The organism is Lentzea waywayandensis (assembly GCF_900115955.1).
GTDB classification, from domain to species: domain Bacteria; phylum Actinomycetota; class Actinomycetes; order Mycobacteriales; family Pseudonocardiaceae; genus Lentzea; species Lentzea waywayandensis.
Genome location: NZ_FOYL01000017.1, coordinates 57672 through 115342, shown reverse-complemented (window position 1 = coordinate 115342; position 57671 = coordinate 57672). Strand labels below are relative to the sequence as shown.

The 57671-nt window shown below is 68.5% G+C and carries 42 protein-coding genes and 1 pseudogene (2 of these 43 cut by a window edge); 34 read left to right on the top strand and 9 right to left on the bottom strand.

Annotated elements, in window-relative coordinates:
• Both BM417_RS41405 and BM417_RS41400 read right to left on the bottom strand, forming a co-directional pair.
• Window positions 1–378, bottom strand: the 5' portion of a protein-coding gene (locus BM417_RS41405; RefSeq protein ID WP_143139037.1) for an aspartate carbamoyltransferase. 99 nt of this gene lie to the left of the window's left edge; 378 of the gene's 477 nt are visible here — the first part of the coding sequence; the start codon lies at window positions 376–378; the stop codon falls past the left edge of the window.
• Window positions 379–409: 31 nt separating this feature from the next.
• Window positions 410–847, bottom strand: a complete 438-nt coding sequence (locus BM417_RS41400; protein ID WP_093605596.1) for a MarR family winged helix-turn-helix transcriptional regulator — start codon at window positions 845–847, stop codon at window positions 410–412.
• Here BM417_RS41400 and BM417_RS41395 point away from each other — a divergent pair.
• From BM417_RS41395 to BM417_RS41375, 5 genes are all read left to right on the top strand, one after another.
• A complete protein-coding gene (locus BM417_RS41395) occupies window positions 846–1661 on the top strand; it encodes a recombinase zinc beta ribbon domain-containing protein (RefSeq protein ID WP_093605595.1) in 816 nt (271 codons plus the stop codon). The genes BM417_RS41400 and BM417_RS41395 overlap by 2 nt on opposite strands.
• Before the next feature lie 619 nt (window positions 1662–2280).
• A complete protein-coding gene (locus tag BM417_RS41390) occupies window positions 2281–3909 on the top strand; it encodes a LuxR family transcriptional regulator (protein WP_218164725.1) in 1629 nt (542 codons plus the stop codon).
• 106 nt (window positions 3910–4015) lie between these two features.
• Window positions 4016–4864, top strand: coding sequence for a class I SAM-dependent methyltransferase (locus tag BM417_RS41385; protein ID WP_093605593.1), 849 nt, complete (start codon window positions 4016–4018; stop codon window positions 4862–4864).
• A gap of 221 nt (window positions 4865–5085) precedes the next feature.
• Window positions 5086–6195, top strand: a complete 1110-nt coding sequence (locus tag BM417_RS41380) for a DUF3644 domain-containing protein (RefSeq protein WP_177320904.1) — start codon at window positions 5086–5088, stop codon at window positions 6193–6195.
• 24 nt (window positions 6196–6219) lie between these two features.
• Entirely contained in the window at window positions 6220–6972 is a 753-nt protein-coding gene (locus BM417_RS41375) for a hypothetical protein (protein ID WP_218164724.1), read from the top strand.
• Here BM417_RS41375 and BM417_RS41370 read toward each other — a convergent pair.
• Window positions 6941–7501 (bottom strand): cytochrome P450, encoded by a 561-nt coding sequence (locus tag BM417_RS41370; protein WP_245822679.1) that lies wholly within the window; start codon window positions 7499–7501, stop codon window positions 6941–6943. The two genes, BM417_RS41375 and BM417_RS41370, sit on opposite strands and share 32 nt — an antisense overlap.
• Between BM417_RS41370 and BM417_RS49610 the strand changes: the two genes are divergently transcribed.
• The 9 genes from BM417_RS49610 to BM417_RS50415 all read left to right on the top strand — a co-directional run bounded on the left by BM417_RS49610 (window position 7453) and on the right by BM417_RS50415 (window position 14712).
• A complete protein-coding gene (locus BM417_RS49610) occupies window positions 7453–7740 on the top strand; it encodes a hypothetical protein (protein ID WP_245822699.1) in 288 nt (95 codons plus the stop codon). The genes BM417_RS41370 and BM417_RS49610 overlap by 49 nt on opposite strands.
• 964 nt (window positions 7741–8704) lie before the next feature.
• Window positions 8705–8896, top strand: coding sequence for a hypothetical protein (locus BM417_RS49605; protein ID WP_245822677.1), 192 nt, complete (start codon window positions 8705–8707; stop codon window positions 8894–8896).
• A 301-nt stretch (window positions 8897–9197) separates the two neighbouring features.
• Window positions 9198–9527, top strand: a complete 330-nt coding sequence (locus tag BM417_RS49600; RefSeq protein WP_245822675.1) for an integrase catalytic domain-containing protein — start codon at window positions 9198–9200, stop codon at window positions 9525–9527.
• Window positions 9528–9967: 440 nt separating this feature from the next.
• Window positions 9968–10168: a hypothetical protein gene (locus tag BM417_RS41350; RefSeq protein ID WP_093605591.1), complete on the top strand. Its 201-nt coding sequence runs from the start codon at window positions 9968–9970 to the stop codon at window positions 10166–10168.
• A gap of 67 nt (window positions 10169–10235) precedes the next feature.
• On the top strand, window positions 10236–11288 hold the full coding sequence (locus tag BM417_RS41345) for an aldo/keto reductase (protein WP_093605590.1): 1053 nt from the start codon (window positions 10236–10238) through the stop codon (window positions 11286–11288).
• 204 nt (window positions 11289–11492) lie between these two features.
• On the top strand, window positions 11493–11906 hold the full coding sequence (locus BM417_RS41340) for a DUF1761 domain-containing protein (RefSeq protein WP_093605589.1): 414 nt from the start codon (window positions 11493–11495) through the stop codon (window positions 11904–11906).
• Window positions 11907–12051: 145 nt separating this feature from the next.
• Entirely contained in the window at window positions 12052–13233 is a 1182-nt protein-coding gene (locus BM417_RS41335) for a winged helix DNA-binding domain-containing protein (RefSeq protein ID WP_093605588.1), read from the top strand.
• A 332-nt stretch (window positions 13234–13565) separates the two neighbouring features.
• Window positions 13566–13937: a hypothetical protein gene (locus BM417_RS41330; RefSeq protein ID WP_143139036.1), complete on the top strand. Its 372-nt coding sequence runs from the start codon at window positions 13566–13568 to the stop codon at window positions 13935–13937.
• 265 nt (window positions 13938–14202) lie between these two features.
• Window positions 14203–14712, top strand: a complete 510-nt coding sequence (locus tag BM417_RS50415) for a recombinase family protein (RefSeq protein ID WP_407656212.1) — start codon at window positions 14203–14205, stop codon at window positions 14710–14712.
• Between the two features lie 589 nt (window positions 14713–15301).
• Here BM417_RS50415 and BM417_RS41320 read toward each other — a convergent pair.
• Window positions 15302–16186: a DUF3558 family protein gene (locus BM417_RS41320; protein WP_177320903.1), complete on the bottom strand. Its 885-nt coding sequence runs from the start codon at window positions 16184–16186 to the stop codon at window positions 15302–15304.
• Window positions 16187–16471: 285 nt separating this feature from the next.
• Here BM417_RS41320 and BM417_RS41315 point away from each other — a divergent pair, with 285 nt between their 5' ends.
• Window positions 16472–16738, top strand: coding sequence for a hypothetical protein (locus BM417_RS41315; RefSeq protein WP_177320902.1), 267 nt, complete (start codon window positions 16472–16474; stop codon window positions 16736–16738).
• Between the two features lie 331 nt (window positions 16739–17069).
• Here the strand turns inward: BM417_RS41315 and BM417_RS41310 are convergent, their stop codons facing one another.
• Window positions 17070–17807, bottom strand: coding sequence for a hypothetical protein (locus BM417_RS41310; RefSeq protein WP_093605584.1), 738 nt, complete (start codon window positions 17805–17807; stop codon window positions 17070–17072).
• Window positions 17808–17828: 21 nt separating this feature from the next.
• Here BM417_RS41310 and BM417_RS41305 point away from each other — a divergent pair, with 21 nt between their 5' ends.
• From BM417_RS41305 to BM417_RS41295, 3 genes are all read left to right on the top strand, one after another.
• On the top strand, window positions 17829–18977 hold the full coding sequence (locus tag BM417_RS41305; protein WP_143139034.1) for a sensor histidine kinase: 1149 nt from the start codon (window positions 17829–17831) through the stop codon (window positions 18975–18977).
• Window positions 18974–19612 (top strand): response regulator transcription factor, encoded by a 639-nt coding sequence (locus BM417_RS41300; RefSeq protein ID WP_245822693.1) that lies wholly within the window; start codon window positions 18974–18976, stop codon window positions 19610–19612. Before BM417_RS41305 ends, BM417_RS41300 begins: the two co-directional genes overlap by 4 nt.
• A 317-nt stretch (window positions 19613–19929) precedes the next feature.
• Window positions 19930–20562, top strand: coding sequence for a hypothetical protein (locus BM417_RS41295; protein WP_093605581.1), 633 nt, complete (start codon window positions 19930–19932; stop codon window positions 20560–20562).
• Here the strand turns inward: BM417_RS41295 and BM417_RS41290 are convergent, their stop codons facing one another.
• Window positions 20563–20898 carry a hypothetical protein gene (locus BM417_RS41290; RefSeq protein WP_093605580.1) on the bottom strand — a complete coding sequence of 112 codons (336 nt, stop codon included), beginning with the start codon at window positions 20896–20898 and terminating at the stop codon, window positions 20563–20565. It abuts the gene before it with no gap.
• 36 nt (window positions 20899–20934) lie between these two features.
• Between BM417_RS41290 and BM417_RS41285 the strand changes: the two genes are divergently transcribed.
• From BM417_RS41285 to BM417_RS48255, 6 genes are all read left to right on the top strand, one after another.
• A complete protein-coding gene (locus BM417_RS41285) occupies window positions 20935–21657 on the top strand; it encodes a hypothetical protein (RefSeq protein ID WP_143139033.1) in 723 nt (240 codons plus the stop codon).
• A 301-nt stretch (window positions 21658–21958) separates the two neighbouring features.
• Window positions 21959–22210 (top strand): hypothetical protein, encoded by a 252-nt coding sequence (locus tag BM417_RS41275; RefSeq protein ID WP_093605577.1) that lies wholly within the window; start codon window positions 21959–21961, stop codon window positions 22208–22210.
• A gap of 85 nt (window positions 22211–22295) precedes the next feature.
• Complete coding sequence (locus BM417_RS41270) at window positions 22296–22682, top strand: saccharopine dehydrogenase NADP-binding domain-containing protein (protein ID WP_245822671.1); 387 nt, start codon at window positions 22296–22298, stop codon at window positions 22680–22682.
• The gene (gene aroH / locus BM417_RS41265; RefSeq protein ID WP_093605576.1) at window positions 22661–22933 is read left to right on the top strand and encodes a chorismate mutase; all 273 of its coding nucleotides are present in this window, start codon (window positions 22661–22663) and stop codon (window positions 22931–22933) included. Before BM417_RS41270 ends, aroH begins: the two co-directional genes overlap by 22 nt.
• Before the next feature lie 270 nt (window positions 22934–23203).
• On the top strand, window positions 23204–29191 hold the full coding sequence (locus BM417_RS41260; protein WP_143139032.1) for an RHS repeat-associated core domain-containing protein: 5988 nt from the start codon (window positions 23204–23206) through the stop codon (window positions 29189–29191).
• Between the two features lie 358 nt (window positions 29192–29549).
• Window positions 29550–29906 carry a hypothetical protein gene (locus tag BM417_RS48255; protein ID WP_177320901.1) on the top strand — a complete coding sequence of 119 codons (357 nt, stop codon included), beginning with the start codon at window positions 29550–29552 and terminating at the stop codon, window positions 29904–29906.
• Between the two features lie 169 nt (window positions 29907–30075).
• Here the strand turns inward: BM417_RS48255 and BM417_RS47300 are convergent.
• Window positions 30076–30650 (bottom strand): annotated as a pseudogene (locus BM417_RS47300) (IS701 family transposase); the annotation flags it as partial.
• Window positions 30651–30715: 65 nt separating this feature from the next.
• Between BM417_RS47300 and BM417_RS49590 the strand changes: the two are divergent.
• The 3 genes from BM417_RS49590 (at window position 30716) to BM417_RS41240 (ending at window position 32415) form a co-directional block, all read left to right on the top strand.
• Window positions 30716–31828 carry an integrase core domain-containing protein gene (locus BM417_RS49590; RefSeq protein WP_245822669.1) on the top strand — a complete coding sequence of 371 codons (1113 nt, stop codon included), beginning with the start codon at window positions 30716–30718 and terminating at the stop codon, window positions 31826–31828.
• Window positions 31818–31985, top strand: coding sequence for a hypothetical protein (locus BM417_RS48250; RefSeq protein WP_177320899.1), 168 nt, complete (start codon window positions 31818–31820; stop codon window positions 31983–31985). Before BM417_RS49590 ends, BM417_RS48250 begins: the two co-directional genes overlap by 11 nt.
• Window positions 31986–32070: 85 nt before the next feature.
• Window positions 32071–32415: a hypothetical protein gene (locus BM417_RS41240; protein ID WP_093605572.1), complete on the top strand. Its 345-nt coding sequence runs from the start codon at window positions 32071–32073 to the stop codon at window positions 32413–32415.
• A 132-nt stretch (window positions 32416–32547) separates the two neighbouring features.
• On the opposite strand, the gene BM417_RS41235 is transcribed toward BM417_RS41240, so the two are convergent.
• Together BM417_RS41235 and BM417_RS48245 are read right to left on the bottom strand one after the other, a co-directional pair.
• The gene (locus BM417_RS41235; RefSeq protein WP_177320898.1) at window positions 32548–33426 is read right to left on the bottom strand and encodes a sporulation-delaying protein SdpB family protein; all 879 of its coding nucleotides are present in this window, start codon (window positions 33424–33426) and stop codon (window positions 32548–32550) included.
• A complete protein-coding gene (locus BM417_RS48245) occupies window positions 33420–33962 on the bottom strand; it encodes a hypothetical protein (RefSeq protein WP_177320897.1) in 543 nt (180 codons plus the stop codon). The genes BM417_RS41235 and BM417_RS48245 overlap by 7 nt, the downstream gene beginning before the upstream one ends.
• A 354-nt stretch (window positions 33963–34316) precedes the next feature.
• Here BM417_RS48245 and BM417_RS41230 point away from each other — a divergent pair, with 354 nt between their 5' ends.
• From BM417_RS41230 to BM417_RS41200, 7 genes are all read left to right on the top strand, one after another.
• Window positions 34317–37412: an AfsR/SARP family transcriptional regulator gene (locus BM417_RS41230; RefSeq protein ID WP_177320896.1), complete on the top strand. Its 3096-nt coding sequence runs from the start codon at window positions 34317–34319 to the stop codon at window positions 37410–37412.
• Between the two features lie 114 nt (window positions 37413–37526).
• Complete coding sequence (locus BM417_RS41225; RefSeq protein WP_093605569.1) at window positions 37527–39143, top strand: AfsR/SARP family transcriptional regulator; 1617 nt, start codon at window positions 37527–37529, stop codon at window positions 39141–39143.
• A gap of 16 nt (window positions 39144–39159) precedes the next feature.
• Window positions 39160–42513, top strand: coding sequence for an amino acid adenylation domain-containing protein (locus BM417_RS41220; RefSeq protein ID WP_093605568.1), 3354 nt, complete (start codon window positions 39160–39162; stop codon window positions 42511–42513).
• Window positions 42510–45521, top strand: coding sequence for a non-ribosomal peptide synthetase (locus BM417_RS41215; protein WP_093605567.1), 3012 nt, complete (start codon window positions 42510–42512; stop codon window positions 45519–45521). The genes BM417_RS41220 and BM417_RS41215 overlap by 4 nt, the downstream gene beginning before the upstream one ends.
• Window positions 45518–46504 carry a hypothetical protein gene (locus tag BM417_RS41210; protein WP_093605566.1) on the top strand — a complete coding sequence of 329 codons (987 nt, stop codon included), beginning with the start codon at window positions 45518–45520 and terminating at the stop codon, window positions 46502–46504. The genes BM417_RS41215 and BM417_RS41210 overlap by 4 nt, the downstream gene beginning before the upstream one ends.
• Entirely contained in the window at window positions 46501–51492 is a 4992-nt protein-coding gene (locus BM417_RS41205; protein ID WP_093605565.1) for a non-ribosomal peptide synthetase, read from the top strand. Before BM417_RS41210 ends, BM417_RS41205 begins: the two co-directional genes overlap by 4 nt.
• Window positions 51489–57671 carry the 5' portion of a non-ribosomal peptide synthetase gene (locus BM417_RS41200; RefSeq protein WP_093605564.1) on the top strand. 2292 nt of this gene lie beyond the right edge of the window, so 6183 of the gene's 8475 nt are visible here — the first part of the coding sequence; the start codon lies at window positions 51489–51491; its stop codon lies off the right edge, out of view. The genes BM417_RS41205 and BM417_RS41200 overlap by 4 nt, the downstream gene beginning before the upstream one ends.

Genomic DNA, 57671 nt, shown 5'->3' with positions numbered 1-57671 from the left:
TGCTCCGTCAGGGGTGGCTTCGTAGGCGATGGTGATTTCCCCGCCGTGGGCGCGAAGCTCCTCCAGGCCGGGCATGTCGTTGCCGTGAATGCGGCCGGGATCGGTGAAGTCGCCGCGCCGGAAGCGGTCCACCTCCGCGGTCAGGTGCTCCTGGATGAGGGTGACCTGGGTGGTGTCCTGCGGGTCGTCGGCGACCACGGTCTGCACCCCGCCGGTGTCGGTCTTGGCGAACCGGTGGGTGGTGCGTTCCAGGTCGAACGGCATGACGGACGCGCCCCGCTCGGCGACCTCGGCCTGCCGGTCTGAGGTCTTTGGTGCCGGCGCCGACGGGTTGCCACCGCAGCCGCTGCTCAGCACACCGATGGCGGCTGCGGCCACCAGAAGCAGGGCACGACGCACTCGACGGTGTTCAGGACGGTTCAACGGTGGCCTCCGCAAGTATCTGCAGCGCGCGCACTACGGCGCCGCGTTGGTCGTCGGGTACGCGATCGAGCAGGGCGGTCAACCGATTCCGGCGGGCGTCTGCCTGTCCGGCGGCTGCGGTGGCACCTGTATCGGTGAGCACCAACAGAACGCCGCGGCCGTCGTCGTCGGCCGCTTCCCGGTGCACCCAACCCCGACCGACCAGGTTGGTGACCAGGCGGCTGACGGTGCTCTTCTCCAACCGCAACCGGCGAGCGAGCTCCACCTGACGGATCTGCCCTTCCCGGGCGACTTCCACCATGGCGTGCGCTTCCGATACCGGCAGCGACTGCCCGCACGGAGTCCGGTCAGGCTGATGAAGGCCGAAGTTGCGGACGAACCGCATCAAGGCCTCCTGCGCCGCGTCTACGTCCTCACCCTGCATGGTTCGACAGTACAACCAGATGGTTCGATGCTGCAACCAGTTAAGGTCGGCATCCGAATCCGGCGCATGGGCGGTGGGGCCGTCGGTTGCAGATGTTGGCGCCGGATCCGGTGACGGCGCCGTGGGTGCGGTGGATATTCGTCGAACGTGCCCGCGGTGGATCGTGCGGACTGTGGCGATGACTCTGGAGAACCCGCGCTACACCGGCCGACAGGTATGGAACCGAAGCAGCACAACCGGTCACGGGCTTGGCGGACGTGCCGGCGGCCGTGGCTCGGGAGCGCTGGGGTTGAACCCGGTCAGCGAGTGGGAGGTGTCCGAGCGGATCGCGCACGAGCCACTCGTGGATGACGAGACGTTCGTCGCCGTTCGGGGCTTGCGGGTGGCGATGCCTGCCAAGGACGGCGAGGTCCGACATTACCTACTGGCTGGGCTGATCGTGTGTGGGTTGTGTGGCCGTCGGATGGACGGGCACTGGGTTCATGGGCGAGCTGGCTATCGATGCCGGCATGGCTTCACCAGCGCCAAGCGACGTTGCGATGGCCAGCCGCGGAACCTCTACGTCCGAGAAGACCGCCTGCTTGAGGCGCTGCCACCCCTACTGGGGCGGACCTCGGGACCTGTGGAAGTAGGTGTGGGCGAAGACCTGGTCGATCAAGTCCGGGAGCAACACCTGCAGATTTACTACGACGGCCAGCGTCTTGAAATTCGACCCGCACCACTAACGTTGAAAACTGTGGAGACTGCCCGTCGCCCAGTTCAGCCGACGCTTGCGTTGGACTGGTGTGACGACATGAAAGTCGCTGAAATATGAATTGCCCCACGGGATCTAGTGAATCCCGTGGGGCAAGAGAATGTCCGTGGGGCTTGACCCCCAACGTGTAGCGCGCGTGCGCAGGTTTGTGTTCATGCACTATTGGATAGCTCGTACCTAGTATAGAGGGCTAGTCGACACTGGTGAATCTTTCGGACTGATCTGTATCGACTGGAGTAAGAATTTCGCGGCGGCCTGTTCGACCGCGCTGATCTGGAATCAGGCCCATCTGCGCCAGGCGCTGCGTGAGTAATAGCGGCAGTGCAGCGAGCAACGAGCCCGCCGATCGCCCGCTGGCGCGCCACCCCCTGCAGGGTCGGCCTCAGCCTGGCGAACCCGCCCAGATCGAACGCCTCATCATAGACCGACATGATCTTCCCGGACGAGTCATCCACGAGTATCGCCATGTGCCTTGACCTGTATGGACGTAGTTTTCGGCACGCACAGGTTTACGTCTTGTACGAGCAAGGCGCCTTTCGGCGCCTGGGTCGCGGTTAGCTAGTTCAGAGGGGGATGGCCGCGACCACTAGCCGGACTCGTTCCTGTTCGATCCGTCTGTGACCGGGCCGCGCTGTGCGGTGGCGGCGTGGCGGCGTCGGGTCACAATGGACCGATGGCGATGACCGGTCCGCTTGAGCGGGGGCGCGCGGCCTTCGCGGAGCGCTGGTGGGGTGTCGCGTGTACCGAGTTGGCGGCTGTGGACGCCGCCACGCCGCTGGATCTGGACGATCTGGAGTTGTTCGCGCTCGCCGCGTACTTGTCGGGTCAGGACGAGGTCTGCACGCGGGTGTGGACGCGTGCTCACCGTGGGGCTCTCGTGCGGGGCGATCGGCGGCGTGCCGCGCGTCATGCCGTGCTGATCGGTGCGGGTCTGATGTTCCGGGGTGAGGGCGCGCCGGCGATGGGGTGGTTCGCCCGCTGCGCGCGGGTGCTCGAAGGCTGTGGCGAGTGCGCGGAAGGAGCGTGGTTGCGCACGTGGCAGGCGTTCGCGCAGATGTGGGGTGGAGACCCTGCGGGGGCGGAGTCGGTTTTCGCCGACAGTGTCGGGGCCGGTGAGGGCTTTGGTGATCTCGATCTGGTGACGATGTCGCGTCTTGGTGAGGGCATGTGCCGGGTCCTGCGGGGGCAGGGGCCGGCGGGTGTTGTTGTGCTGGACGAGGTCATGGCCGGGGTGATCGCCGGTGAGGTGTCGCCGATGTATGCCGGGATGGTGTACTGCACGGTGATCGCGGCCTGCGCCGACCTGTTCGACCTGCGTCGCGCGCGGGAGTGGACCGCAGCACTCACGCGCTGGTGTGACGCCCAGCCCGAACTTGTCCCGTTCCGGGGCAACTGTTTGGTTCACCGGTGCGAGCTGATGCAGCTGCAGGGCGCGTGGCGCGACGCGCAGGAGGCTGCCGAGCAGGCCTGCGACCTGCTGTCCGGCCCGGTCAGCTGGGACACGCTCGGCTCGGCGTACTACCAGCTCGGTGAGCTGCAGCGGCTGCGCGGGGAGTTCACGGCGGCTGAGGAGAGCTACCGGAAGGCCGACGAGGCCGGCCGCCCGCCCGAGCCGGGGCTTGCTCTGCTCAGACTGGCGCAGGGGCGGCTCGACGTGGCGTCCACGGTGATCCGTCGGGTGGCAGCGGAAAGCGAGGATCCGCCGTTGCGGTCGCGCGTGCTGCCCGCGTACGTGGAGATCATGATCGCCGCTGGCGATCTGCCATCGGCGCGTGCGGCTGCCGATGAGCTCACCCGGCTCGCTGCGGCGTTCGACGCTGCGTACCTGGACGCGGTGGCGGCCTCGGCGGTCGGCGCGGTCTTGCTCGCCGAGGGTGACCCAGGGGCGGCGTTGCGGAAGCTCCGCCGCGCTGCCTCGGTGTGGCGTGAGCTGGACGCTCCCCGGGAGACCGCACGCGTCCGGGTGCTCCTCGGGCTGGCCTGCCGCGCGCTCGACGACACCGAGACGTCCACCATGGAACTCCGCGGTGCGCGGACCGTTTTCGAACGACTCGGGGCCACACCGGACATCGAGCGGCTCGACGCGCTGACCAGGCAGCCACACGAGCCAGCCCCCGACGGCCTGACCGGGCGGGAGGTGGAAGTGCTGCGGCTGATCGCGACCGGCAGAACGAACCGCGCGATCGCGAGCACTCTCGGGCTCTCGGAGAAGACCGTCGCCCGCCATGTGAGCAACTGCTTCAGCAAGATCGGTGTGGCGTCCCGCGCGGCCGCTACTGCCTACGCCTACGAACACGCCCTGGTCTGAAATACCCACGCCCTCAGGAGCCGAGTGGGTAGTCCGTTCGAAGCGGACCGGCCGTTTCCGTCCCTAACGTCCCAGGTCGAGGGGACAAAGGGATAAGGAGCCGGTGATGACCGACTTGCATGAGACCACGCAGCACGCTGAGCACGTCGCCCCCGTCGAAGCGTGGGACGCGATCGCGGCGCAGTACGACGAGCACGTCGCACCCGGTGAAGCCGACCTGGCCCAGGCCGGGCTGCGGCTCGCCGGCCTCCGGGAAGGCGACACGTTCCTCGACGTCGCCGCCGGAACCGGCGGACTGAGCCTGCCTGCGGCACGGCTCGGCGCCACCGTGGTGGCGACCGACTGGTCACCCAGGATGATCGAACACTGCACCGCGAGGGCCACCGCCGAGGGGCTGGACGTCGACGGCCGGGTGATGGACTGTCACCACCTCGACCTCCCCGACGACACCTACGACGTCACCGGCTCGCAGTTCGGCGTCATGCTCGTCCCCGGCCAGGCGACCGCGCTGCGGGAGATGGTCCGGGTGACCAAGCCGGGCGGGCGGGTGCTCCTCATCGCCTACGGCAACCCCGGCGAGTTCGAGGCACTGCACTTCTTCGTCGCGGCGGTGCAGGCGGTCGTGCCTGCCTTCGAAGGCCCTTCTGAGGACGAGCCGCTGCTCGAGTTCCAGGTCGCGGACCCGGACGTCTTGCACCGGCGACTCACCGACGCCGGTCTCAAGAACGTCACCGTGGACACCAGCCACCAGGAACGGATCCACGTGCGGACCGGGCAGCAGCTGTGGGACTGGTGCCTCGGCGGCAACCCTGTCCCCGGTGCCCTCGTCGCCGACCTCACGGACCAACAGCGTGCGGACATCGTCCAGGTCCTCGACGGCATGATCCGCGAACGGTCCACCAGCGGCCCTGCCGTGCTCTCCGCGCCCCTGAACATCGGCGTGGGCACGAAATAGTCCGCACCGCTTCGAAGCCCTTTCCCCGAAGATGCAGAGAAGCAGGTAGAGGCGAATCTCCACCTGCTTCTCCGGAGCACGCTGCGCGGCTCTAGCTCGCCAGGCGCGGTCTCCGGCCTGCTGCGGGATGTCGAGCGGGCGGTCACGTGGGGCATTGAAACGCTGTTGATGGCATCAGCGATGGTCTGAGCAAGAGATCGGGGGCGGTCCGGGAGTGCCCCATGAAGTTGAAGCAGGAAAGTCGCATGTTGAAGGCCAAGGCAGTCGCATCGCTGGTGTCCGCGGTGGAAGCCTTCAACTCACCTGCTGAACTGGGGCGTGCGTCCAAGGTGCTGCTGCTCATGCAGCATGCCTTCGAGATGTTGCTCAAGTCGGCATTGGTGCAGAGCGGTGAAAAGAAGATCTTCGACCCGGTGACGGGCAGGTCGATCGGCTTTGAGCGGTGCCTCGGCCTGTCCATGGCCAGCACGATGGTCAAGCTGTCCGATGCGGACGCTGGCACGTTGCGCGCGATAGATGCGATGCGTGACGACGAACAGCATTGGTGGAACATCGTTCCCGAGCAGCTGTTGTACCTGCACTGCCGAGCGGCCATCACTTTGTTCGACGACCTGCTTCAGCGGGTCTTCAAGGAGCCCTTGAGCAGCCACCTTCCGAACCGGGTCTTACCGCTGTCCGTCGATCCGCCTCGCGAACTGAACGTTCTGCTGGACGAGGAGTACAACCAGATCGCTGCGCTGCTGCAGCCAGGTCGACGGGCTGGCCATGACGCACGCGCTCGCATCAGGACGCTCCTGGCGATGGAGGCCCACGTCCAGGCCGACGTTCGTGTGTCCAGGAAAGACGTCGAGCGAGTCGCACGTGGCATGAGGGACGGCGAGACGCGAGATCGTGTGTTTCCCAGGCTGGACGAGATCGCGACTGCGGTCGACGGCTCTGGCGTTACGCTCAAGGTTCACTTCACCACGAACGAAGGCCCGGGCGTTCGCTACGTGTCCGATGAGGACACTCCGGCTGCAGCGGTCAGGCAGATTGATCTGCAGCGCACCTTCCACCGGTCCGCCACCGAACTCGCCGAGGCGCTCGATCTCACGGTGCCGATGTGCAAGGCGCTTCGCGATCACTTGGGGATCGACGATGATCCGACCTGCAGGCATGACTTCGTGTTCAGGTCTCAGCGGCATCGGTGCTACTCGGACAAAGCCTTCACCTTGATGCGGTCGGCGATCCGGGAAGTTGACCTCTCCGATGTTTGGACTGCGCATAAGCCATCGGGCCGTGCAGCAACGAAAGGATCGTGTTCGCTGGCGGGATGTCGTGCCGCCGCCTGAACACCCCGACATGAGGTGATGACCATGCTCGACCTGTCTTCGCTGTCTAACCTCCCCACGACCACGGGAGCGGCGCCGTGGCCCGGACACGAGTACGCGAAGGGGTGGGGCGTGTTCGGTCTGCCGTTCGACTCCGGTCACGTGCTTGCTCTGCGGGCGTTCGCGGAAAGCGACTTCGGCCCGTATCGCTCGATCTGGCACCGCGACCCCGGTGGCGACTGGTCGATCTACGTCGACGGCCCGCGACTCGACGCGGCGTGCCCTCGCTACTACGGTCCCGCCTGCAGTCGAACCGCACATGCCCGTATCGAGGTCACCTGGACCGGCAAGGCTTCCCTCCGGGTCACCATGAACACCCCGGCGTTGGACTGGACGCTCACTGCCCGCTCGACGCCAATCCTGGACGTTCTGAACGTCCTCAGTGGAGCGATGCCGCTCGCTACCTGGCGGCCACCGCTGTTGGTGCATGCCCGCGAGCGCATGGCTCAGGCGCTGGGCATGGGGAAGCTCAAGATGGCGGGCGTCATGCCCAGTGGTCACAACGGCAAACTCATGCCTGAGCGGATGTACCTCGTCGATGAATCCCGCGCGACGCTCGACGGCATCGACCTCGGAACTCCGGTTCGATTGAAGGACAACCCGACGATCGGCGGCGTCGCCCTGCCCGCCCGTGGAGTCCTCGCCATCGGTCAATCGACCTGGGAGATCCTCGATCCGGTCGAACACGACCGCACTCAGCGGCAGATCAGCGGTTCCACGTCACCGGAAGGGCCATGAGTCCACCCGTCAGTACGTCGCGGCGGATCGTCAGATTCTTCACGGGCACTGCCAGGCGCATGGTCGGGAAGCGCTGGATCAGCTGGGAGAATACGGCTTGCAGTTCCATGCGGGCCAGCGGAGCGCCGATGCAGTAGTGGAGGCCGTGCCCGAAAGTGAGGTGGGCGGCGGCTTTGCGGGTGATGTCGACTCGGTCCGGCTCGGTGAATACAGTCGGGTCGTGGTTGGCGGCGCCGTTGTCGAGCAGGACGAGGTCGCCGAGGCGGATCTTGACGCCGTCGATCTCGATGTCGGTGCGGGCGTAACGGGGGATTCCGCCACCGCCCTTGCCAGGTGCGCGAAGGACTTCCTCGACGGCGTTCGGGATGAGGCCGGGGTTGTCGCGCAGGGCGTTCCACTGGTCGGGGGTGGGCCAGCAGGAGCAACGCGCCCAAGCCGATCTGAACGACCGTCGTCTCGTGACCGGCGAACAGCAGGGCCATGGACACCATGGCGGCCTCCTCGGGTGGAAACGCCCAAGGTCGCGCACAACCGGGAGATCACGTCGTCAGCGGGCTCACGTCGTTTCGCTTCAACGAGGCGCATGCCGTAGCCGAAGAGGTTGCCGAGGCCCTGCTCCGAGATGGTCCTGTCGGTGATGTTCGCGGCGGCCTCGGTCCACGCGCGGAACTGGCCGCGGTCGTCGTAGGGCACACCGAGAAGTTCGCAGATCACCAGGATCTGGAGCGGGAGTGCGACCGCTGCGTGCAGGTCGGCTGGCGCTTCTGATCCGGCCTGTGGGGTGCCAGAACTCCGCAGTCACACGCTGAGCTGCGGTGATCAGGTTCTGTCGTCCTGCAGGCATGATCGCGGGCGTGGCGCCGCGACTGCTGTACCTCGTCCTTGTTCTGCTCGGCCGGTCCTCGACGGCCAAGGGCGTCGAGTTGTTGGTGTTGCGGCATGAGGTTGCGGTGTTGCGTCGAGGTCAGCGGCATCCTCGATTGGATTGGGCTGATCGTGCGGTGCTGGCCGCGTTGGTGAGGCAGTTACCAGTGTGGCTGCGATAGCACCGGTTGGTGTCCCCAGACACCGTGCTGCGGTGGCATCGACGCCTAGTCGCCAAGAAATGGACCTACCCGAACCGGGCTGGGCGACCGCGGATCGATGAGACCGTAGTGGCGGGCAGGTCGCGCTGGCCTTCCGGATGCTGGACGAACCTGAGGCCAAGCCGGCGTTGCAGCGCTCTGACAGTGTGGTGGCCCTGATCGCGTCTGATTCGTTCCGTTGGTTCCTGCCCGCAAGGATGCGTCGCTTTGCGACTCGGTTACCTGACGCAATGCCGCCGCATGACCGAGTGACTACTTGCTGCCTCTATCTGACGATCCAGGTTTCGTCTACGACGCCGGGCAGGAAACTCCGGACACGGATCCCCTCGGCAGGCTGAGCCGGCGAGTCTGTCGCAGCCTGCTCCGCGCGGCGCTCCTCGGCCACATCAGAACCGTCCGCCTGGCTGACCAGTCCTGTGTCCTCTGAGGCGGGTTCCTGCTCCGTCATCGCTACTCCTCAAGTAGGGGGACACCAGTGTCGCGAACAGGGCCTCTACCGCCAACAGATGTAGTGCCGGGACACCCAATCGGGTTAGAGCGAGCGACCGCCGGACCAGCCAGTAGATCCTGTGGGGTGCCAGAACTCCGCACACATGCGTTGAGCTGCGGTGGATAGGCTCTGTTGTTCGGTCGGCATGATCGTGGGCGTGGCACTGCGACTGCCGTACCTCATCTTCGTCCAGCTAGGTGGCTGGCTGGTTGTGCTCGGCCGGTCGTCGGCGGCCAAGGACGTTGAGTTGCTGGTGTTGCGGCATGAGGTCGCGGTGTTGCGTCGGGGTCAGCGCCGTCCGCGGTGGGATTGGGCTGATCGTGCGGTGCTGACCGCGTTGGTGCGGTGACTACCTGCCTGGTTGCGGGGTCACCGGTTGGTGTCTCCGGGCACCGTGCTGCGGTGGCGCCGGCGCCTGGTCGCCAAGAAGTGGACCTACCCGAACCGGAGTGGTCGCCCGCGGGTCGATGAGACCGTAGTGGCGTTGGTCGAGCGTATGGCGCGGTAGAACACGGGCTGGGGTTACCGGCGTATCCAAGGTGAGCTGCTCAAGCTCGGCCACCGGACGGCCGAGTCGACGGTTCGTCGTGTGCTGAAGCGGCTTCGGATTCCGCCGTCGCCGACTCGACTCCGACACGTCGTGGCGGCGCTTGCTGCGTGCTCAAGCGGAGACCGTGCTGGCGTGCGACTTCTTCCATGTCGACTGCGCGGTGACGTTGAAGCGGGTGTACGTGTTCTTCGTGGTGGAGGTCGGCACCCGCTACGTCCATGTTCTCGGGACCACCTCTAACCCTGACGGGCCGTGGACCACTCAGCAGGCTCGCAACCTCCTTATGACGCTTGACGATCGGGCGAACGACTTTCGATTCCTGGTCCGTGACAGGGCGGGCCAGTTCACGGCGTCGTTCGATTCGGTCCTCGCCGATGCCGGGATGGACGTGGTGAAAATCGCGCCGCAGTGTCCGCGGGCGAACTGCTAAGCCGAACGGTTTGTCGGCACTATCGGACGAGCTCACCGACCGGCTGCTCATCATCGGCGAGCATCACCTGAAGTCGGTGTTGAACCGCTATATGTCCCATTACAACCATCGGCGACCACGCCGAGCGCGGCACCACGCTCCACCGCGACCTGATCATCCGGTCGCAGAGTCGGCCTGTAGATCCGTACGTCGTCGGCGAGCGCTCGGCGGCTTGATCAACGAGTGCGAGCCTGTAGCGGCTTGATGCGCAGTTCAGGCCTATCGAGCCGCGTTTTGGTGAGGTCAGAACGACGACTCCGGTGGTTGGCCGTCCACGAGCCAGTGTCCCAGTGCCGTGCGCGGCGAGGTGATCAGATCGCCACGAGTAGAGGACAAACCCTGACCGGTACTTGCGAAACAGTGTTCTTGTCGCCGGAAGTCGTCGGGGACAAGAACTACTCGTGAAGGATCGGGACATCGTGTCGCTCACCGCTGTCGCTCACCTGAACTTCTACGGCGAGGCTCGTGCGGTACTTCAGTCCTGCCTGTCGGTGTTCGGCGGGGAACTCGCCATCGCCTCCTACGGCGACTTCGGCATGTCGGCCGACCGCTTCGGGGTCACCTGGATCGTCGATGTCGCCGCCCAGCAGACCTGGGCCTGATTCCTTTCGTCAGCGTGCGGCCGGGCCACCGGCCGTACGTCAGCCGTGTCAACGCAGGAGAAAAGTCATGCGAACTCGCCCGCTCGGCCGCACCGGCATCCAGGTCAGCCCCTACGCACTGGGCACGATGCTGCTCAACTCGTACGGCAATCCCGACCAGGACGAGTGCATCCGCATCGTGCACCGTGCCCTTGACGCCGGCATCAACTTCGTCGACACCGCCGACGTTTACGGTCCCAACGGAGAATCGGAGGCGATCCTCGGCAAGGCCCTGCGTGGCCGCCGCGACGAGGTCGTACTGGCTACCAAGTTCAACGGCCCCATGGGCGCAGACCCCAATCAGCGCGGCAACTCCCGCCGCTGGATCGTCTCCGCCGTCGAGGGATCGCTGCGTCGTCTCGGGGTCGACCACATCGACCTCTACCAGGTCCACCACCCCGAACCCGGCACCGACGTCGAAGAAACACTCGCCGCGTTGACCGATCTGTTGCGCGCGGGCAAGATCCGTGCCATCGGACACTCCAACCTGCCCGCTACGGAGATCGTCGAGGCCCAGTGGGCGGCCGAGCGGCGCGGGCTGGCCCGCTTCCGCTCGGAGCAGCCGCACTACTCGATTCTCAACCGAGGGATCGAACGCGAGGTCCTTCCGGTGTGCGAGCGCTACGGACTGGGCGTCATGGTGTGGAGCCCGCTGGCGATGGGCCTGCTCGGAGGCCGCCTGCGCAAGGGCAACGCCGAGACCGCCTCGGCCGGCCGCCTGCACTGGGCAGGGAAGCACTTGACCGATGAACGCAAACTCGATGCCGTAGAAGCACTTGCACAGGTCGCGGAGGAGGCTGGAGTGTCGTTGCCCCATCTGGCCCTCGCCTTCGTGACCGCCCATCCCGCGGTCACTTCCGCGATCATCGGTCCCCGCACCCTGGAACAGCTCGACGACCTGATCGCGGGAGCCGACACCCTGCTCAGCGACGACGTGCTCGACCGCATCGACGAGATCGTGCCGCCGGGTAGCGACGTCGGACCGATGGACGTGGTCTACGTAACCCCGTCGGTCGCCCGACCGGATCTCCGCCGCCGCACCGTCGACACCCGCGCCGCACGGCAACGGTCTCAGCAGTGACGGACATGGCGTTGCTGGTGCCCGCGCACCCGCACACGTGATGACATCCAGATCCTGGCCAACGCCCAGTCGTGCTCCTGCGCGGGCGGTTCGGCTCTCGACCGATGTCGGGAAGCGGACCACCCACGCAGGATGCCCGCCGACAACCTCCCCACAGCACCGCTGCGGACAGCAGCGCGGACACAAACGCAAAGGTGAAGACCCATGTTCGCCGTTCTCTCCGAGATCAACTGGATCGCCGTCGTCGTGTCCACGGTCGCGCTCGCCGGCCTGGGCGCCGGTTACTTTATGTTCGCCATTCCTCGGCAGTACGCCAGCGCTCTCGGTCGCGAGAACGCCCCGGCCCCCGAGAGGCGCACCATCGACGGGGTTGGCCCGCTGGTGTGCACCGTGGTCAACGTGCTCACCAGCGCGCTGCTGTTCGCCGCGCTGGGCATCACCTCCGTGGGTGACGCGCTCGTGTTCGGTGTGATCGTCGGTGCCGGCTATCTCGTTGCGATGACCTTCAACATCGCGATCAACCCGAACTTTCCGCACCCGCTGCGCTACGGCCTGCTCAACGCTCCTTACTTCATTGTCGGCAGCATTGTCACCAGCCTCGCCCTGGTCTTGATCTGACACCGTGAGCAGGTCGGCCCCACGCCGTCCACACAGGACGGACCGGTGGGCGTCCTCAGCTCCGGCGATCATGGACACGAAGAACCGGTTCCGAGGGCCGCCACGACCACGCGCATCGTCGCGGGACGGATGACAGGAACAACTGATGCCTCTGAAGATCGATGTCGAACAGCGCCGGGCTCGCCTCGGTGTCCGCCACCACCTGGCCGTGGCCGCGACCACGGCCAGCGAAGCAATCGCGGGCGTTGTCGCGCTGCACGCCACCGATCCCGCGACGGTCTACCTCTCGGCGGCCGCACGGCTCGGACGGCCGGGGGGTCCGGACGTCGAACGCGCGCTGTACCAGGAGCGCACCGGCTTGCGGCTGCTCGGTATGCGCCGCACGGTGTTCGTGACAGACCTCGAGACCGCGGCTCTGGTGCAGCACGGCTGCTCCGCGGACGTCGCGGCGAGGCATCGGCGGCTGCTGGAGAAGGAACTCGGACAGCAGGGATACCCGGAGAACGTGCCGGAACCGGCGACGTGGCTGGCCGAGGTCGAAACCGCGGTCGAGGCCGCGCTGCACAGCCTCGGATCGGCGACGGCGACGCAACTGGCTGGCGCGGAGCCACGGCTGCGCCAGCGACTGCAGATGTACAAGGGCAAGCCGTACGAGGTGATCAGCAACGTCACCAGCCGGGTGTTGTTCCAACTGGCCGCAGACGGCCGGATCGTCCGCGGCCGCCCACGCGGCACATGGCTGAGCACGCAGTACGTCTGGCACCCCTTGCGGGAGTGGATCCCGGACGGTCTGAAGTCGTGGGAGCCCGACGCGGCGAGGACAGAGCTGGCGCGGTTGTGGTTGCGCGCGTACGGCCCGGCACCGGTGTCGGACCTGCGGTGGTGGATGGGCTGGACGATCGGCCAGACCAGAAAAGCCCTGGCCGGGGTGGCGACGGTGGAGGTCGATCTGGACGGTGTGACAGGGCTGGTGTTGGCCGACGACCTGGAACCGGTGGACTCGCCGGAGCCGTGGGCGGCGTTGCTGCCGAGCCTGGACCCGACGTCGATGGGCTGGCAGGACCGCGGCTGGTTCCTGGGCGAGCACCAGGAGGCGCTGTTCGACCGCGCGGGCAACATCGGCCCGACGGTCTGGGTGAACGGCCGCATCGTGGGCGGCTGGGCCCAGCGCGCGACCAGCGAGGTCGTGCACCGGCTGCTGGAGAACGTGTCGTCGCAGGAACAGAAGCTGGTGGATGAGGCAGTCGGCCACTGCACGACATGGTTGGGCGGGACCCGCGTGATACCGCGGATGCGCACTCCGCTGGAGCGCGAACTGGCGACGTGATGGTCAAGGAAGGACCGCCCGCAGGATGGCGCGAAGATCCGAGGCACGGTGAAGCTCGTGTCGTCCGACCCACTATGAGGCTCGTGTAAGACTCGGCTGACGTTGCGACACTTCCAGAATTGTCGGGACCAACGCACAGTGCTTGGGTAGCCGCGCCCCGCACGTCGGTCGGTTTGCCGGAGTGGGTCTATTTCGCGGCGTTCGTGATTGGAGCGTGTCCCAGAGGTGGCCGCTCGCCAAGGTTCTGTTGGGCTGTTCGGCTGAAGGTGGTTCGAGTTGCCGTCACGGCGACGTCGGTCGGAGGGTCTCGGTTTTGACCGAGGGAGCTGACTGTGGCCACGCTGACGAACGCCGAACTGGTTGCCGCGTTTACCCGGCGTCGCCGTCCAGCGGCACCGCCTGAGGAGCCTGGTCTTCGCTTTGCGTTCTACGGGCGGATGTCGACGAGCGTGTTTCAGGATGTGCAGACGTCTCGTGCGTGGCAGTGCGCCGTGTCGGAGGAGCTGATCGACGGCGTTGGTTCGGTCGTTGCGGAATTTTTCGACGTGGGTGTGTCGCGACGCTGGCCGTGGGAGGACCGTCCCGAAGCGGCGGCGTTGCTGGCCGCAGCAGCGGCCCCAGGTCGTTCCTTCGACGCGGTGGTCGTGGGGGGTACGAGCGGGCGTTTTACGGCGGTCAGTTCCGCGAGGTTGTGTCGGGGCTGAACGCGCTGGGTGTTGCGGTGTGGTTGCCGGAAGCCGGCGGCCCAGTGGAACTCGGGAGCCCGGTGCATGAGGCGTTGATGGTGTTGTTGGGTGCGCAGGCGCAGCGTGAGGTGGCGAGGGCGCGGCAGCGGGTGCTGGCGGCGATGCGGGCGCAGACGCGTGTACAGGGCCGGTTTCTGGGTGGCCGTCCGCCGTATGGGTATCGGCTTGTTGATGGTGGTCGGCATCCGAATCCGGTGCATGGGCGGTGGGTTGCCGGGTGCAGATGTTGGCGCCAGATCCGGTGAGGGCGCCGTGGGTGCGGTGGATGTTTACCGAGCGTGCTCGCGGGCGGACGGTGGCGTCGTTGGCACGAGAGCTCAACGAGCGTGGCGTGGTGTGCCCCTTGGGTGCCGACCCCGAGCGAAATGCGCACAGATCGGGGGAGCGGTGGATCGTCCGGACCGTGGCGATGATCTTGGAGAACCCGCGCTACACCGGCCGACAGGTGTGGAACCGATCCAGCACGACCGGCCACGGTTCAGGCGGACGTGCTGGCGGCCGCGGTTCAGGAGTGCTGCGGTACAACCCGGTCAGCGAGTGGGAGGTGTCCGAGCGAATCGCCCACGAGCCACTCGTCGATGACGAGACCTTCGTCGCCGTTCAGGGGATGCGGGTGGCGAGGCCTGCCAAGGACGGCGAGGCTCGGCGCTATCTGCTGGCTGGCCTCGTCGTATGTGGACTTTGTGGTCGGCGAATGGACGGGCACTGGGTTCATGGGCGAGCTGGCTATTGATGCCGGCATGGCTTCACCAGCGCCAAGCGGCGTTCCGACGGTGAACCGCGGAACTCCTATGTCCGAGAAGACCACCTGCTCAAGGCACTGCCGCATCTGCTCGTGCGGACCGCTGAACCCGTACAAGAAGGTGTGGGCGAGGAGTTGGTCGATCAAGTCCGCGAGCAACGCCTGCAGATTCACTATGACGACCAGCGTCTTGAAGTTCGATCCGCACCACTAACACTGAAAACTGTGGAACCTGCTCGTCGCTCAGTTCAGCCAACGCTCGAGTTGGAGTGGTGCGCCGACGAGAAAGTGGCTGAATATGAATTACCCCACGGGATTCTGGCGAATCCCGTGGGGTAAGAGAATGTCCGAGAGGACTTGAGCACTCGTAGGTGGCAAGCTTGCGCGGGTTGTGTGTTCATGCGCTATTGGATAGCTCGGATCCAGGGTAAAGGGCCAATCGACGCGATTCAATCTTCTGTCACGCTAGTTTTGCTGGCAGGGAAGTATTGCGGCTGTCTCGGCAAACGTAATGTGCACCTCGCGCCGAACTTGTCGCGACGCGGCAGCCCTCAGGACCGGCAACGAGCACCGTCTTTACCTACTTCTGCAACCGCCAGGAGATTTCTATCCCTGTCGGCTGAGCACCCGGATCCCCGTAGCTGTCCATGGTTAGCAGGCCGAAGACCTTGGAGGGGAACCGCAGGCAGTAGGTAGCGCCTGTGCGAATGTCCGCGGTGTCGACGCTTGTACGCCAGAGCTCGCCCTGGGTGGAGGAACAGCCGGACAGGCTCTGGGCGTCGGTGGGCATGATGACGGTGCCGTTGAGCGTCTGGATGCCGAACCCCATGGTGTAGACGAAGTCCGGAACGTCCCCTACCTTGTCCAGATCGAACCGGGTCCCCGTGACGAGTGCGGTCCTGTGCACGAGATCAGATGGCGCCACGCTGGACGGCGTGGCGGTCGCTGACGGTACCTTGGGCAGGACGTAGCGGGCGATCGACTCGCTGACCGCGCAGGGGTCCTCGGCACCGCCGCGCTGCGCGTTCTCGGTCGACCGGCGGTCTACTCCCACGGCCGCGTTGCCACCGGGGCCGTACGCGAAGACATGGTCGCACCTGACGCCTGGGATGCTGTTGTAGAGGCGAGCTTCTCTGCCGTCCAATGTCTTCATCTCGAAGTCGGCACCTCCTCCGTACCGGAGGTCAAGTGGCGTGTTCGGCGCGATCACGATGTCGAGGTCGTACTTCTCGACCACCCAGCGGCATCGGGCATTGCCCGCGTAATCGTCACGCACGCCTTTTCCTGGCAGGCCAGCCGCTTTGATCTCGGCCGCGGACAAAGCCGAGCACACCTGCTTCGGTTCCAGGAGGCGCGCGGCGCTCGACGGTGATGCCGTTTTTGGTGCGGGCGAAGGGTCTCCGTTCAACTTCGCGGCGCATGAGCTGAGCGCGAGCACGCCCACCAAGACGAGTGCCAGCTTCAAAATCAGCTCCTCTGCTCACGGGTCAAGACGTGATGTCGTCGCGACCAAGTCGAGGATTGTTACCTTCTGCTCGGATATTCCTCGCGGCGTCGCTAACAGGGTCACAGTCGCGACTCAGCGCGGTATGCAGAATCAGGCTATGGGCCGTTCGTCGTCGGCGAGCACTCGGCGGCTTGATCAACGAGTACGAACCCGTGGCGGCCTGAGGCCCAGGTCAGGCCACCAGGCCTAGTTTTGGCATCCCACAGGTGAGCGGCGTCGGCAAGTTGCCGATCATCATCCGGCATGATCGCGGCCGTGCTGGTCCGCTTCGCCTACCTCGCCGTCTCCCACGCCTTCGTTGCGCTATGGCTGTTGCGCATGAGCAATCGTGAGAAGTACGTCGACATTCTCGCTCTACGCCATCAGCTCGTGGTCTTGCGCAGACAGCTCGGCGATCAGCGCCCACGACTGCGGCCAGAGGACAGGGCGTTGCTCGCCGCCTTACTCATGCCCTGGCTCGCGCGGCGTTGCGCCGATTCCGGCTGCTCGTCAGCCCGGACACGGTGGTGAGGCGTCACCACGCCCGCGCGAGCGTGAACCGGGCGCCCGGAGGTCCGCGCACGGTCGCTTCGATCCGCCGGCTCGTCCTGCGTCTCGCAGCCGAGAACCCGTCGTGGGGATATCGACGCATTCACGGTGAACTCGCTCTCCTGGGCGTCGCGATCGCCGCCTTCACGGTGTGGGGGATCCTCAAGTCTGCCGGCGTCGATCCGGCCACACACCGGACAACCATTACCTGGCTGACTTCCTGCGCTCGCAGGCAGAGGCGATCCTGGCGATGGACTTCATCGAGACTGTCACGGTCACAGGCCAGCGCCAGTACATTCTCGGTCGACGCGTATCAACGAGAATACACGCAGTAAAGAACCTTCGCCTTATCGTCGACGTACCAGCCTTCCCTTCCGTTGCAATAGACGAACGGGTTCTGCCCGCCGTCGACCACCCTGGTGATCGTCACAGCCCGGGGATCGGCACAGTCGATCTTCGCGGCCGCTCCATTGCTCAGGTAGAGGCACTCGCCGACGCGATAGTGCGAGCCAGTCGCGAGCGACACGAAGGTGACTCCCGCCAGCACGAGGGTGAGGAGCCCGACGACGATGATCGCCGCGAGCCCGCCGGCGCTGATTTTCGTGTGGCGGCTGTTGGTGTTGTGCTGGTCGCCGATGACGAAGCCGCCCTGGCGGATCTTCACTGATCCGGTGCTTGGTGCCATGACCGACTGCTGCGCGCCGGTGCCGAGGTGCACGTGGTGCACCACCTGTGCCAGCGACGCCGCGAAACCTGGGTCCTGCAGGGCCAGCGTCTGCAGCTGACCCGCGAGTCTGGTCTGTTCAGTTTGACCGCGCGGGTTGCGAGCCAGCTCTGTCAGTGCCGTCGAGCCGGTCGGCGCCAGCGCGTTACTGATCAGCTGGTGCAGCCGGTCACCGGCGATCCGCTGCACCACGTTCTGCGCCGTCCCGGTGAACAGGCCGGACAGCGTGGTCACGGCGGTCCAGATGAGATTCGGTAGATCCATGCAGTCGAGGATGAGCGTGGTGAGCGTCGGCCGACAGTCGGCACTTTGGCCGACAGCGCTCATGGCCCCGTACTGTTTTCCGTCGTGGCAGCGGAGGCACGTGACGCGCGAGAACGCTTGGAGAGCTGGATTCTGACGTCGCTGGCAGTGCTGCGGGTGGCGCAGTACGCCGCGCCGGTGCCGACCCTGGTGTCAATGATCAGCACGGAGTCGGTTCTGCGTGCGGTCGCGCTGCTCGGCGGCTTCCTGATGGCTGCGGGCTGGTCGGCGTTCTTTTTCTGGTCGGCTCACCGTTCGGAACCGGCCGCAGCTGTCGACGTCGCCGTGATCTGCCTGGTACAGGTCATCACGGCCGTGGTACTCGGACCAGGCTGGACCACCTGGCAGAACTGGACCTACGGGCCCGCAGTGGGTGCTGGGATGGCCGCGGTGCTGTACCTCCACGGTGCTGCGAGATGGGTCATCGCCGCAGCGCCGGTGGTCCTTTACGGCGTCGTGCCGCTCGTTGTGGCGGACGGGCTGGACATCGCGGGACTGCTGTCCGGGGTGGGCGGCATGATCGCGTTCATAACACTGGCAAGCTATGTCGTGCACGTGTTGCGGGCACTGGCCCGCGAGGTCGATGAGGCGCGTGCGGCGGAATCCGCAGCCGTGGCGAGGGAAGCGGCCGCCCAGGCGGGATTCGAGGAACGCAAGCGACAGCTGCGCGGGTTGCACGACACGGCGCTGACGACCCTGGAACTGATCGCTGGCGGCGCGCTGGCAGTGGACTCCGCGGAGATCCGGTCCCGCTGCGCGCGGGACGCGGACTTTCTGCGAAGCCTGCTGATGGGATCGCGGGTTGACGCACCCACGGACCTCACCGCGGTGCTGGCGCAGGTGTTGCACGACAGGTCGGCGCTGGGGCTACGCGTACATCCGTTGTTCGACGAGGTGCCCGGCTCCACACCACCTGACGTGGTCGAAGCAATCTCGCTCGCGACCCGCGAGGCGTTGAACAACGTGTCCAAGCACGCCGGTGTCACACAAGCGTGGGTCACCGCGATCGGTATGGAGAACGGTGGCGTACGAGTCGCCGTGGTGGACCGCGGAGCCGGGTTCGACCCCGTGACGACAACGGAAAGAGGGATGATGCGCTCGATTCGCCATCGCATGGAAGAAGTCGGTGGCAGCGCTGCGATCGACAGCGAGCTGGGCGAAGGCACCTCGGTCGAGCTGACGTGGCCGGCATGATCGAGATCGGGGTCATCGACGACGAGGGCTTCTACCGCGACGTCATGGGCCGCTGGCTGGACGACGGCGATGAGAAGATCGAATTGGTCGCTGCCACCGCGACGGTCGCCGAATACCTGGCTCTACCGCGCCGCGCGCCTATCGTGATCCTCGACCTGAACCTCGCCGACGGCAGCATGTTCACCACCAACATCAGGTCCCTGATAGCTGCCGGACACCAGGTCGTCGTCTTCTCGGCATGGGCAGAGCACAGTGACGTGGAAGCGGCCACCAAGGCCGGCGCGGAGACGTACCTGCACAAGCGCACCACCGACACTGCCACGCTGGCCTCGGTGGTGCGGGAGGTCGCCGCTGGCGAATCACCGATGACCGTGGACCACGCGTTCGCGTTGAGCCGCAACAAGAACTGCCCAGAGCTGTCGTTACGCCAGCGGCAGGTACTGGAGACCTACGGCAGCGGCGTCACCCTGAAGGCAACCGCGCGCCGCCTGGGAATGTCCGAGTCGACGGTCAAGGAGCACATCCGGCGGATCAAGGCGAAGTACGCCGAGATCGGTCGTCCGATCGGCTACCGCGGCGACTTCGGCCGCAGGCTCGCAGAGGACAACGGCCCTGCAGTCACACCTGCGGAGTGATCAGCGGTCCTTTCGAGTCGACGAAAAGGCGTGCCCGCTCCGAACGGTTCAGCGTGCCAGCACCAGAGCAAGTCGACCCGTCTCAGGCTGCGGATCGATGCGCCGCCGGTCCAGTCCTCGGTGAGTTGATCAACGAGTAGGAACCTGCAGCAGCTTGATCCGCAGGTCAGGCACGTTGAGCCAGGTTTCGGCACCCCGCAGGCCAAGTTCGCGGACGTCCAATTCGGTGAAGAACCTGTCCCGGTGTATCTAATCCCGGACCTCGCTGCTCCCTTTCTCAGGGCCGTGCCCGACCGTCGAGACCAGGAGCCGCGAGCGTGATCGTCGTCGTCCTCAACCTTGTGCCGACCGAACTCAACGAAGACAACTTCTCCGAACACGAAGCCGCGATCCGGGCCGCAGCCCTGGGCGGCGTCTTCGCCGGATCGGCCGACCGGATCGTGGCCGAGGCCCAGCGGTGGGCCCACTCGTGGGAGCAGGCGCCGAAAGAAGGAGCGACGTTCACCGGTTACCCCGGCCTCGTCGCCGCCCTGGCCGACTGGCTCAATCTGCCGCCGGGGGTGGCGACCGGGGCGGGGGAGATCTTCGCCGAGTCGCTGGTGACGTTCAAACAGAGCTGGGTCGACCTCTCCCACGACGGCACCGAGGGCGGGCAACACAGCGTCAGCCTTGACCGGCGGACCGACGCGCTCAGGGTTTCCTTCGAGGCGATCATCAGCAACCAGAAGACGGCCAGGATGACCTGGATGCTGCTGCCAAAGGCCGACCTGACCACCACGAAGTTCCTGGCCAACGAATACCAGTGCCACCACAACGCGGCCCGGGATGTCCGGCAGATCTTCGAGAAAACCGATTTTGGGTCGGTGCTGGGCGATCCGGACCAGCGCACTCCGTTCCAGAAGTATTTGGCCCGCAGGTGGGATGGGTTGATCTTCTCCACGAAGGCGTAGTCAGCCAAGGGCGTGCGCTGCGATACCCGCGGGCAACAGGTCGATGCCGCGCTGGAACATCTCGTCGACGTGCGTGGCAGCTTTCCGTCGCAGCCCCGCACGTCTCCGCGAGCCGCGGTCAGCCCGCGGCCGCCTCCGTCCACTCGTGTTGCGCTGCGTGAGCACTCTCCAGAGCACCGTTTCGCGCACCAGCGCCACCGGCACTCCGCCCAGCAGCAGCGTGGCCTGTGCGTGCAGCACCGGGTAGTCGTCCTGGGGGCGGGTGGCGAGAGTGTAGGCGTAGTGGTTGGAGTGGTCCGCATCGCGTAGCAGCCGTTCCAGCGGAATGTGGCTCACGCTCAGGCGTGGCCCCAGACCTGTACGGTGCTTGATGTGTCGACGGTTCTGGGACGTGCTCTCGTTGGTATCGCGTCCGGAGCGGTGGTTGTGGCGTTGTGGCTGTGGGGGACCGGGCTGTTCGTGTCCTCCACGTCTGTGTGGCTCAACGGGTTGTTGGTGATGCCTCCCGCTTGGGAAGCGGCGTCGTGGAGTCTGTGCGTTGTCGTGTTCGCCGCTGTTGTGCCTCTGCTCGTCGACCTGATGTGGCATTCGCCGTCGTACCGCTTGTTGTCCGTTGGTGAGTGGAGCGTGCCGGTTGGCGCAGGGCTGATCACGTACGCGGTGGGGTGCTGGGATCTTGCCGGCGTCTATGACGGGCTTCGGCCGTTGGGGATTGCCGAGCACATGGCTGGGTCTGGCCGGTCGGGTGACGCCGCTTGGTGGGGCTGGCTCGCTGTGTATCCGGGCGATCCCATCCGGTCGCTTGTTGTCGGGTTGGTGGCTGTGATCGTTGTGGTGTTGTGGGCCTGGTGGCGCCGGCGGCTAGAGCTTGTCGCCGTGGTGGCGGTGGTGGTCACGGTGCTCTTGGTTGCGATGGCGGTCCGCGGAGACAGCGGACGCACTGGAGTGCTGACGCCGTTGCCGTATGACGCGGACGCGTTCTTTTGGAATCATGTGGCGATCACCTTGGTTGCCGGTGCCGCGCTGACCGCCGGAACCGTGATCAGTTGTGTTGTGCACGTCCGTACACGACGGCAATCGGAACATTCAAGCTGAGTTGCGCAGGAAAGCTCAACTAGTTCGTTTCTTACTCATCTTCGTCGTCATTCAGGGCGCCTACGAGCCACGTGCGAATTCGGTATTTTTCGAATCCGCCGGGTCGAGCGTCGGCGAGCGCTTGTTTTCGGCTGATCATGTCCTCGTGCTCGAGGACGTCCTGACGTGCGGCGAGTGCTTGTTCGCGTCCATGGTGTGGGGTGCCAGAACTCTGCAGCCACACGCTGACCTGCGGTGATCAGGTTCTGTCATCATGCAGGCATGATCGTGGGCGTGGCGCTGCGACTGCTGTATCTCGTCTTTGTTCGACTCGGTTCTCGCGGACGCCGGCATTGACGTTGTGAAGATCCCGCCGAGGTGTTTGCGGGCTAACTGCCACGCGGAACGGTTTGTCGGCACTGTCAGACGAGAGCTCACCGACCGGCTGCTGTTCGTCAACCAGCGGCACCTGACGTCAGTGCTGTTCCGCTACGTATCCCACTACAACCCGATCACCCGACCGGAGACCCAGGCTGTAGATCCGTACGTCGTCGGCGAGTGCTTGGCGGCTTGATCAACGAGGACGAACCTGCATAAGCGTGATCCGCAGGTCAGGCACGTTGAGCCATGTTTTTGGCACCCCATAAGAGAACAAGATCGTGTTTCTCCCATACCTCGCCCAGGCCACCCGACCGGCGCGGTGGCCGGAGCCGGGGGGCATGCTGACGGCCATAAATCGTGAGCACGACGTCGTCGTCTACGGCGCCACCGGGTTCGTTGGGGCGCTGACCGCCGCATACCTGGCCCGGCACGCCCCCGAGGGCGTACGGTTCGCGCTGGCCGGGCGGTCCGCGGACAAGCTCGCCGCCACCAGGGCCACGCTGCCTGCGGCGGCGCGGGAGTGGCCGCTGGTCGTCGCCGACTCGGGGGACCCGGTCGCGCTGGCGGCGCTGGCCGCGTCGACGCGAGTGCTCGCCACCACCGTCGGCCCGTATGCGCGTTACGGGCTCCCGGTCGTCGAGGCGTGCTCTCCAGCAACAGCCTGACATCCGACGACCTGATCAGCGTCGTCCTCACCGCCACACCCGACCTCACATCCGAGTTCCCGGCCTACGTGGCACGCCAGGCGGGGCTTTCCGACGTGCCGCTGCTCTCGGCCACCGAAATCGCGGTGCCCGGTGCGATGCCGCGCGTGATCAGGCTGCTGGCGCACGTGGAAACCGATCTGCCGCGCTCGTCGGTGAAGCACGTATACCTGCGCGGGGCGGCCGCTTTGCGCACCGATCTGAATCACTGATCCTTTTCGGGAATATCCGGGTTTCTGTGCGGCCCGGAATATCCGAACTCCCCCGAATGGGTGTTTTGCCGTTCTTCCGATACCGCTAGGAAGGATGGGAAAACACGCGTCCGATTCGTATCGCGCATTGTTCTGGGTCACCTCGGGGAAGTCGTGACCGGCGTTGACGCGAACGGGCGACACCTTGGGGCAGGGGGAACTGTGGGGGTTCGAGCGGCGCGCCGGGCGCGCCTGATTGCGCTGAGCTGTGTCCTGGTGGTGGGCGCGAGCATGCTTCAGGCAGTGACGTACGGGACGGCGGCTGGAGCCGTGCCCGGAGTGACCGCGGGTGCCGGGCCGGTGGATCGGCCGGCGCCTGCTTCGGCAAGGCCGGACGAGGCGGTGCCGCCGGACAAGTGGCCTCCGGTGGTGCCGCACGGCGTGAAAGCCGGCGGTGCACCGGCCAAAGTGGACGGTGCGAGGCTCGCCCAGGTCAGGGCCGCGGAGGACGAGGTCTTCGCCAACGTGGAGCTGCGGTCGGGTTTCGTGCTCGGCGACACCTCGCTGGTGGCGTACTTCGACGTCAAGGACGATCCTCGGCCGTGGCAGTCGTGGCGCGTCAGGCTGTTCGAGGCGGGCGGCACCGAGCAGGCCTCGACGACGCTGCCGCGGTCCGACCTGAGCGTCCGATGTGGAGCTGTTCGGCAGTTCTGCCGGTCGTTCGGTGCCGCTGACGGCTGGGTGCTCGACCGCGAGAAGGACTACTTCGTCACGATCGCCGCCGTGCTGGACGAGGGCGGCGAACTCGTGTCCAAGCCGAGTGCGGTGAGCAGGCCGCGCACCACCGAGCTGCCGGATCCGCTGCCGGTCGAGCAGGTGTCCGGGTGCGGCTGCGGTGTGGCGTTGAGCAGCACCGGCGCGCGGCCGGCGTTCCGCGGTGACGGCGTCAACACCGCGACCGGGTCCTACAGCCGGGTCGAGCCGGACCTCTCCATGGCGTCGTTCGGCATCCCGTTCGTCTCGAACCGCGTGTACTCGTCCAGCCTCACGGTTCCCGGGCCGTTCGGGCCGGGCTGGGCCTGGTCGTACAACATGCGCGTGACGCCGACCGAGCAGGGCGCGATGGTGCTCGCGGACGACGGCGCGCAGGTGCTCTACAAGAACGCCGACGGCGGTGGTTTCCAGCGTCCGCCGGGCGTTCGGTCGGCGTTGCGCAAGACCGCGACCGGCTGGGAGCTGGTCACCCTCAACCAGATCACGTACGAGTTCGACGGCCAGGGCAGGCTGATCGCGGTGCGCACGCCGCGGGGCGTCGCGACGAGGCTCGCGTACACCGGTGAGGGCGTCGAGATCACCGACCCGTCCGGCCGCGTCGTGAAGGTGCGGGTCGAGAACGAGCGCATCCGCTGGATCCAGCTGCCCGACCACCGCAAGACGTTCTACGACTACGACGATTCCGGGCGCCTGAAGGCGTTCAAGGACGCCCGCGGGTTCAAGTGGAAGTACGGCTACGGCGCCGACGGCCGGTTGACCGAGGTGCACAGCCCGCAGGACCACAAGCGGATCATCCTGATCCGCAACGAGTACGGCGCCGACGGCCGTGTCGTGAAGCAGCTCGACGCGCTGGGCAACGCCACCTCGTTCGCGTGGAACGGCGAGACGCAGGAGTCCACCACCACGGACGCGGACGGCGTGATCGTGCGCGACGGCTATCGCGGCAACGTGCTGCTGTACACGCGCCGTGGAGCCGGTGACACGGACAACCACCGCTACGACAAGTCGCTGAACCGCGCGTTGGTCGTCAACGGCAGCCACAACCAGCACGAGTCGTTGTACGACCTCAACGGCAACCCGGTCACGCGTCGCGCACCGCAGCCGATGAAGTTTGACGAGAAGACGAAGTACGACGCGCGCAACAACCCCATCGAGTTCACCGACGCGAACGGCAACGTCTGGAAGAACACGTACAACGAGTTCGACGAGCTGATCCGCAGCACGGACGCGGAGAACCACTCGATCACCCACGCCTACGACGACCGCGGCCTGCGCATCAGCACGACCGACCAGCGCGGCAAGGTGACGAAGTACGAGTACTTCGCCGCCGGGCAGCAGAACTCGGGTCTGCTCGCCGCCGTCGTCTCGCCGGAGGGCAGGCGTTCCGAGCTCGGGTACGACAAGACCGGGCGTCGCGTTGCGGAGACTGATCCGCGCGGCACGGTCCCCAGTGCGAACCGCTGGGACTACACCACCAAGACGGCCTACGACGAGCAGGACCAGATCGTCGAGGTGCGGGAACCGGGCAAGCACCACTCGTACCGCACCTTCTACGACGAGGTGGGCAGGCCCAGGGCGACGATCAACCCCGAGGGCGTCGAGGTGCGCAACCGCTACCTCGACAACGGCCGCCTCGACGCGGTGACCGACCCCCGCAAGACGATGTCCATCGCCTACACCAACGCGGGCAGGCGCGCGGCGTCGCGGATCGAGATGCGCGGCGACGGTCCCGACCTCGTCACGTCGTACGCGTACAACGCCAAGGGGCTGCTGCAGTCGACCACGTCGCCGCGCGGGAACGTGCCCGGCGCGAACCCGGCGGACTTCACCACCACGTACCGCTACGACGCGAACGACAACCTGGTCCGCATGTCCCGGCCGTATCCGGGCGGGCAGGTCGTGCACAAGGACATCAAGGTCGACGAGCTCGACCGCACGACGTCCACTGTGGACGAGTTCAACAAGACCTCGTCCAACCGGCGGGACAACACGGGGCAGGTCACCTCGGCGACGGACGCGCTCGGCCGTGAGATCACGATGGGCTACGACCGCAACGGCCGGCAGACCTCGCAGACCGACGCGGGCGGCAACTCCTCGAAGTTCACCTACGACGAGGCCGGCAACAAGATCAGCCGGACCGACGCCTCCGGTGGCAAGACGACGTGGGAGTACACCGACGACGGTCTGCTCGCCGCGACCACCGAGCCGCGCGGCAACGTGCTCGGTGCGGACAAGGAGAAGTTCACCAGCCACCTCGAGTACGACCTCGCCGGCAACCGCACGAAGCTGATCAACGCGCTCGACCACGCGACGACGACGGCCTGGGACGCGAACAACCGGATGACCTCGGTCACCGACGCCAACAACCACGTCACGCGCTACCGCTACCGGGAGGACGACCAGGTCCACAGCATCCACCAGGCGGATGCGAAGTACCACCCGCACGCGCCGGACGTCAACGCCACCGTCTACGACTACTACGAAGACGGTCTGCTGAAGTCGGTGCGGGACCCTCACTTCCACAGCACCCGCATCGAGTACGACCGGGCGGGGCGCCCGGTGGGCTCGGTGGACGCGTTGGGACGCAAGGCCGAAGCGGGCTACGACGCCGAGTCGAACGTCGTCACGATGATCACCAGGCGGCAGGGCGAACACCTCTCCGACGAGGAACGGGCCCAGCGCACGGTCGTCACCGCCTACGACATCGTGAACCGGCGCGAACGCCGTGCGCTGGGAACTGGCGGCCCTGTCTACACGTGGGGCTACGACGCCAAGAGCCGTGTCACGTCCTACGGCGACCCGTTGGGCGTGCGTGAGGTCACCTACGACGACGAGGACCAGATCAAGAAGGTCGTCCGTCGCGAGGCGGGCCGGACGGAGACCTTCAACTACGAGTACGACGTGCGTGGAGACATCACCGCGCGCGAGTACCCGGACGGCACCCGTGTCACGTCGGACTACGACAAGGACGGCCGGGTCACACAGGTGACGGCGGCCGGTGCCACGTGGAGCTTCGGCTACGACGTGGCAGGACGGCGGACGCGCACGACGCTGCCGGGCGCCACCGGGCTGGCGGAGAACCGGACGTACGACGACGCGGGCCGGTTGACGGCCATCGGCACCGAGCGGGTCGGGCCGGCGCGACCGGACGTGCAGGACCCGGTGTCCTCGTACCAGCTCACGCTCGACCCGGTCGGCAACCCGACGAAGGTCGACACCACTCGGGGTGGCGTGACCGAGTCGGTGGCGTACGCCTACGACGAGGCGGACCGCGTGACGTCGGCGTGCTACGCGGCGGCGGACTGCGGCAAGCACACGCCGTCGGCGGGCCGGATCGACTACGAGTACGACCTGGTCGGCAACCGCTTGTGGCAGAAGCGATCGGGCACCGCGGGCGACGACGTCACCCGGTACCACTACGACTCGGCGGACCAGCTCACCAAGAAGATCTTCGATCCGCGCGGTGGCAGCCCGACGGTCACGGACTACGACTACGACCTCAACGGCAACCAGACCAAGGCGGGACGCGAGAAGTTCACCTACAACCTGGACAACTCGCTCGCCACGGCCACGAACGCCGGCGGTCAGCAGACGACGTTCTCCTACGACGCGGCGGGTCTGCGGGTCGCGGGGGCGAGCGGTGAGAACACCAAGCGCTGGTCGTGGGACGTCAACGGCACGCTGCCGCAGATCGCGGTGGACACCACCACCAATGCTTCCGGTGGGGTGCTTGAGAAGCGCACCTTCGCCTACGGCCCGGACGACGAGCCGCTGGCATTGATCGACCCCGCCGCAGGAGTGCACTCCTACACGCACGACTGGCTCGGCGGCGTCGCGAACATGCTGTCGCCGGACGGGAAACCGCTGGCGGGCTACGACTACGACCCGTACGGCAACCCGCGCCAGGGACCGACCCTGACGCCGGGTGAGCCCGCAGGACCGCCGAACCCGCTGAAGTTCACCGGCCAGTACCAGGACTCCAGCTCCGGCGAGGGCAACTACTACCTGCGGGCCCGCAACTACAACCCGGACACCGGCCGGTTCACCTCGATCGACCCGATGCCGCAGGCGGGACCCGCGATCTCCGCCTACGCCTACGCGGAGAACAACCCGATGGCGTTCACCGACCCGACGGGCGCGGTGGCCGACGCGGGCGGCGGCGGTGGCACGACGCTGGAGAACGGCGCCACCGAACCGACCGGGCCGAGCCCGGAGGACGTGGCGAAGGCCCAGCAGATCCAGAGCAAGAGCGTGCTCGACGTGATCCTGGAGGCCGGCGGTCAGATCCTGATGGAGTTCCTGGGGATCAACGACCTCATGAACTGCCTCAAGGGCGACCTGGGTGCATGTGTCTCGCTCGTCGTGGGGGCGTTGCCGTGGGGCAAGATCTTCAAGGCTCCCAAGATCATCGGCGCGATCTTCAAGGCGGGCAAGGCCGTCGTCACCTTCTTCCAGGAGCTGAAGTGGGCGCGCGCCATCATCCAGGGCGCGGAGAAGGCCGCGGAGGCTGCTGCCGCGGCGGCCGCGGCAGCAGCGAAGGCCGCGGCGGAGAAGGCCGCGAAGCTGCGTGCGGCGGCGGAGGAAGCGGCGCGCAAGGCCGCTGCCCAGGCCGCTGAACGTGCGAAGGCCGCGGCGGCCAAGGCGAAGGCCGCGACCAAGAAGAAACCCGAGACGTGTCCGGGTCGCAAGCACAGCTTCCCGGCCGGTACGCGGGTGCTGCTCGAGGACGGCACGACGAAGCCGATCGAGGAGGTCCAGCCCGGCGACACGGTCCAGTCGGCCGACGAGAAGTCCGGTAAGTCCGCTGCACCGCAGCAGGTGTACTTCACGATCCGCACCGACCACGACAAGTCCTATGTGGACATCACCGTGGTCTCCGAGGACGGGTCCAAGTCCACGATCACGGCGACGGACAACCACCCGTTCTGGTCGGTGACCGCCGGCCGCTGGGTGGACGCGGGCGATCTTCGGCCCGGTGATCTGCTGAAGACCGCTGCCGGGACGTTCGTGCAGATCGCGGCGGTGCGTGCCTACCCGGGCTCGCAGCGCACGTACGACCTGACGATCAACGGCACGAGCACGTACTACGCGCTCGCCGGTGCGACGCCGTTGCTGGTGCACAACTGCGGCACCAACCTCGCGGACGAGGCGGCCGACCTGCCGAAGGACTGGGACCGCAGGTCGACCGGCATTCTCGACGTCGGCACGGAGCAGTTCCCGATCTCCAGCGGTCCTGGCGGTCACTCTGAGCTGGTCAAGAACCTTCCCGGGCGGACCAAGCAGAACCAGGACCACGTCGAGACGCACGCCGCGGCGTTCCTGAGGAGCAATCCGGGGATCAGGAAAGCGGTGCTCTACGTGCAGAACGCCAAGGGCGAGATGTGCAAAGGACGCCGAGGGTGCTTCGAGAACATCGAGGACATGCTTCCGGAAGGCGTGAAGATGTGGGTGTACGTGAACGGAAAGCCCGTCGGTACGCGGCCTTTCGTCGGTAACGCGAACTAGCCGGGTGCATAATGATCGCGTGGAAGAACTGCTTTCGATATCCGAGGGAAGTGTCGAAAAGTTCCTGAGGCGTTGGTACGGCGAGCCGGATCTCCCGGCTCGCCCCCGGCCGGAGCTTCCGCCACGGCTGAGGGCCTGGTTCGAGCTCACCTCCCGGTGGTCCGCTGACATCTGTGCGGTCAGCGGGCCGCTGGACCCTCCGGAGCTCGAGGCCGGAATGCTGAGCTTCTGGGCGGACGGGGCGGGTTCCTGGGAGTTCGCGGCGTCTTTGTCCGACGGTGATCCCGCGGTGTTCGGCCGGGAGGTGGGCTCGGACTGGGTGCCGATTGGAGAGTCCCTGTCCGAGTTCCTCCTCCACGTGACCGTGCTGGAGACCTCGATCGGGGCCTCGAACCAGTGCTACGCGCCCGGCGTCCCGGCGGGGAGGTTGTCCCGGATTGTTTCCGGCTACCGCCCACTTCCGCTGCAGGAGCTGCCGTGCCCGTCGATGGATTCCCGGATTCTCGTCGGAGCGGATGCGCTTCTCCAGATTTCGGAGAGCGTGAGCGATCGGACTCTGCCGCCGGGGGAGTTGTTCGACGTCTCGGTGTCCGCGGTGGTGGCGGCGTCGATTGACGAGGTGATCGACAGCTTTCCGGAAATTCCCTGGAAGCGTTCCTCGGCGGTCGTTGCCGGGGAGTTCCCTCCCGAGGATCCTCCGGAATTCCTCCGTTAGTACTACAGCCGCAGGCCGTGATCTTTGAGTCGTCGCTGGTAGTGGCATTGCTGGGCTCGGTGTTGGTGGCGTCGTCGCCAATGTGACCAGGCTTCGATGTGGGAGCGCGGGTGCGGGGTGCAGGTCAGGGCGGCGTGCAGGTGCCTGATCTCGTTGACACTCAACGGGATCAGGCCGTCATCGCGGTCTGCAGAGCCCCTTTTCCGTCTTCGCGGTGACCGCGAGGAAGGCCTGGGCGAGCATCGCGAGGGTGATATGCCGGTACCAGGCGTCGTACTTGCGGACCTGGTAGTGGTCCAGGCCGACCTCGTTCTTTGCCGCCTGGAAGCATTCCTCGACCGCCCACCGGCTCCCGGCCACCCGGACCAGCACGTCCAACGGGACCGGATCCGGTGTGTGGCAGAGGAAGTAGGCGATCTCACGGACGCCCTTGGCGTTGGGGGTGAGCGAGCGGCGGATCAGCAGACTGTGGTGTTCGCCGGCGTCGACCAGGGCCCAGTCATACAGCCGTGGCCCCTTGGCGCCGTCGCCGCAGGAGCGGCGTTGCCAGGCCGTCTTCGGCACCAGCCGAGCCAGCACCTCGGCCCGTCGCTTTCCCGCGGCCGTCGGGAGTTCCTGCTTGCACGGGATCGCCATGGCGAAGGCGATACCCCGTTTTTCCAGCCAGGACCGCAGACCGGGGTTCTGACCGTAGGCCTCGTCCGCGGTGAACCACGAGAACGGCACCCCCGCGTCCACGGCCCTGTGCGTGCCGAGAACTACGTCCGTGCAGGTCAGCGGGCATCGGTGGGTATCACTCACTATCCGGCATGATCGCGGTCGTGCTGGTCCGCTTCGCCTACCTCGCTGTCTATCACGCCTTCGCCGCGCTGTGGCTTCTGCGTACGACCGATCGGGAGAAGGACGTCGAGATCCTCGCGTTACGCCACCAACTCGCGGTCCTGCACCGGCAACTCGGTGATCAGCGTCCACGATTGCGGCCTGAAGACAGGGCGTTGTTTGCAGCCTTACTCGTGCCCCTGGCCTGCGCGACGCTGCGCCGACTCCAGCTCTTGGTCAGCCCTGACACGGTGCTGAGGTGGCATCGCGACCTGATCAAGCGCCGCCATGCCCGAACGAGCGTGAACCGCCGGCCCGGACGTCCGCGCGCTGTCGCCTCGATCCGCCGTCTCGTCCTGCGCCTGGCGACCGAGAACCCCTCGTGGGGATATCGACGCATCCACGGCGAACTCGCCCTGCTCGGTGTCGCGATCGCCGCATCGACGGTGTGGGAGATCCTCAAGACTGCCGGCATCGATCCGGCCCCGCGCCGGACAACCGTTACCTGGGCCGACTTCCTGCGCTCGCAGGCCGAGGCGATCCTGGCGATGGACTTCATTGAAACGGTCACGCTGACCGGCCAGCGCCAGTACATTCTCGCCGCCATCCACCACGCCAGCCGGCGCGTATGGATACTCGGCACCACCACACACCTCACCCATGCCTGGGTCACCCAGGCCATCCGCAACCTGCTCATGGACCTCGAGGACACAGGACACCTCGCGCAGATCAAGTTCCTCATTCGTGACCGCGACGCCAAATACCCCGCGTTGATCGACAAGATCCTCGGCACCGCGGGAATCGCGACGGTGCTGACCGGTGTCCGGATGCCCCGCATGAACTCCATCACCGAACGCTGGGTCAAGACACTTCGCACCGAACTGCTCGACCGCACGCTGATCTGGAACCAGACCCACCTAACGCACGCGTTACGCGAGTACGAGCGGCACTACAGCGAGCACCGAACCCACCGATCACTCGCCGCCGCAGCACCCATGAGAGCCCGGCCCCAGCCTCTCGAACCCGCCCAGATCGAACGCCTCACCGTAGATCGACAGGACCGTCTCGGCGGAGTCATCCACGAGTATCAACATGCCGCTTAACCTGCGTGGATGCAGTTTTCGGCACGCACAGGGCTCGACGGTGGTGGGCTGCACCGGCCTCAACCCCGATGTGAGCCCGCGTTGCTACAACTACATGGTTTACGCGCCGATCAGCGTCGTGCTCGACACGTGGGGCGTGAGCCTGGAAACGGCCTGAGAAGGCCATCTCCCTCCTGAGAGGGATGCCGAAGATCCTGCTGACCGGCGATCGGCTCGGGTCGCCGGTTCCGCAGGCTTGAGGCATGAGTTCCTACATCGCCGCACCGCTGCTCGTCCTCACCTACGGGGTACTCAGGATCGTCGACGGCCTCGACGGCGAATGCGGCACCGGTCCGGTGTGGACGGTCGGGCACCTGCAGACTGGTGCCAAGAACTTTCGCGGCGAACTATTGGACCGTACGCTGATCTGGAATCAGGCCCGTATGTGGCACGCGCTGCGCGAGTACGAGCAGCACGACGAGTACAGAACCTACCGATCGCTCGGTGGCGATGTACTCCTGCGGGGTCCGGCTTCAGCCTGTCGAGCCAAGGCGGATCGAGCACTTCACCCTAGACCACAGGGCCTTCTCGGCGGAGTCCTCCTCTAGGATCGCATGCGGCTTAACCTGCATGGATGTAGTTTTCGGCACGCACAACCCCGCAGGTCAGCGGCAACGCTTTCTCGTGCCAGCGGACACTGAGGGGGCTGCCCTGCGAACCGGCGTCGTCGATCGGAAGCGTCAAGCGAGCTTCGGCGTGTGGAGAGTCCGACGGAGCCGCGGAGCGCAGTCTCCGACCGCGCCGGTGAGATCGGTTCGACTTGAGGAGGCGAGCAGCAGGGCGATCATCACCAGGCCGAAGCCGATCAGCCCGAGCACGACCATGATTCCGAGGTGGAGCACCACACCCACCACCACGGCCCATTTCCGGATGCGGACGCCGCAGAACGCCGAGAGCGCCAGGAACGTCTCGGCGGCGAGCGTGCCCCACGTCATTAGCGGGCCTACCGAGTCGAGCAGTTCGGCCAGCGCGGGCGTTGCGCCGAAGTAGGCGTCCTGCATCGTGTAGTGCATGGCTTCGCCGGAACGCCACTCAGGTTCACGGAGTTTGAACCACACCGCCTGTCCGTAGACGAAGGCGATCTGCGCCCGGATCGCCAGGTGGCCGGCCGCTGCCGCACCGTGCCATCTCGGGGCCATCGGGGTTCGTGGACGGGTCCAGTGCCAGCCGCGGTCGTCGCCCAGCAGTACCGGGATCAGGAGCAGGGTGAGGATCTTGCTGATGTGCTCGCCGCCGTGGGACGCGATCAGGGCTGCGCTGAAGCTGAACGCCACGTACCAGTGCGGGACGACCGTCCATCGTGGTCGGTAGCCGACCGCTACCGACACGAGCACCGCGACGGCCGTCCACCGGGCGATCGCCGGGTCGAAACCCAGGCACCACAACGAGATTCCGCGCAGGCCGTCGCAGCGCGGGCCGTCGGGTGGCCCACCGATCGCGGGGAAGAGGTCGGTGTCGGAGGTGAAGGCCAGCGACAGCAGCTGGGCCAGGGCGACGAGGGATCGGGCCACGCCGAGCAGGGGTGATCTCGGGTCGGCGGTCAGCAGCCGGTTCAGCACGTCAGCTCCACCGCGGCGACGCGGGTGACGCATCTGGCCGTGCGGTCGGCGGAAGGTCGTTCGACGGCGAAGACGGCCGGGCCGCACACGTGCGACGCGAGCCTGTCCGGGATCGGCGCGCGGGGGGCCTCGGCGATCACGTTCGCGCACTCGGTGATGTCCGGAGTGTCGCATTCGCGCCACAGATCGGGCGGAATGGCCTGCGCCGCCGACGTCAGCCGCACCAGGTCGCCATAGGATTTCCTGCTCAATCCTCGGAGGTATTCAGGGGCGGCGGCGGGGTGGGTCAGCGACACGAACGAGCCGCCGGTCTGTTGATAGGCGACGACGTACTCGCGGTCGGCGGAATTGATGTAGAAACGCCATGCCATCGGCCAGATCAATTTGGCGGTGTCCTGGCGGGCAGTGATCGAATCGCCGACGAAGCCCTTCGGCAGATACGTGATTCCTATGAGGGCGGCGAGTGTCAGAAACGCCGCGCACGTGAACGCGAAACCTCGCGCGGCACCCGTTCGCTCCTCAGGTTCGGTGAGCACCGAAACGGCTCAGCACCCGGTCACGCATGGTGCGAAGCCGGCCTGCACGGTCTCGACCGTGGCTGGATCCTGGCTGTCGGAACTCGGCAAGAGCAGCGCTGCGGCCAGCGCCAGGACGGCGGACAGTGCTCCCAGCAACGCATACCAACGCATTTCTAAGGTCCCCCTTAGTTGGTTCTTCGCGGGCAACTGTGACGGCGGTTACGCATGAGAGCGGGTTCGGTGCGCGCTGTCAACACTCACTCCTCGTGTTCGAAGGGGTTCGAAGCGTAGCTGGAATGATTTTTCAAAAACATGCCGACCGGCATCGCGGCTGTGGTACTCAATGAGCCCCACATTGATTCGGGGGAGTCCGTGGCGCTTGAATATCGAATACTGGGCCCGCTGGAACTTCGCCGTGCGGGTGGCCTTGTCGCGCTCGGCGGTGAACGGCAGCAGAAACTGCTCGCCGTGCTGCTGCTGAACAACGGTTCGGTCGTGTCGTTCGACCGGCTCGTGGACGAGCTGTGGGACGACCCGCCGCAGACGGCGCGGCGTCAGGTGTCCAACGCCGTGGCGGGTGTGCGCCGCGCGATCGACGCGGCCGGTGGCCGGCTGGTCACCACGACCCACGGCTACCGGGTGGAGACCGCTGGGGAGACCGTCGACTCCGACGTCTTCCGCGCCCTTGTGCGTGACGCGGACACCGCGGCCGAAGGCGGACGCTCGCGGGACGCGGTCGCTTCGCTGACCGACGCGCTGGCGTTGTGGCGCGGACCGTTGCTGGACGGGCTCATGTCGTCGTCGATCTCCGCCGCCCGCGACACGATGGCCGAGCAACGGCTGATCGCGGTGGAACGCCTGGCGCGCCTGCGCCTCGAGCTCGACGACTCCACTCTCGTCGCCGAGCTCGTCGGTCACGTCGCCGAGAACCCCTTGCGGGAGTCGTTGCGCGCCACGCTGATGCGGGCGTTGTACCGGGTGGGGCGGCAAGGGGACGCACTGGCCGTGTTCGAGGAGGGCCGCAGGCTTCTCGCGGACGAGCTGGGTGCGGATCCCGGCCCCGAACTGCGGGCCCTGCACGAGCGGATGCTGCGTTCCCAACCTGCTGGGGAACTGGCCGAACCGCTGACCGCCGAGTCCTCCGGGTCGTTCCTGCCTTATGACACACCGGACTTCACCGGACGGTCCGCCGACGTCACGCAGGTGCTCACGCTTGCCGGCGGTGTTCCCTCCGGTGCGGTGGTGATCCTGGTGGTAGAGGGCATGGGCGGCGTCGGCAAGACCGCGCTGGCGGTGCACGTCGCGCACCTGTTGCTCGACCGCTACCCGGACGGTCAGTACTTCGTGGACCTGCAGGGGTACACCGACGACAAGCGGCCGATGGCCGTCGACGAGGCCGTGGACGCACTGCTGTGGCAGAGCGGCGTGCCCGCACGCCAGATGCCGGCCGACGCGGCCTCGCGCCGGGACCGCTGGCGCGAACGCACGGCGGGCAAACGGGTGCTGGTGCTGCTCGACAACGCTTCCGACTCCTCGCAGGTGCTGCCGCTCCTGCCCGGTGGCCCGGGGTCGCTCGTGCTGGTGACCAGCAGGCGGCAACTGGTCGACCTGCCGGGCGCCGTACCGCTGCCGCTGGACGTGCTCGATCCGGACGGTGCGGCGGAGCTGTTCGGGCGGGTCGCGTCGACGGACCGCGTCACCGTCGAGCGCGAGGCCACCGAGGCGGTGGTCGAGTTGTGCGGAGGTCTGCCGCTGGCCCTGCGCATCGCCGCGTCGCGTTTCCGGCGCCGTCCTCTGTGGACAATGGCGGACCTGGCCGAACAGTTGCGCGACCGGCACCGGCGCGACCGTACCTTCACGGTGGACGACCACAGCGTGTCCGGCGTGATCGCGTTGTCCTACCGCCACCTGACGCCGGTGCGGCAGCGGCTGTTCCGGCTGCTCGGACTCGCGCCCGTGCACGACTTCGACGCGTACGCCGCGGCCGCGCTGAGCGGGTTGCCTCCCGCCGAAGCCGAGGACGCGCTGGAGGCGCTGCTGGAGCGCAACCTGGTGATGCAACGCGATCCCGGCCGCTACCGCTTTCACGACCTGGTGCGGGACTGCGCGCGTGGTGTGGCGGAGGAGATTCATCCCGACGAGGCGAGCCTGGCCAGAAGCCGGTTGTTCGACCACTACCTCGGTTTCGTCGAGAAGTGCTGCGCCACGCTGATCATGGGAGCCCCGCGGTTCCGCGCGGAGATAGCGCACGCCACGCAGGCACCCGCGCCGGACGCCGCCGGAATGGCGTTGCGGGCGTTGCGGGCCGAGCACAGGAACCTGGTGATGGTGGTCGAACACGCCGCGACGCACGGCTGGTTCGCGCACGCGTGGCAACTCCCGTGTGCGCTGTTGCCGTACTTCGTGCGGATCGGTCAGCGCGCCGGCGTGCTCGACTTGGCCGAACACGCGGTGCGAGCGGCCGGCGAGCTCGGCGACCAGCGCGGATCGGCACTGGCGTGGCAGGTCGTGGCGTTCGCGTTGCGCGAGCACGGCCGCAACCTCGAGGTGCGCGACGCGCTGGAGCGGTCCGTCGCGATCTGCCGCGAGCTGGGCGACCTGCCCGCACTCGCGGCGGGGCTGCGTGATCTCGGCGTCTCGCTGCTGCAGGCGGGTTCGCTGACCGGGGCCGCGGAACGGTTCGAGGAGGCGCACGAGACCGCGCAGACGCTCGGAGACCTCGACAACGCGATCAACTCCGGCATCAACCTGGGGATCGTCGCCTGTCAGCTCGGGATGTACGAGCGGGCCCGGTCGTTGTTCGAGCAGGCGCTCGCGCACCACCAAAGGGTGCGTTCGATCGAGGGCGAGGCGATCACGCTGATCAACATCGGCTGGCTCGAGTACAGCCGCGAGCGCGACGAGCTGGCGATCGAACCACTGGACCGGGCGGTCGGGCTGAGCCGGTCGATCGGGTTCGTGCGCGGCGAGGTGATCGGACTGTCCTGGTTGTCGGTTTCCTGGAGGGCGTTGGGACACATCGACGAGGCGCTCGCCGTGGGCGTGGTGGCGCGCGAAGCGGCTCGGTCGACGGATCTGCACGAACCGGAGTGCGACGCGATCACAGCCCTGGCCGAGGCGGAACTGGCGGCCGGCCGGCTCACCGAGGCGCAGGCGCGGTTCCGCGAGGTCGAGCGCATCTCGTCGGAGGTGGACCTGCCGCTGGTGCTCGCGCGGGCGAGGGAGGGCCTGGCGCACGTCGCCGCGTTGCTCCAGGAACACGACAGGGCGCGCAACCTGTGGGGAAAGGCGCTGCCGCTCTATCAGGACGATTCGCTCGAGGCCGCACAGATCCGTGCGCATCTGACCGCGCCAGGCGACGCCTCTGTGCGCTGTGGCCGGTGCCGGACGGGTCCGGGTGACTCAAGTCCGGTGGCGGGCCTGGCCGAGGTCCGCGCTCCGCAGCGCAAGGCGCGTTCCGGCATCTGACGCTGCATCTGACACTGCGGGCTTCGCGCCGATGTCGAGCGAAGGCCGAGCCGATGCCGACCGTTGTTTGACTCCCGTCCCGGTGGTGACACCTGCGAGAGACCGGGGGGTCGGATGCGTCTGCACGTGCTGGGACCGCTGGAGGTGCACGGGGCCGCGGGACGGCTCGCCATCGGCGGGGTGAAGCGGCAGGGGGTGCTGGTCGCGCTGCTGTTGCGCGCCGGCGAGATGGTCTCCACCGACAGGCTGGTGGAGACGCTGTGGGGTGAGTCGCCGCCGCGTTCGGCACCGTCGAACGTGCGCACGTACGTGTCGGGCCTTCGTCGCGTGCTCGCGGGTACCGCGGAGCTGAGCAGCGTGGGCGTCGGCTACCGCATCGAGGTGGATCCCGGCGAGGTCGACCTGCACGTGTTCCACCGGCTCGCGGACGAGGGCGAGGCCGCTGTCCGGGCGGGGGAGCACGGGCACGCGGTGGCCGTGCTGACACGCGCACTGGGACTGTGGCGAGGGCGGGCGTTCGGTGGGGTCGAGCTGGCCCCCTGGGTGGACGCGGCCGCGACCGCGCTGGACGACCGGCGCTGGGCGGTGCTGTCGGCACTGGTGGAGGCGCTCACCGCGACCGGTCGTGCTGACGACGCGATCGGCATTCTGCGCGAGATGGTCGCCGAACGCCCGCTCGCCGAGGGGACGTGGGCACTGCTGGTCGGGGCTCTGCACCGAGCCGGACGCACAGCCGATGCCCTGACCGTCTTCGGAAGGGCGCGGGAGGTGCTGCGCGCGGAACTCGGCCTGGATCCGGGACCACAGCTGCGGGACGCACAGCGCAGGGTGTTCGCCACCGTTCCACGCGGCCTGCCACCCGGTCCCGCCGACTTCGTGGGCCGGCGGCGGGAACTCGGTGCGATCGTGACGGCGACCAGCCGGGTCACCGTGGTCTGCGGTCCGCCGGGGATCGGCACGTCGGCTCTGGTCCTGCGGGCCGCCGAGGCACTCGCACCGTCCTTTCCGGACGGTCAGCTCTACCACGCCGTCACCCGCGGCACGGGCGAAGCCCTCACCGAGTTGCTGTGCGCGCTGGGTGTCCGTCGTGACGACGTGCCCGGCGAGATCGCGGATCGGGCCACGGCGTACCGGTCGCTGCTCGCGGACCGGCGCGTGCTGATCGTGCTCGACGGCGCGCTGGAGGTCGCCCCGTTCGCCCTCGGTGCCGGACCGAGCCGCGTGCTCGTGTCGACGCGCCGGACTCCCGGCGGATTCGGCGTCGTGCGACTGGGGCCGCTCGCCGACCGGGAGGCCGTTCGCCTGCTCGGGGTGGCGAGGACAGCGGCCGAACCTGCCGCGGCGCGGGCCGTTGTGCGTGCGTCCGCCGGCAATCCCCGCGCATTGCGGATCATCGCCGAACGGCTGGCGTTGCGGCCGGGGCTGACCCTGCGGCGGCTGGCCGATCGGATGTCCGACGACGGCGGGGTGCTGGACGAACTGGCCATCGGCACGACCAGCGTGCGTGCGGAGTTCGCCGCCAGTTTCGACGCGCTCACCTCTGCGGCGCGGCGGGCGTTGCGGGCGCTCGCCATCACCGGCTCCGCGCGCGAGCCGGGGCGCACGGAATCCGCCGTGGACCTCGCCGTCGAGGAACTGGTGGTGGCCAACCTGGTCGATCCCGCCGGCCGGCTCGACCCGCTGGTCCGGCTCTGCGCTCGCGAACTGTCCGCCGAGTCCGTTTCGCTCTGACCGGAGGTCGTCCCAGATGTCCCCCAACCTGATCGTCGACGAGTTCCTGGTGAGCGGGAACCCGGACGTGGCCGTGCTCGAACAGGCGCTCACCGCCGAGACTGCACGGCGCGTGGAGTTGCGCGCGTACTTCCGAGAACTGGACGGTGCCGCGGTGCGGCTGGTCGCTCGCCGCGTCTCGGTGACGATCAACGACGAGTCGCCGCTCGATCCCGCGAACCCGCCGCTGTTCCGCGTCTCGCTCGCAGACGGCGTGCTGCGGGTGGTGATCCATCCACTGCTCGAGTGCCATCCATTGCCCGGTGCGGAGTTGCCCGCGACCGGGCCGGCGCCGACCGGCAGCGGCGAAGCCACCGAGTGGGTCGAACTGGACGGTGTCACGGAAGAGGCCGTGGCGGCGTTCGGCGGCCTGCTCGTCGAAGACCACTCGCCATCCACAGTGGACTTCGCAGGACACGTGCTGACGCGCGTCGTCCCGGTCGTCTCGGCTGACGATCCTGTCGTCCGCCTGCGTGGCGGGCAGGTCAGGGTCGAGCATGCCGACGCGGAACGGTGGCTGGCCCGCCTGCGTTCGTTCGTCACCACCGGCGAACTGCTGCCATCCGGGGAGATCGACCAGCTCCGCGCCTGGTCGGCCGGTCCGGTCGCGCCCGCCTCGCCACCCGTGCACGAACTGGTGGAAACAGCGGCGCGGGAGCACCCGGACGCGGTCGCCGTCCGGTTCCACGACGACGAGCTGAGCTTCCGCGAACTGGACGAGCGCGCCAACCGGCTGGCGAACGCGTTGCGGGCCAGGGGAGTGCGCGTCGAGGACAGGGTGGCGGTGTGCCTGGAGCGTGGCCTCGACCTGCCGGTCGCGCTGCTCGGCGTGCTCAAGGCGGGCGCCGCCTACCTGCCGCTCGATCCAGGCCATCCGCAGGGGCGGCTCGCGTTCCTGGTCGCCGACGGCGGGGCCCGTCAGCTCGTCACGTCGCCCGATCTCGCGGGCCGGGTCCCGGTGCTGCCGAGGAAGACCCTGCTGACCATGGACCTCGACCGCTTTCCCGCGACCCGGCCGGAGGTGCGGGTCCACCTGGACAACCTGGCCTACGTCCTGCACACGTCCGGGTCCACCGGCCTGCCGAAGGGCGTCGGGGTGACCCACGGCGGCTTCGCCGGCTATGTCGCCTGGGCGCGTGCGGCCTACGGGCTCGACCAAGGCACCGGGTCGCCATTGCACTCGTCGATCGGTTTCGACCTCACCGTCACCTCGTTGTTCCCCGCCCTGGTCGCCGGCCGCACCGTCGTGCTGACCGACGCGGACGTGACCGGTCTGGCGCAGGTGCTCCGCACCGGCGGGCAGAGTCTGGTCAAGCTCACGCCGGCACACCTGGACCTGCTCGGGGCGCTGCTGACACCCGCGGAGATGGCGGAGGCGACCAGGCGGCTCGTGGTCGGCGGTGAGGCGCTGTCCGGTCAGGCGCTGAGGGCGTGGACCGAGCACGCGCCGGGCACGGTGGTGGTCAACGAGTACGGGCCGACGGAGACGGTTGTCGGCTGCTGTGTGCACGAGGTGACCGCCGGTGACGCGCCGCCCGGCCCGATCCCCATCGGCAGGCCGATCGACAACACCAGGCTGCACGTCCTGGACGACGGGATGCGGCCGGTGCCGATCGGCGTGGCCGGTGAGCTGTTCGTCGGCGGAGCCGGGGTGGCCCGCGGCTATCTGGGTCGGCCTGGGCTGACCGGCGAGCGGTTCGTCCCGGACCCCGGTGCGCCCGGCGAGCGCCTCTACCGCACGGGCGACCTCGTCCGATACCGCCCCGACGGTGTCCTGGAGTACCTGGGACGCGGCGACGATCAGGTCAAGGTGCGCGGCCACCGGATCGAACCGGGCGAGATCGAGATGACCCTGGTGCGGCACCCCGGAATCAGCGCGGCGGCGGTGCTGGCCCGCGAGGACGTGCCGGGCGATCGCCGACTGGTGGCCTACTTCGTGCCGGACGGACCGCCTCCGCGGGACGTCGCGGAGTTCCTGGGACGCACGCTGCCCTCGTACATGGTGCCGGCGCACTACGTCGAGATGCCGAGACTCCCGTTGACCCGCAACGGAAAGGTCGACCGGGCCGCGTTGCCCCCGCCTGGCGCGAAGACCGAGCTGGAACGGGACGCCGTGCTCGACGAGGACATCACCCCGGCCGGGATTCCGCCGGCGGACGTCCTGCACCCGCGTCACATCCTGTTCACCGGCGCGACCGGCTACCTCGGCGCCTTCCTGCTCGCCGAACTCCTGGTTGCCGGCGACGCCACCGTGCACTGCCTCGTCCGGGCCGAGGACGAGACCGCCGCCCGGAAGCGGCTGGAGGACTGCCTGCGGGACTACCAGATCTGGGAGGAGTCGTTCCGCGACCGGATCGTGGTCGTGCCGGGGAGTCTGGACCAGCCGGGACTCGGGATCTCACCGGAGAGCTACGAGCGCCTCGCCCGCCAGGTCGACGTGATCTACCACTGCGGCGCGCAGGTCAACTTCGTCTTCCCGTACTCGGCGCTGCGACGGGTGAACGTGCTGGGCACCAAGGAGATCCTGCGCCTGGCCTGCCGGACCAGGTCGAAGGCGGTGCACCACATGTCCACATTGGACGTGTTGCTGCACGGCACGGAGCGCGACGTGCGCGAGGACACCGTGATCGCGCCGTCGGAGGTCGTCGGCGGCTACGACCAGAGCAAGTGGGTGGCGGAACAACTCGTCGCCGCGGCCGGTGCGCGCGGCCTGCCGGTCGTCCGCTACCGGCCGGGCGCCATGCTCGGGCACAGCAGTACCGGTGTGGCGAACCCGGCCGACTACTCGTGTGTGCTGGTGAAGGGCTGTGTGCAGCTCGGAATCGGGCCGGACCACGACCTGACACTCAACTTCATGCCGGTGGACCACGTCAGCCGGGCGGTCGCGCACCTGTCGCGGCAGACCGGCTCGTTCGGCCGGGTGTTCCACCTGAACAACCCGGAATCAGTGCCGTTGAGGGAAGTCTGGCGGTGGATCGAGGAAGCGGGCTACCCGTTCGAAGTGGTGGACGACGCCCGCTGGCGTGCCGCGCTCGCCGGCGTCGGTCCGGACAACGCGCTGTTCCCGGTGATTCCCCTGCTGCTGCGTGAGGACTTCGTCGATCCCCGTGCGGGAGGCGCCTACCGGGTGGATCGCACCAACACCGAGGCCGCGCTGGCCGGCGCCGGTCTCAGTTGCCCGCCGATGGACGCCGCACACGGCTCGCGCGTGCTGGACCACCTCGTGCGCACCGGCTTCCTCCCGCCTGTTGTGCGGGGAATGTGCGCCGCTGCACCAGCATTCGGCGACACGGCCCGGCGAACGGATTCGACTGGAGTGATCCCGCTATGAGCGACACCGATGCCCGGCTGCTGCACCGCTTGGTCGAGCAGCAGGCCGATCGCACCCCGCAGGCGTGTGCCGTCACCCATCTCGGTGCGGATCTGACCTACGCGGAGCTGGACGCGTGGGCGAACCGGCTGGCGGACCGGCTGCGCGAGGCCGGCGTCGGGGTCGAGACCAAGGTCGCGGTCATCGCCGAACGCTGCGCGGAGACCGTCGTGGCCCTGCTCGCGGTGCTCAAGGCGGGGGGCGTGTACGTGCCGATCGACCCGGCGAATCCGCCGCGCCGGTTCCACTACCTGATGACCGACTCCGGTGCGTCCGTGCTGATCACGCCGGAGGTCCTGCGCGGTGCGGCACCGGAGGGCGAGTGGACGACCGTCCTGTCCGACGCCGAGCACCTGGTGGGCCGGCCGGCCGGACGCCGCGACTCGGGCGTGCGGCCGGACAACGCGGCGTACGTGATCTACACGTCCGGCTCGACCGGCGAACCCAAGGGCGTCACGGTGGCCCACCACCAGATCGCGCACACTACCTTGGCGCACCACGACTTCGGCCGTCAGCCGCCGGCCTGCTTCCTGATGCCGATCTCGTTCTCCTTCGACGCCAGCGCGGTCGGGCTGTACTGGACGCTGGCGACGGGAGGACAGGTCGTCCTGCCCTCGCCGGAGGAACACCGCGACCCGCGCAAGCTGCGCGACCTGATCGCGAAGCACCAGGTCACCCATCTCGACTGCACGCCGTCGCTGTACTCGCTGATCCACGCCGACGACGCCGGTCCGCTCGGCAGCCTGCGCTGCGTGATCGTCGGCGGTGAGGCGTGCCCGAAGTCGTTGGTGGACCGGCACTACGGGATGCTGCCCGACTGTCAGCTGATCAACAACTACGGCCCGACCGAGCTCACCGTGTGGGCGACCACGGCCCTGCTGGATCCGGCGGCGGACGCCGTGCCGATCGGTCTGCCGATCCCCGGCTCCGGTGTGCATCTGCTCGACGAGGCCGGGCAGCCGGTCTCCGCCGGGGAGGTCGGCGAGCTGTCCATCGGTGGCGTGAACGTGGCGCGCGGTTACCACAACCGCCCTGGGCTGACCGGCGAGCGGTTCCTGCCGGATCCCTGGGCGGTGGGCGGACGCATGTACCGCACCGGCGACCGCGCCCGGCTGCTGCCCGACGGCCAGCTCGAGTACTGCGGGCGGGTCGACCACCAGGTCAAGGTGCGCGGCTACCGCATCGAGCTGGCCGAGGTCGAGCACGCGCTCACCACGCACCCCGCTGTGGCCGAGGCCGTCGCGGACGTGCGCGAGGTGGGCGAGAGCCGCAACCTGGTGGCGTGGGTCGCGGGCGAGGTGGACGCGGGCGAACTGCGCGCTCACCTGGCCGAGATCGTCCCGGCGCACATGGTGCCGAGCGCCCTGGTCGTGCTGGACGTGTTGCCCCGCAACGTCGCGGGCAAGATCGACCGGGCCCAGCTGCCCGAACCACCGCGCTCGGGTGGCACCGGCCGGGAGATGACCGCGCTGGAGACCGAGGTCGCCGAGCTCGTGAGCGAGATGCTGGGCGTCGAGTCGGCCGGTGTGCTGGAACCGTTCTTCGAACTGGGCGCCAACTCGCTGCACCTGGCCCGGCTGGCGCTCGCGCTGTGGAGCCGGTTCGGCGTCAGCGTCCCGATGCACCAGCTGTTCGAGGTGCCGCACGTGGCCGGGGTGACCAGGATGGTGGAGGCCGCCAAGCGCAGCGCGGCCGCCCAGCAGACCGGTGACCTGGCAGAGGTCCTGGTCGAGACCGTGCTCGACGAGTCGATCCGGCCCGCCGCCGGCCTGCCCGACGGGTCCTGGACCGCTCCGTCGCACGTGCTGCTGACCGGCGCGACCGGCTACCTCGGTGCGTTCCTGGTCAAGGAGCTCGTGGACCGCACCGACGCCACGGTGTGGTGCCTGGTGCGTGCCGAGTCGGTGGCCGCGGGCAAGGAGCGCATTCGCGACGTGATGAGCCAGTACCTCATCTGGGACGACGCGTACGAGGACCGGATCGTGGCCGTCGTCGGCGATCTCGCCGAACCCCTGCTCGGCTTGGGGGAGGACGGTTTCGCGAAGCTCGGCGAGATGATCGACTCGATCTACCACGTCGGCGCGCTGGTCAACTTCGTGTACCCGTACAGCGCGCTGAAGCCGGCGAACGTGGACTCGGTCGTCGACGTGCTGCGGCTGGCGGTCACCGGGCGGCGCAAGGCGGTGCACTACATCTCCAGCATCGACACGTTCCTTCACACCGGACTGAACCGGCCGTACATGGAGGACGAGGAACTGGTGCCGGCGGAGGTGCCCGAGGCCTATTCGCGGAGCAAGTGGGCAGGCGATCACCTCGTGCGCATCGGCCGCGACCGCGGCATTCCGGTCGTGCTGTACCGGCCAGGCATGATGATCAGCCACACCGAGACCGGCGCGACCCAGACGAGCGACTACCTGCTGCTGCAGATCAAGGGCCTGCTGGAGTTCGGCGTGGTGCCGTCGATGGACTACCTGTTCGACGCCATCCCGATCGACTACGCGGCCGAGGCGATCGCGCACATCTCGTTGCAGGACAAGTCCTTCGGTCGGAACTTCCACCTGTGGAACCAGAACCCCGTACCGCTGGTGGAGGTCTACGGCTGGGTGCGGTCGTTCGGCTACGACTTCGAGATCGTTCCGCTGGAGACCGCGGTGCAGCACCTGGTCACGCTGGGTCCGGACAACCCGCTGTTCCCGTTGCTGCCCTTGCTGTTCGAGGAGCGGTCCACGTCGGTGCTGCCCGCCTTCACCCGTGAGGTGCTCGCGGAGACGGACCTGTACGCGGAGTGCGCCAACACCTTGGAAGCGTTGCGGGACATCGGGGTGGAGTGTCCGCTGATGACGGCCGAGCTGGCGCACAAGTGCTTCTCCTACATGGTTGACATCGGGTTCCTGCCGACGCCTGACGTGCAGCGCGCCCGGCTGCGGGACAAGACCGAGATGCCCGGGACGTCAGAGGTCGCTCGATGACGCTCATCCTGTTGCATCCGACCAGCCTGCCGCGCCGAGAGGACCAGCTGAGCCTGGCGGGCGACGCGCCGGCGCCGTTGCGGCTGGCTCGGCGGCTGGCCGCCGGTGTGTCCGGTGCGGACCTGCTGGACCGGCTGCGCACGCTGCCCGCCCGCAGTGGTGCGGTCGCGCTGGCCGAACGCGTGGACTCCGGTGTGCCCTACACCTACGACCACCGCCTGCGCGAGTTCGACGACCACTTCGGCGTGGAGCGGGTGGACGTCGACACCGACGGTGTGTTCGCCCGCTCCCTGCTGGTGGCCTACCGGTCCCTGCTGGAGGAGGGACTGGCCAGCGGCACCAGGATGAGCTGGGCCCGGTGGTCCGTACTGGTGTCGGTGCTGCAGAACATGATCGTGCGCTGCGCGGGTGAGGAGGCGGACCTCCCGGTGGCGGTCCGCCCGCCGCTGCTGCGCTGGCACCTCGACCCGGAACGGCGCTGGCGGGTCGGTCACCACGTGTTCTTCGTCGTGACCCAGTGCCTGATCGTGGCACTCCAGTCGTTCGCCACCGCGCTGGGCGAGGACGACCTCCCGGCCGCCAGGCGGGCGCTGAGACTGGCCACCAGGCTGCTGGACGCCTCGAGCGCCGCTTTCGTGTTCACCGCCGAGTTCGGCGCTAACCAGTATCACCAGGCGGTCCGGCCGACCATGGAACCGCCGTTCGTCTCGGCGGGGTTCAGCGGTCTGCTCTCGCCGGACCACCACTACCTGGTGCGGCTGTTCGCGGAGGTGCGGCCGATGCTGCGGCAGCTGCCCGCCGACCTGGTCGCCGACCATGCCGCGTTCGTCCGTGCACTGGGTGCGGTCTACGAGTCGCACAAGTACGTCTGCGCGCGCTTCGGCGGTGACACCGGCGTGAGCCTGCGCACCAGCGCACTACCCGCCGTGGAGGTCCTGCATGCGCTCAAGCTGGCCCGAACCAAGATCGTGGGGCGACCATGAACTTCGCGCACGTGCTGTGGGAGCGAGCGCACGACACACCCTCCCGGCCGGCCATGACGTTCAACGACGAGGCACTCGACTACGGCGGCCTGCACGAGCGGGCGGCGGTGGTGGCCGCCCGGCTGGCCGAGGTCACCCGGCCCGGTGATCGTGCCGTGCTGTTGCTGCCACCCGGTCTGGAGTACGTGGCGGCGTTCTTCGGCTGCCTGTACGCCGGAGTGATCGCCGTCCCGACCTACCCGCCGCTCGACGAACGGCAGATTCCCCGCCTCGTGTCGGTGCTGCGCGATGCCCGTCCGGCCGCGGTGCTCACCCTGCCGGCACTGGCAGGGGCGGCACGGGAAAGCCTGGCCCGGCACGGGTTCGCCGAGCCGGTCGCGTGGCTGTCGGCCGAGGCCGGACCGGGCGAGGAGGGCATCACCACGCCCACGCCCGGCGAGATCGCGTTCCTGCAGTACACCTCAGGATCGACCAGCACGCCCAAGGGCACCGTGGTCACGCACGCCAACCTGCTGCACAACTCCGAGGCGATCCAGACCCTGTTCGGCACGACGACCGACAGCGTCGGCGTCATCTGGCTGCCGCCGTATCACGACATGGGCCTGATCGGCGGCATCCTGCAGCCCGTGCGGAGCGGGTTCCCGGTGCACCTGATGTCCCCGTTGGACTTCCTGGCCGATCCGCGCGCGTGGCTGGCGGCGATCAGCGAACATCGCGGCACCGCCAGCGGCGGCCCGAACTTCGCGTTCGACCTGTGCGTGCGCAAGATCGCACCCGGGCAGCGCGCAGGACTGGACCTGTCGAGCTGGGAGGTCGCGTTCTGCGGTGCCGAGCCCATCCGGCCGGCGACACTGGAGCGGTTCGCCGAGGCTTTCGGGCCGCACGGGTTCCGGCGCGAGGCGTTCTACCCGTGTTACGGCCTCGCCGAGAGCACCTTGATCGCCGCGGGCGGTGTGCGGCTGACCGGGTACCGGACGCGGGACGGCATGGTCTCCTGCGGCACCGCGATCGCCGGTCACGAACTGGAGATCCGTTCCGCGGAGGGGACGACGCTGCCGGACGGCGAGGTCGGCGAGATCTGGGTGCGCGGCCCGAGCGTGGCCCGCGGGTACTGGGGCGACGAAGCGTTGTCCGCCGAGACGTTCACGCCCGACGGCCTGCGCACCGGCGACCTCGGCTACCTGGCCGACGGCGAGCTGTTCGTCTCCGGCCGGCTCAAGGACGTTGTGATCGTGCGCGGCCGCAACCTGCTCGCCGAGGACGTCGAGCACGCGCTCACCGGCTGTCACGCCGCGATCCGACCCGGCGCGGTCGCCGCGTTCGAGGTGGACGGGGAACTGGCGGTTCTCGCGGAGCTGACCGGCACGGCCGATGGTGTGACGGCGGCGGTCCAGTCGACGCTGATCGCCACCTTCGGCGTGCGCGCCGAGCACGTCCTGCTCGTGGCACGCGGCACGATTCCCAAGACGCCGAGCGGCAAGATCCGCCGCGCGGAGTGCGCCCGCCTGCACCGGGACGGCGAGTTGTCGCCCATCGGCCTCGTCAAGTCCACCGTGGACAAGCTTGCGGACCCGCGTGCGGTGCGGATCTCCGAGCTGGCGGCGGTGGTGCTGGAGACACCGTCGGTGGACGCGGACGCCTCGTTGACCGCGGCGGGACTCGACTCCCTGCGCGCCGTCGAGCTGCGCCAGGCCGTCCTGCGTGAACTCGGTCTCGAGCTGCCCCTCGCCGGCCTGCTCGCCGGAGCGAGCCCGCGCCGCCTCGCGACGGAGGCCAGGCCCGCCCGGACCGCCGAGGCCGCGTCCGGCGACTGCACACTGCTCAGCGACGGCGAACGCGGCCTGTGGCTGGCCAGCAGGATGTCCGGCGATCCGGACCACTACGTGCTGGCGATCGGGCTGGAGATCGTCGGCGGGATCGACCAGGACATCGCCACCCGCACGATCGACTTCCTCGCCGAACGGCATTCCGCCCTGCGCACCTACTTCCCGGACGTGGCAGGCGTCCCCCGGCGCGAACCGTGCCCGAAACCGCTGGCGCTGCGGGTGGTGGACAGCTCACCGGAGGACTTCGAGGCTGTTGTCGCCGAGCACGCGGCCGAGGGCATCGACCCCGCCGGCGGCTCTCTGTGGCGTGCGACGTTGATCCGCGCCGACGGGCTCGACGACGTGATCGTGCTCTGCACGCATCACATGGCGTGCGACGTGTGGTCGCTGGACGTGCTGGCGCGCGAGTTCGGCGAGGCCTACCGCGAGCTCTCGGCCGGCAGAACTCCACAGTGGACAGATCCGGGGGATCCCGCGCGCTGTGCGGCCCGGCAGGAGGCGCTGCTCGCCGGGGACCGCGGCCGTGAGCTCACGGAGTTCTGGCGCACCGAGCTGGCCGCGCTACCACCCTCCGCGGCACTGCCGCAGGCTCGCCCGCACCGCCGTGCCGCCGCCCCGACCGCACGGCACCGGATGCGGCTGTCGCCGGAGGTCCTGACGTCGGTGCGTCAGCTCGCCGCGAAGACCGGCGTGACGCCGTACTCGGTGCTGGCGACGAGCTTCGCGTGGACGTTGTACCGCTACAGCTCCGAACACCGGTTCGTGCTGGGGGTTCCCGCACCCGGCAGGCTCGACCCCGAGTCCGCGACCGCGGTCGGCTACTTCGTCAACCCGCTGCCTCTGGTGTGCGAGATCGACCCCGGCGCGGACTTCACCGCGCACCTGGCGGCGATGAGCACCCGCGTCGCCGCGGTGCAGGCCCACCAGGAGTATCCGTACCAGCGGATCGTGGAGAATCTCGTGCCCGCCGAGCGGGGGGCGGACCTGATCCGCGTGCTGTTGCTGCAACAGCAGGTTCCCGGTGGGCACGCGCTGTCGTTGCTGGCGGACGAAGGCGAGCTCGGTGGGTTGACGGCGAGGACCCGGTTCGTCACCCAGCGCACCGCGCCCTTCGAGCTGACCGTGGAGATCGTCGCGACCGAGACCGGGCTGATGTGCTCGCTGACCTACGACAGCGAGGCGCTGACCGAGTCCGACGTGACGGCGTTCGCGACGCACTGGGCGAACCTGCTCGACACGGTCGTGACCGCGCCATCGGTGCGCCCGCACGAGGTCGTGATGCTGTCCGCGGCCGAGCGACGGACCTTGCTGGGCTGGAACACCACCGCACCGGTCGAAGGCGCGCGATCGGTACCGGAAGCCGTGCTGGCGATGTGTACCGCACACCCGGACGCGGTCGCCGTCGTCGACGAGGAAGGCTCGCTGACCTACGCCGAGCTGGCCGATCGCTCCGCGGGGATTGCCGCGGCACTGGGCGAGGTGCCCGGCGAAGCACCGGTCGCCGTGCTGCTGCCGCGAGGACGCGACCTGGTCGTGGCGATGCTGGCAGCCCACCGGATCGGCTCGCCGTACCTGCCGCTCGACGTCGACCAGCCGGCACCTCGGCTGGCCGCGATCCTGGCCGACGCCGCGCCACCCGTGCTGGTGACGAACGCCGCGCTGGCCCGTGATCGCCGGGAACTGGTGCGCGGCAGGGTGGTGCTCGTCGAAGAAGTCTCGGCGGACGCCGAGGCACCGGCCGGCCCCACGCACCCGGATCGGCTGGCACACCTCATCTACACGTCCGGCTCGACCGGCACTCCCAAAGGTGTCGCATGTGGACATCGGGGTGTGCTCAACCTGGTCGCCGACTACCGCGCCCGCGTGCCCGTGGGACCTGGTGACGCGTGCGGCTGGTGGACCAGCCCAGGGTTCGACGTGTCCGTGCACGAGATCTTCACCGCGCTGACCTCTGGTGCGACCGTGCACGTCTGCCCGGCGGAGACACGCAACGACGCCGGCGCGGTGATGAGCTGGCTCGCCGACCACCAGATCGTCAGCGCCTACCTGCCACCGCACCTGCTGCCCGCCGCGGCCGACTGGCTGGCCGCACACCCCGGCGAGACCGCGCTGCGCGCGTTGCTGGTCGGGGTCGAACCGATCCCGCGGCCGTTGCTGCGGAGGATCGCCGAGCACGTGCCGTTGGTGATCAACGGATACGGGCCGACCGAGACCACCGTGTGGGCCACGTTCCACCACCTCGACCCCTCGGATGCCGAGGAGGGCATCACGCCGCTCGGGTTCTCCGTGACCAACGGCCCGATCCACCTGCTGGACGCCTCGGGGAACCTCGTGCCCACCGGCGCGGTGGGTGAGATCCACATCGGCGGCCACGGGGTGGCCCGCGGCTACCACAGCCGGCCGGGACCGACGGCCGAACGGTTCGTCCCGTCGCCGTTCGCGCCGGGACAACGGCTCTACCGCACCGGTGACCGCGCCTACTACCGGCCGGACGGGCAGCTGGTTTTCCTCGGCCGCGCCGACTCCCAGGTCAAGGTGCGCGGCATGCGCGTCGAACCACGGGAGGTGGAGGCCGCGCTGGCGACTCACCCGGACGTGCACACGGCGCTGGTCCTCGCCGAGGGTGCCGCACCCGCGACCACGCTCGTCGGCTACGCCCAGGTTGGCCCCGGCGCGGAGCTCACGACGGAAGATCTCCAGCGCCACCTGCGTTCCCTGCTGCCAGGACCGATGGTGCCCGCACAGCTCGTGCTGGTGACCGAGTGGCCGATGACCGTGAACGGCAAGATCGACCGGGGCGGGTTGCCCCGGCCGGTGGCCGCCGAACACGTTCCGCCGGTCGGTGAGCTCGAGTCCGCCATCGCCGAGATCTACGCGGAACTGCTCGGCCTGCCGCTGGTCGGCCGCACGGACAACTTCTTCCACCTGGGCGGCCACTCGCTGCTCGCGGCACGGGTGTCGGCCGAGGTGGCGGCGCGGCTGGACCTGGCGGTCGAGCTGAGGCACGTCCTCGAACACCCCACAGTGGCCGAACTCGGTGCTGTGCTGGCGAACCAGGCCGCCCCCGCACCCGCGGGCATCGACCTGAGTGAGGTCCTGCTCAGCCATGTCGCGGCGTTGCCGGTGGACGTGCTCGAGCAGCTTGAGGGGGATCGGCCGTGACCACGACGCTGACCGAGGCCCAGCGTGCGCTGCTGGCCAGGATGAGCGCGCCTCCCGGCGAACGGGAGGGGCTCTTCCCGGCCACGGCGGCGCAGCGTGGCCTGTGGCTGCACGACCAGGTCCGTCCCGGCGACAGCGCCTACCACATGCCCGCGCTGCTGCGGTTGCGCGGCGAGCTCGACGTGGCCCGGCTCTCGCAGACGTTGCAGGATCTGGTGGATCGGCACGAGTCGTTGCGGACCACGTTCGTCGCCGTCGACGGCCGGCCGCTGCAACGGGTGGCCGCGGCGCAGGAGCACCACCTGTCCGTTGTGGACTCGGCAGGCCGTCCGCCCGACGAGGTGATCGCCGAGGCACGCGCGGCCGCACTCGAGCCGTTCTTGTTGCGTTCCGGCCCGTTGTTCAGGTCCGTGTTGTGGCGGCTGGGACCGCGGGACCACCTGCTGCTGCTCGTGGTCCATCACATCGTGGCCGACGGCGTTGCGGTGTCGGTGTTGTTCGCCGAGTTGGCGGGAGCACCGGCCATGCCGGCGGCGCATCCGGTGGACCTGGCTCTGCGCGAGGTCGCGGCCGGTGGCCAGGACGACGCGTACTGGGCGGATCTGCTGGCCGGATGGACACGGCCGCCGTTGCCGTTGATCTCGGGTGAGCCCGGCTGCCGGACGTCGCACCACCGCGCGCCGGACGTGCGGGGGATCGTGAAGGACGCCACCGAGTACGCGGCGTGGCTCGCTGCCGCGGCCGCCGCGTGGGGACGCCTGACCGGCCGGACCGACGTGGTGATCGGGACGCCGTTCGCCGGCCGCGGGACACCCGAAACCCAGAACACGGTCGGATTCCTGGTGACGACGCTTCCCGTGCGTCTGCGGTGGGACCGCACGACGACATTCCACGATCTCGTGGGCGTCGCGGGCGACGCGGTCCGCTCGGCGATCACGCACGCCGCGGTGGTGCAGCGGCCGCGGCTGTTCGATCTCCTGCTGACGATCACACCGGACCTCCCGGTGGGACGGCTCTCCGGCGCCGACGCCGAGGTGCTGCCGGTCGAGGCGAGGGCGGCCAAGTTCGCGCTCACCCTGGACGTCAACGCGCGCGGGCTGACCTGTGTCCACGACACGGCGATGCTCGACGCCGACGTCGTCACCGGGGTCGTCACCGCGATGCGCGCGATGATCGCCGATCCGTTGAGGCCGATCGAAGACGTCGAACTGGCCAGGTTCCCACGGAAGGTCGGCATCCGGTCGCTGGTTCCGCGCGGCGACCTGACCCACCGCGCGGACCGGCTGGCGCGCACGATCCGCAGCCATTGCGACGACGTCACGCTGGCGAGCCGCCCGGTCGCGGTGTTCGCCCCCGCCGGGACGGACCTCGCCGTGGCTTGCCTGGCTGTCGTGCGCGCGGGTGGACATCACCTCGTGCTGAACCCGGACGACCCCGCCGACCGCGTCTGGACCGCGGTGGCCGAGCACGACCCGTGCCTGGTCGTCACGGCGGGTTCCACGTCGATGGCCGGGTTCTCCGGTGTGCCGCGGATCAGCGCCGACAGCTCGGCCGATCCCGGCGGCGTGCTGCCGGCACCTCACCCGCGGCTGCCCGCCGCGGTGGTTCCGCCAGGCGTTGTGGTGAGCCAAGGCGACCTGGCTCGGCTGGCCGCCGGTGCGCCGTCCGGACGCGTCGCGCCCGTGGGTTCCGCGGACGCCGTGGTCGAGTTGTGGCGCACCCTGTCGTCCCACCAGGAGGTTGAGCCGGGTGACCGGCCGTGGTGGCACGACGGCGACACCCGAGTGCTCGACGCCCGGCTCCGGCAGCTGCCCACCGGTTGGCCGGGGGAGCTGTGCGTCGCGCTGGACGGAGTCGGTTTCGCAGACCTGCCACGTCTCACCGCGGAACGGCTCGTACCCGGTACCCGCACCCGCTTGTTGCGCACGGGTCTGCAGGCCGTCGCCCACGCGAACGGTGCGATCGAGCTCGTCTCGCTGGAGCGGTGGTTGCGCGAGCAGGACGGGATCACCGACGCGGCCGTCGTGCACCTTGACGGTGCCACCGTCGCCTACCTGGTCACCACCGCGGACCACGACGACCTGCGTGCCCGCCTCGGCGGCCACGCACCGGACGCGTTCGTCACCGTCGATGCCATCCCACGCACCCATGACGGACAGCCGGACACCAGCCGGCTCGTCCCGCCACCTGACCGTCAACCGCCCGCTGGCGCACTGGAGGAACTGGTCGCCCGGTGCTGGGCGGAGGTGCTGGGAGTCGATCCCGCGGTAATCGCCAGGACCGATGACTTCTTCGCGCTGGGCGGCCACTCGCTGCTGGCCATCCGGCTTGCCGCGCGACTGTCCCGTGAGCTGCACCGCGACGTGGGAGTGGCGGCCGTGTTCGGGCACCCGACCGTGGCGGGTACCGCGCGGGCGGTCGAGGAGACCCAGGAACGGATCCCGTTGCGGCGCGGTGAGAGTGCGGAGTCACCCCTGTCGTTCGCACAGCAGCGCCTGTGGTTCACCCAGCGGTACGACCCCGGGTCGGCGCGGTTCACCGTGCCACTGGCCGTCCGGCTGGAGGGCGACCTCGACCTCACGGCTTTGCGCCGGGCGCTCGTCGTCGTGGTGGACCGGCACGAGCCACTCCGTTCGCTGGTGGACGACGGAGTCCTGCGGGTGTCCGCGAAGGCCGACCCGGTGCTGTCCGTGGTGGACGCCCAGTTCGAGGAGGACGCGCTGGGACTGCTCGAAGAGGCCGCCCGCACGCCGTTCGACCTCACGACCGAGCACCCGTTGCGCGCACTCGTCGTGCGGCTGACGAACACCGACCACGTTCTCCTGCTCACCGTTCACCACATCGCGTGCGACGGCTGGTCGGTCGGCGTCCTGGCAGGCGAGCTGTCCGCGGCCTACGGCGCGATCCGGGAGAACCGCCCGGTCGAACTGCCCGAACTCCCCATCGGATACGGCGACTTCGCCCGTTGGCAGCGCGAGCTGCCGCACGACGATCTGGCTCGCCACTGGGAACGTCGTCTGGACGGCGCTTCACTCGTCCTCGACCTGCCCGCCGACAAACCGCGGCCGGCCGTGTTCCGGGGACGTGGTGGCACGCTGCCGATCGGCCTCGAGTCCGACGCCACCGCCGCCGTGCGCCGAGTCGCCGCCGCGCACGACGTCACGTCGTTCATGGTGCTGCTCACGGGCCTGGCGATCGTGCTGCGTCGCTGCTCCGGCCAGGACGACCTGGTGATCGGCACGCCGATCGCGGGCAGGGAGCGTCCCGAGGTCGAGCACCTCATCGGCTGCTTCATCGACGTGGCACCGCTGCGGCTGGACCTGAGCGGCGACCCGTCGGTGAGCGAGGTGCTGCGACGGGTCCGGGACACGTGCCTCGACGCCTACGCGCACCAGGGTCTTCCGTTCGAGCGGCTGGTCGAGCGCCTCAGGCCGGAGCGCGACCTGTCCAGGACACCGGTGTTCCAGGTGATGCTGGCGCTGGAGAGCGGTCCGGTGCCGGCTCCCGAGTTCCCAGGGGTGGCGGCGACGCCGATCCGTGTCGACAACGGCACCGCCCAGCACGACCTCACGTTCTGGTTGCGCGACCAGCCGGAAGAGATCGGCGGCCACGTCGAGTTCAACCTCGACGTGTTCTCCGAACTCGGGGTGGAACGTCTCGTGGAACGGCTCGGCACCGTTCTCGAGCGGCTCGCCGGCCTCGCCGGGGACACCCCGGTGTCCGAGGTGGAGGTCATGTCGGACGGCGAGCGGCGCTGGCTGCGGCACCTCGGCCGTGGCGTGACCGCGCCGGTGCGGCGCGGTTCGGTGGCCGGAGCCGTCGACCTGCGCGCGGTCGTCTCGGATGACGACGCCGACCTGTCCGCGAGCCAGATCCTGCGGCGTGCCGACGAGATCGCGACCTCGCTCGTGGCGAAAGGCGTGCGCAGGGGCGACGTCGTCGGCGTGCTGCTGCCCCGCTCCGCACACGCCGTGGAGGCGCTGCTGGGCGTGTGGCTGGCCGGCGCGGCCTACCTGCCGCTCGATCCCGCGTTCCCCGACGCACGGTTGCGCGCCATGGTGGCCGACTCCGGCGCCAAGCTCGTCCTGCACCGGACCGATGATCTGACCGGCGCGGCGTGCGCGTTGCCGGAGGTGACCGGGAACGACCGCGCGTACGTGATGTACACGTCCGGTTCGACCGGTCGGCCCAAGGGCGTTCTCGTGCCGCACGACGCGGTGCTCAACCTGCTCGACTCCATGACCGGGACATGGCGGCTCACCCCCGGCGACACCGTGGTCGCGGTGACCACGCTGTCGTTCGACATCTCGGTGCTGGAGCTGTTCGGGCCACTGCTGGCCGGCGCCCGGCTGGTGGTGGCGTCGGCGGACCAGGCGGCGGACCCGGTCGCGCTGGCCGGTCTCATCACGCGCCGGCGGGCGACCGTCGTGCAGGCCACCCCGTCGACGTGGCGGATGCTGCTCGACTCCGGCGCCCGGCTGCCCGCCGGCCTGCGCGCGTGGTGCGGTGGTGAGGCACTGCCCGCGGACGTGGCCAGGGCGTTGCTCGCCGCCGGACTCGCGGTGGGCAACCAGTACGGGCCGACCGAGACGACGATCTGGTCCACGGTGGACACCGTCACCGACCCGGACGCGATCGGCCTCGGCAGGCCGATCGCCAACACCGACCTGGCGATCCTCGACGACGCGTTGCGGCCGGTTCCGGTCGGTGCGCTCGGCGAGGTGTGCCTGGGCGGCACCGGTGTCGCGCACGGCTATCACCGCCGGCCTGGGCTGACGGCGGAACGGTTCGTGCCCTCGCCCTTCGCGGCCGGGCAACGGATGTACCGCACCGGCGACCTCGCCCGGTTCACCCAGGACGGTGTGCTGCGGTTCGAGGGAAGGCGCGACGCCCAGGTGAAGATCCGCGGTCACCGGATCGAACCCGGTGAGGTCGAGGCCCGGCTGACCGATCACCCGGAGGTGACCGAGGCTGTGGTGGTGGCGCGGGACGACCGGCTGGTCGCCTACGTCGTCGGCGCGGCCGCGGCCGAGGAGCTGCGAGCACACCTGCGGGATTCTCTGCCCGAGTACATGGTTCCGTCGGTGTTCGTCGAACTGGCACGTGTTCCGCACACCCCCAACGGCAAGGTCGACCGTGCCCGGCTGCCCGATCCGGCCGGGACCGTAATGAGCGCTCCCAGGGCGGCCCCGCGGTCGCCCGCCGAGCAGACCCTCCAGCGGATCTGGGCGGACGTGCTGGACCTGCGCCCGGAGGACGTCTCGATCTTCGACTCGTTCTTCGACCTGGGTGGTCACTCGATGCTGGCCATCCGGATGGTGACCCGCCTGGGCCACCGGGTCGCGTTGCGCGAGGTGTTCGAGCACCCGACCATCGCCGAGCTGGCGACCAGGCTCGCACCGGAGGCGGTCGCGTCGCCGATCGAACCGTCCACTCGCGCCGAGCTCTCCTCCGCGCAGGAGCGGTTGTGGTTCCTGCATCGTCTCGACGGCCCGAACCCCGTCTACAACATGCCGTTTGCGTTGCGTCTGAGCGGAGTGCTCGACGTGACGGCGTTGGCCGCCGCGTTCACCGACCTCCAGACACGGCACGAGGTGCTGCGCACGGTCTTCCCCGAGCAAGGCGGTGTGCCACGGCCGGTCGTGCACGAGCCGGCGGACGTGCTCACGGTGGCGGAAGTGACCGAGGCCGAGCTGGACGCACGGGTCGCCACCGCCGCCGCGCACGCGTTCGACCTCACCACCGGCAGCCCCTTGCGTGCCTGGCTGTTCCGGCTGCACGAGCAGGACCACGTGCTGCTGATCGTGCTGCACCACATCGCCGGCGACGAGTCGTCGATGCGGCCGTTCCTCACCGACCTCACCACCGCGTACGCGGCCCGCAGCCGGGGAGAGGCGCCCGGCTGGGCACCACTGCCCGTCCAGTACGCCGACTACGCGGCCTGGCAGCGGCGGCAGCACGAGGACTCACTGCCGTTCTGGCGCGAACGGCTCGCGGACCTGCCCGCGCGGTTGCGGCTGCCCGGTGAACGGCCCGGTCCGGCCAGGCCGGCACACCGGGGCAACACCGTCCACTTCGGACTCGGTGCCGATCTGCACACCGCGCTGCTGGACCTCGCGGCAAGACACAGCGCGACACCGTTCATGGTGTGGCAGGCGGCGGTGGCGGTGCTGCTGCAC

Coding starts and splice junctions, on each gene's coding strand:
- BM417_RS41395 (WP_093605595.1), top strand. CDS start 846: ATGGTTCGACAGTACAACCAGATGGTTCGATGCTGCAACCAGTTAAGG.
- BM417_RS41400 (WP_093605596.1), bottom strand. CDS start 847: ATGCAGGGTGAGGACGTAGACGCGGCGCAGGAGGCCTTGATGCGGTTC.
- BM417_RS41390 (WP_218164725.1), top strand. CDS start 2,281: ATGACCGGTCCGCTTGAGCGGGGGCGCGCGGCCTTCGCGGAGCGCTGG.
- BM417_RS41385 (WP_093605593.1), top strand. CDS start 4,016: ATGACCGACTTGCATGAGACCACGCAGCACGCTGAGCACGTCGCCCCC.
- BM417_RS41380 (WP_177320904.1), top strand. CDS start 5,086: ATGAAGTTGAAGCAGGAAAGTCGCATGTTGAAGGCCAAGGCAGTCGCA.
- BM417_RS41375 (WP_218164724.1), top strand. CDS start 6,220: ATGCTCGACCTGTCTTCGCTGTCTAACCTCCCCACGACCACGGGAGCG.
- BM417_RS49610 (WP_245822699.1), top strand. CDS start 7,453: ATGGACACCATGGCGGCCTCCTCGGGTGGAAACGCCCAAGGTCGCGCA.
- BM417_RS41345 (WP_093605590.1), top strand. CDS start 10,236: ATGCGAACTCGCCCGCTCGGCCGCACCGGCATCCAGGTCAGCCCCTAC.
- BM417_RS41340 (WP_093605589.1), top strand. CDS start 11,493: ATGTTCGCCGTTCTCTCCGAGATCAACTGGATCGCCGTCGTCGTGTCC.
- BM417_RS41335 (WP_093605588.1), top strand. CDS start 12,052: ATGCCTCTGAAGATCGATGTCGAACAGCGCCGGGCTCGCCTCGGTGTC.
- BM417_RS50415 (WP_407656212.1), top strand. CDS start 14,203: ATGTTGGCGCCAGATCCGGTGAGGGCGCCGTGGGTGCGGTGGATGTTT.
- BM417_RS41315 (WP_177320902.1), top strand. CDS start 16,472: ATGATCGCGGCCGTGCTGGTCCGCTTCGCCTACCTCGCCGTCTCCCAC.
- BM417_RS41310 (WP_093605584.1), bottom strand. CDS start 17,807: ATGAGCGCTGTCGGCCAAAGTGCCGACTGTCGGCCGACGCTCACCACG.
- BM417_RS41300 (WP_245822693.1), top strand. CDS start 18,974: ATGATCGAGATCGGGGTCATCGACGACGAGGGCTTCTACCGCGACGTC.
- BM417_RS41260 (WP_143139032.1), top strand. CDS start 23,204: ATGCTTCAGGCAGTGACGTACGGGACGGCGGCTGGAGCCGTGCCCGGA.
- BM417_RS49590 (WP_245822669.1), top strand. CDS start 30,716: ATGATCGCGGTCGTGCTGGTCCGCTTCGCCTACCTCGCTGTCTATCAC.
- BM417_RS48250 (WP_177320899.1), top strand. CDS start 31,818: ATGCCGCTTAACCTGCGTGGATGCAGTTTTCGGCACGCACAGGGCTCG.
- BM417_RS41240 (WP_093605572.1), top strand. CDS start 32,071: ATGAGTTCCTACATCGCCGCACCGCTGCTCGTCCTCACCTACGGGGTA.
- BM417_RS41225 (WP_093605569.1), top strand. CDS start 37,527: ATGCGTCTGCACGTGCTGGGACCGCTGGAGGTGCACGGGGCCGCGGGA.
- BM417_RS41220 (WP_093605568.1), top strand. CDS start 39,160: ATGTCCCCCAACCTGATCGTCGACGAGTTCCTGGTGAGCGGGAACCCG.
- BM417_RS41215 (WP_093605567.1), top strand. CDS start 42,510: ATGAGCGACACCGATGCCCGGCTGCTGCACCGCTTGGTCGAGCAGCAG.
- BM417_RS41210 (WP_093605566.1), top strand. CDS start 45,518: ATGACGCTCATCCTGTTGCATCCGACCAGCCTGCCGCGCCGAGAGGAC.
- BM417_RS41205 (WP_093605565.1), top strand. CDS start 46,501: ATGAACTTCGCGCACGTGCTGTGGGAGCGAGCGCACGACACACCCTCC.